Raw genomic sequence first — 41,372 nt, forward strand, 5'->3', positions numbered from 1 at the left:
GGTCGCTGTGAGGTAACACTCGTGGGGGTTCGAGTCCCCCCGACCGCACCAAATCTCTTGATTGTTGATGTGCTGTGATGCACCGCCTACCTCGCAAAGGTGCATGCCACGCGAAATTTTGCGTGACTGGTCGCGAAGGATTTGCAAAGCTCAATTCCTATTTCAGTTTCAAAATTTATTAGGAGAGGACAATGACCTTGGACGTTATTGGCCCCGGATTTGGCCGCACAGGGACCGAGTCGATGAAGCGCGCGCTTGAAATGCTGGGGTTTGGGCCCTGCTACCACATGTATGAAGTCCTCCCCCATAAAGAACGGTTCGAGACGTGGCAGGCGATCTATGACGGCACGATCACGCCTGACTGGGACGCAGTCTTTGACGGCTTTCGTGCAACCGTCGACTGGCCTGGCGCATACTATTGGCGCGAACTGGCAGTGCATTTTCCTGATGCAAAAATTCTTCTGACATATCGTGATCCTGAAAGTTGGTATGCCAGCATGGAAAACACCATCCTGTCGATTTTGCGGGATCCTGAAAAAGCGACCGGAATGGCGGCACGACTTCGACGGGACGTGTTTGATGGAGATGTGGAGTCGAAAGCGCATGTAATCGCCACCTACGAGCGCAATCTAACCGATGTTCAGCAAGCCTTTGGGCCGGACAGATTATTGTCTTACGCGCTTGGCTCGGGTTGGGAGCCGCTTTGCAACTTTCTGGGATGCGATATTCCTGACGCGCCGTATCCCAGTGGCAATGAAAGCGCGAGTTTTCATACCAAGACTGAAAAGCTCGGCGATCAACGCGAGGTCTCAGGCGACACTGCTTGACCGGCGTTGCGTATCGGGCGGATTTCGACCCGTGCGCCAAAGCTGTTTTGACCGACGGAGAACGGAAATTCCGTCAACGCCCTCGCAGGCACGACCGACGCGCCGTCTGTCAGCGCGTTCAAACCCGGCCAACCGTCTCTGATCCAGACCGTGCCCGCAGGGATGCGCGGCGTGATTTTCGCGCGGGCGACAAAAGTGCCGCGCGCGTTCGATAATTCAATTCCGCCACCATCCGCAATGCCGCGGGCCTCCGCATCCTGCGGTGCGATCCAAAGTTCAGGATTGGTCTCGCGATTGGCAAGCGTGGGCAGGGCGCGGCCGTGATCGTAGAATGCATGAAAATGCGCAAATGTCCGCCCATGCGCCAGCAATAGCCCATCCTCGGCCATGTCCGGCGGCGTATATGTCGGCAAGGCAGCGATCCCGATGTCGGGCGCGCGTTCCGATAAAAACGCAATTTTGCCGGACCGTGTTGCAAAATCCCGTGTCGGGTAGGCCACATGCGAGACATTCAGGGCAACCCGCCCACCGTTTGCGCGCAGTGTCTCAACCGTTGCGTGGCCCGTGGCCGGGTGGTCGAGTGCTGCATTGATCGCCGCTTCCTGATCCGCCCAAGGATAGACATCTTTGACGTCCAGCCGCGCGGCGAGACCTTTGTAGAGGTCATAAACGGGCCGGGCCTCGCCCGCGGGGGGCAAGACGCGGTCAGACAGATGGATGTGCGTATTGGTCGATTTTGCGCCGATCTCTTCGAGCCAGATTGTTCCGGGTAGAACGATATCGGCGGCCTCTCTTATCGTCTGGTTGGGGAAGATATCATAAGCCACGACCAAGTCGGTATTTGCTAGAGCGGCACGCAACCTGTTGGTGTCTGCAAATGACGACAGGACATTCGATCCGATGGCAAAGAAAACCTTGACCGCGCCGCTTTCAAGCGCAGCGACGATCGCCTCCATTTGGTCGGGGATATATGTGCCGGGTGGACGGCGATCCGCGGCCGAAACATCGTTGAAGCCGACCCCGTGGCTGCGCCCGCCATGACGCGGGCCAATGCCACCTCCCGGTATCCCGAAGTTACCTGTCAGCGCTGGCAGGCAGGAGATCGCGCGCGCTGCTTGCCAGCTATTGCTGCCTTTATGGAGCGACGAGCCGCCAATGACGATCATCGCCGGAGACGTGGTGGCATAGCTGCGCGCCAAAGCGATGATCTGGGTCGCGGGCACTCCGGTCTGAGCTTCCGCCCAATCAGGTGTCATCTGCGCGACGTGCGCCTTGAGTTCATCAAAACCATCGGTGTGATGGGCAACAAATGACGTGTCCCAGAGGTTCTCAGATATGATGACATGCATCATCGCAAGCGCGAGTGCAGTGTCCGTGCCGGGGCGCACCAAGACCACGTCATCGACCAAAGCGGAGGCCTCCGTCCGGCGCACGTCAATACCGACAATCCGCGCACCGCGTCGTTTCGCGATCTCGACATGCCGCATTGTATTGGCCTGGCTGACGGTATTTGCACCCCATAGGATCACCATATCGGCGTTCTTGCCCAAGTCCTCTTTGGTTGACGTTTCAAGCGCGCCCGTGATCCCCAGACCGAATGCGCCAAGCCCCCAGCAGATCATAGCCGGGTTCCAAAACTGGCATCCGTAAAGATTGGCAAAACGATCCATCTGCGCGCGCTTGAGCCCGAAGGCGTAGTCATTTCCCCAGTTGCCATGGCTTTGCCAGAAGCCCACGCGCCCGGCTCCTGCGGCGCGCATTTGGTTGGCGATTAAATCCAGCGCGGTATCCCAGCTTAGCCTTGACCAGTCATCCAAGCCGCGCGTCTGGCGCATCTTTGGGTGCAGCAGCCTCCGGTCATTTCCGACAATTTCATGCGCCGCTTTGCCCCGCATACAAAGAAACCCCTGACTGTCAGGGTTGGTTTTGTCGCCAGTGATCGTCACATTCTGACCTTCATCGACCGTGACCTTCATCCCGCAGAGCGTGGGATGGCAGTTCATCGGACACATGGTTTTGAAGGTGTTCAACGCGCAATGGCTCCCTGGCGGTGGTGCAAGTGGACTTCAGATCAGGCTACGTTGAAAATCCTGCGACACAAAGGCGGTATTTGGCGCAGGTATCAATCAACTGCCCGGACTAGCCAGTTGTTCGATCCCGCGATGTTCGGCGCACTCATCAAGCAACCATTGGCAGACCGCCCGCACCGCCTTACGCCGTCCGGCGCGTGCGTTTATGGCCAAATAGTATCCTCCGAAGGGGATTTCGACTTCTGAAAGTTCGACCAGAGCGCCGGACGTTCGCTCCAGCTCGCAGAGATTTTTGTCCATCAGTACCGCACCAAGACCAGAAACAGCCGACTGGATTGCAAGCAACGCACTCAAAGGATGGGGCTGGGTGAGATCCGGTATTTCCTTGAGACCCGCCAACGCAAACCATTCTGGCCAAAGCCGGAACGTCGCTTCTTCGATCAAGGGACCTGACGCAAGCGCCGCGATGTCAGGTGTCCCATTGGAAACCTCCGCAAAGCCGGGGGCAGCATAGGCCCGCACTGCAGATTGAAACAACAGATGATACCCCTCCACTGACCGGTTGTGCAGGTATCTTAATCCCAAATCAAAATCATGGGCTTCGATATCCATCAGCTGGGATGTGACCGAAAGCCTGAGGTCAACCTCTGGATGGCGGGCCTTGAGGTTGGCAAGACGCGGGATGAGCCACTTCTGCGCGACAGTATTTTCTGTGGTGAGCGTCACTGTTCCCGTTGGCGGCACGGTCAGCGCCTCGGTTGCATATGCGATGCGGTCCAAGGCTGGTGTAACGTCTGCTAGAAACGCGCGCCCCTGATCTGTCAAAGCAACACCGGTATTTTGGGTGCGAAAGAGATGCACGTTCAATCGATCCTCCAACCCCCGCACATGTCGAGAGATCGCTGAATGAGAAACATTCAGCTCTTCGGCTGCCCTGGTAAAGCTGCCCAGCCGTCCGGCGGCTTCAAAGGCGCGCAATGCATTGAGAGGTGGCAGATTTCTGGGCATCCCGTTTGTGACTTTTTGGAACAATCGGTGTCAAGTAACAAGGTTTGAGTGCGCAGGGCGGAATGGCACAAGGTTGTTGCAGACCTTAACCGGGGGGACGACGATGAAACATACTGATGAACGGGCGTTTGAAATCATCCGCGCGCAAAGCCGCCCAAAGCCAGCCGGCCCCGTCTTGCCGATCGTTGGGCGGCTGGCAAATTTCAGCCTTTGGTTGCAATTCCGGGGCTGTCCATTGCCCACGTCTGAGCGGTTGCTCAGAGATGCCGGAATCGTTGCGGGCGCAAAAGAGCGAAACGATGTGACCGCTGCCCCGCTGATACGCTGAAGGGCAATGCAGGCGGCGGCAATTGGTGACCTGACGGGTCGGGTGTGTCGCATCGGGCGATATAGGCCGGGCGACTTTGTCCGCGTTATCGACGTGGGCGCGCGACGGGTCTCGATGTGTGTTTATCGTCGATAGGTTGAATGCCATAGGTAGCTATGCGTCAACAAACGAGCCACGACACATTTTGCTCAGCGGTCGCTTGGGTTGTTTTCAAATGCAAGCGAACGAAAACACGAATCAAAACGCTTTGTTTCCAATCGGCGACAAGTTCTTTCAAACATAGTTAATGGCGGACGCCCGCGCCTCAATTCGCTTGGGATATTCAGGGATCATCATAAACGATTGAAATTATTACAATTTATGTCAAAAGCTGATGCTTTTCACTGCGCGTTTGCCTGCCATTTGCCAGAAAATACGAGCTGATACAGGCGATACCGACCCAGAATTGCCCTCAGTTTTGAAAAAACCTGCCGTACTTTGTCCACATTTGAAGCAGAGGGTTTGTCTCGAAGTTAGATTTAATCGGGCCTTGTGGCACCCATTGTTGCGCTGGTGATTTGTTTTTTGTGAAGACCGCAGTTGATTGGCAGGAGACAACCTTTGGTGAACGTAATGACAACACGATTGAAAACTACGGTGGCCGGACTGGCACTGGTTACGGGACTTGCTTCCCCTACATCCGTTTTCGCGCAAGAAGTGAAACTCACATCGACAGACGGCACGATGAGCCTTTCTGGACAGCTGATGGGGATCGAGAGCGACAACTACATCATCCGCACAGCACTTGGCGACTTGCGTGTGGCAACAGCCACAATGATTTGTGAAGGCGACGCATGTCCGACCTTTGAAGACGTAACCGCAGATATAACGATTGTCGGGTCAGAGGCGATTGGCCTTGGTATGATGCCGCTGCTGATGAGCGGCTTTGCTGCCTCTTTGGACGCAGAAGCGGAAGTCTCCAACCCTGCCGCAGGCGAAGCTCTTGTGAACCTGATCGGCGATAATGGGTTTGGCGATGAGATCGGCACATATCTTGTTTCGTCATCCGGAGATGATGACGCATTCAATGCTTTGCTTGAAGGTAGAACCGATATCGGCATGGCCGCGCGCCGTATCACCCAAGCGGAGGCGCGCGCGCTGCGCGCCGACGGTTCTGGCAGCATGGTCAACCCCAATCAGGAACGCATCATCGCGGTCGACAGTATGGTCGTCGCGACACATGCATCCAACCCCGTTCAGGGTCTGACCGAAGACCAGTTGCGCGGCATTTTCTCTGGCCAGATCAGAGACTGGTCACAGGTTGGCGGCAACCCCGGCCCAATCACAGTTGTGTCGCAGCCTGAGGGTAGCGCGAGCTATGAATATTTCATGGATTACGTCTATGACGGCAACCGTCCCAACTTTCTGCCGCAAGCGATTGCGGCAGACGATCAGGCGATGTCGAATGTGATGTTCCATGACAAAAACGCAATCGGCTATCTTGGCTACGCGTTCCAGCGTGGCGCGAAACCTGTCGCCTTGTATGACGACTGCGGGATCGCTGCGATACCGGATGCCTTCTCTGCCAAGACAGAGGAGTACCCGCTCAGCCGCCGGATGTATCTCTACAGCCGCGCCGACAACCAGAACCCCAAGCGGCAGGAGTTTCTGGATTACGTTACGTCGACAGCGGCAGATGGCGTGATCGGCAAGTCCGGATTTATTGATCTGGGTATTCTGCGCCGCACACAGGACGCAAGTGATCCACGTTTCAATGCGCTGACCGAAGCCCGCAACGCCTATGACGTTGGTTTTGAAGGCGAAGTGATGCAGGAGATGCTGGAAAAGATGGATGGCTTTGACCGCCTGTCCACAACATTCCGTTTCCGCACCGGTTCGTTCTCTATCGATGAGCGTGGGCACCTCGATATGATGCGCCTGATGGCCTATCTCAAGACTGTCCCTGCGGGCACTGAGATCACTTTTGTCGGTTTCACCGATGAAGTGGGTGCGTTCGATGGTAACCGCCATCTCGCCGAAAAGCGCGCGGAAGCGATTTTGGCCGATCTGTTCGATATGTCCGGCAACCGTTTCAGCGACCTGTCATTCGCGACTGCTGGTTTTGGTGAGATTGCACCATCCGCCTGCAATAGCACCGACCGGGGCCGTGGCATCAACCGCCGTGTTGAAGTATGGATTTCAAACTCTGTTGCGGGTTGATTTATCATAGGCTTAGCATTTGAAATTAAACCACTAAAACGACCGGCCAATGGCCGGTCGTTTGCGTTAAACTGGTCCCGCCGTAGCCATAACTGTCCCAGATTGAACCCGCGACACAATCAGACCGCGGCCCAAGTCCCCGGCGGGATGTCTGCGACGCTCCATGCGCCGATTTGCCAGCGGACTAACCGCAACGTCGGGAAACCGATATGTGCTGTCATGCGGCGCACCTGCCGGTTCCGGCCTTCGTGCAATGTAATCTCAACCCAGCTGTCCGGCACCGACTTGCGAAAACGCACTGGTGGATCACGCGCCCAAAGCGCAGGCGGATCAATCAAGCGCAGTAGCGCCGGGCGGGTCGGTCCGTCCTTGAGCGTCACACCGTCACGCAAGGGCTGGAGATCGCGATCAGAAGGGGCGCCTTCAATCTGCACCAGATAAGTCTTGGCCTGTTTGTGCTTGGGGTCCGCAATCCGGGCCTGCAGTTTGCCATCATCAGTCAGCACCAAAAGCCCTTCGCTATCGCGGTCCAACCGACCAGCCGGATAGACGCCCGGGACGTCGATAAATGCCGAAAGGGTAGGCCGCGCAGAGGGGCTTCTGGCGTCCGTGAACTGCGACAAGACGCCAAATGGTTTGTTAAAAAGAATAACACGCGACATGCGCCTTCACTAGCCTGAGACGGGCTGGCGCGTCTATGGTGTTATCCCAGCGCGCGATGATCTATCCCTGACGGATGGCTCTCGCTTGGGCGCTTGGCGTTCGGTATACATCCGTGTGCCGGTAAGTAACTATAAATAAATGCAAAATTCAGTTTACACTTTCGCAAACACCGCTAATTTGCGATAGATAACCGCAGGCAAAGGTGAGGCTAATGGCCCCAATCGCAGATCACCCGTTGCGCTACTCGATGGCGAATGAACTTCACGCCCGGCCCTTTCCGGCTGTCAATGCGCCCAGCCGCGCAGCCTATCTTGCCATCAAACCTGCCGAGAACGCAGCAGGGCGTGACCGCGACGCCGACCGCACGCATCTAATTGATTTGCTGGACCGTTTTGGCGCGCAACACCCCAAACCTGGGGCGACCCATTTCTTTGGCACGATCGGCAAGCATCAGTTGAAATGGGAAAGCCACACGGAATTTGTGACCTATACGATCTTTGGCGACGGGCTGGCAGAGCGGCCGTTCGACGCCGCCACCTTCGGTGTTTTTCCCGAAGACTGGCTTGACGCGGCACCGGGCACCCGCGTGACATCGGCATTGATCCGCATCGAAATTGCCGAAGGGGATGCGGGTATCTCCGACAAGGCGCGGGATTGGTTCGTGCCGGAAAGCCTCGCGATCAGTCGGGTCATTGAGGATGATCTGGTGGTCGCGGGCGATTTTCGCATTGATCACATTGGTCATATGCGTTTTGCCGTCTTCGCCCGCCCGCATGTAGACGACCGCCGTATTGGGCGCGTTGTTCAGCGCCTGTGCGAGATCGAAACATATAAGGCGATGTCGATGCTGGGGCTGACGCGGGCGCGTGGGTTGGGTGCAAGGATGGCTGAATTTGACGGGCAGCTTACAGGGCTTCTCGAAGCGATGCGAAGTACGACGGGGGACCCCGCAGAAGTCTTGCAGTCCTTGCTGGAGGTGTCGGCAGAGATCGAAAACACCATCGCCCAGTCTTCATTTCGTTTTGGCGCGACGGGCGCTTATGAAAAGATCGTGAACCAGCGGATTGATGTGCTGCGTGAAGAGCGCTTCGAAGGCCGCCAGACTTTTGGTGAATTCATGATGCGCCGATTTGATCCGGCAATGCGGACAGTGAATTCCACGAAAGATCGATTGCAGGCGATGTCGGATCGTGCCCTGCGCGCGGGGGAGCTGTTGCGCACCCGTGTTGACGTGGAACGCTCCGCTCAGAACCAGGAACTGCTGACCAGCATGGACAAACGCGCCGATTTGCAACTGCGCTTGCAACGGACCGTTGAGGGTCTGTCGGTTGTTGCAATTTCCTACTATGCGGTCAATTTGGTACTCTATCTGCTTGGCCCGTTGGAAAATAGCTTTGGCGTCAGCAAAGCTTTGATCGCAGCGGGGGCGACGCCTGTAGTGTTGCTCTTGGTTTGGCTCATGATAAACCGGATCCGAAAACAGATGGAGTAGACGGGGATGCGGGACAAAGCACTGGCGATTTTCAATGCAGGTGTTGCCGCCGCTGACCCTTATAAAGCCGTCGCTTCCCATTTGCATGGGATCGAGGCACCTGCGCTTGTCATCGCGGTGGGTAAGGCCGCGCCGGCGATGGCACGGGCAGCGCTTGAGCGTTTTATCGACACGCCCTGCATCGTTGTGACCAATTACGAAAACGCTGCCGATCTGGCGGGGGCAACAGTCTATGCTGCGGGGCATCCGGTGCCTGACGAAAATGGTGCGATTGCCGCGCGCGCTGTGATCGCCGCACTGGATCAGGCGACCGGGCCGGTGTTGGCTTTGATATCTGGTGGGGGGTCCGCGCTGTTGCCGGCGCCCGCCGGTGCGTTGACGCTTGACGACAAGGCTGCGGTCAACGCGTTGTTGTTGGGGTCCGGGCTTGACATCAAGGCGATGAACCTGATCCGTCAGCAACTTTCCACACTGAAGGGCGGTGGCTTCTTGCGCCACGCGGCCCCACAAAACGTGACAGCATTCATCTTGTCGGACGTGATCGGTAATGATCTTGCAGCCATTGCGAGTGGTCCGACAGTGGGTCCGATTGGCACCGCCAAAGACGCCATCGCGTTGCTGAAAAGGGCGGATGTCTGGGAGCGGGTTTCAGAGGTTGTCAAAGACCATCTTCTCAAGGCCGCGCCCCATACCTTACTGCCGCCAGCCCACAATATTCTGGTTGGTTCCAACGACATCAGTGTCGCGGCAATGGCTAAAGCGGCGGATGATGCGCATGTAATCCCGATACCTGTGGAGGGCGATGTTGCTCAAGCTGCCAAGCTAATCTGCGACCACGCTGTCATCGGCATCACTGTTTGGGGCGGAGAGACGACGGTTGTCTTGCACGGCAACGGGCGCGGTGGCCGCAATCAGGAACTCAGTCTGCGGATCGCGCAGGAAGCGCAAGCGCGCGGCTGGACCGATTGGGTGTGTTTGCAAGGCGGCAGTGATGGCCGTGATGGGCCAACCGATGCAGCGGGCGGCGTCGTAGACCACGATACGCTTGGGAAAATCCCCGACTTGGACGCTTTGTTAGCCAACAATGATAGCTATACGGCACTTGCGAAAGCCGGAGACCTTCTTGTAACCGATGCCACGGGCACAAATGTCGCGGATTTGGGTGTGATGATCCGGCGCGGCTAAGTCACGCCTATGCGCCGCCCCTTTTGCGGGGGCAGGAGCCTCCGGCGGAAGTTTTCTGGGGCAAGATGAAAAGCAGGTCTAGTTGTCCACAGGCAGTCCGCTCGGGACAGTATCAGGGGGGAGCAATGGGCGATCTTGTGCGGTTTCACCGGTCAGGGCGTTCAGGAATGCCACGAGGTCCGCGATCTCGTATTCTGTCAGGCTGGTGGGTGCGATATCACGCGCCGCGGCTTGGCGGGCCATCTCTGCGCGGTCTTCGCGAATGGCGAAATCCGATGCGGCAAGCCAAGGCACATCGGGCAAGTTGGCCATCTCAGGCGTCCAGGCCGCGCGACTGGCATCGGGGTCGGCGTGGTGGCGGATGATCGCGGCTAATGTGGGGAAGGCGCCGTTGTGACCGTAGGGGGCCGTCAGGGCCACGTTGCGCAAAGAGGGGGTGCGGAATTTATACGCATCTTCCAGCCTGTTGGTTTCGGCCATCCGCCCGACATCGCGTGAGATTTGGTCCCATTGCCGCGTGCGACCGGGCCCGAAAGCGGGCAATCCCAATGCGTAAAATTGCTGATCCGTGAAAAGTGGCCCGGCATGGCACACCGCGCAGCCTGCGCCGGTGAAAAGTTGCCGGCCCCGCTCTGCGTCAGCGGGCAACGGCGTGCCAGTGAGCCAGTTGTCGTAGGGGCTGTCGTAAGACTGCCATTCGATGATGATGAACGCCGCCAGCGCATTGCCTATTTCAACGATACTCACTTCGGCAGGTTCATCAATATTATCAAAGGCCTGTACGAACATCTCTCCGTAAGACGGGATGGTGCGCACCCGCTTGGCGATGATCGGCCAGGCCTTGTCAATGCGGTCATGGGTGGCCCCGGCTATTTCATTCTCGCGCGGGTTCCCCGCCATCTCGAATTGGGCAACCATTGGAAAGAGCGCCTGCGCCGCTATCAGATTGTCAAGCCCCTGCGGTAGCCATTCCTCAGCCGGGCTGTCAAAGCCGTTGCTGTAGATATCCGATTGCGTCAAGCGGCCATCGTGAAACAGGACGCGGATGTCGCGGTAACCCAAATTCCACAACGCAGGCGCATTGCGCGGAATGCGTTTGCGGATTGCGTCAGCGCCCGTGCCAGGCGTTCTTTCGGGGCCAACGCCGACGCCGCCTTCGCCAATCCCCAGCGATATCCCGTCAGCACCCGCAAACGTGGGGCTGTGGCATGTCGCGCATGAGATATTTTTGTTTCCCGATAGAATCTTATCAAAGAATAAAAGCTGCCCGATGCGCGCTTGATCCGCGTCGACGGGGATGTAATCCTCTGCCGTAATTACCTGTGCCACGGCCAGATTTGCGGCACCGAAAACAAGGAAGACAGCCGTATGCAGTATTTTGGGAAAGGATTGGCTTTTGGTTTGGTGCTGGCGTTGTGGGCGCCTGCCGCCCTTGCGGATATGGAAACCGCCCGCGATTTGATGGAGGCGGGTGAGTACACCCAAGCCCGCGAATTGTTTGAGGTCTACGCCCGTTCCGGCAATGCCGAAGCGGAGGAGCTGATCGGGGTCATGTACGCCCTCGGCCTTGGTGTCGACCGCGACGACGAGCGGGCGTTCGATTGGTATCTGAGGGCGTCTTTGAAAGGGCATCCTGGCGCGCAATCCGGTCTGGGCTGGTACTATGAGGTCGGGCGCGGCATTCCGGCCCCTGATTTGGTGCGAGCGTATCTTTGGTACGCTTTGTCGGCAATAGGCGGGGATCCGGATGCGTTGGATTCCTTGGAACTCATCACACCGCGGCTGACCGCGGATGAGCGGGCGCGGGCGGAGGTGTTGATTGATGACTATAAGGGGTGGATGTATCCGTTTCGGTGATGGGTGACGGCCCGGAGCGGCCACTTGGGGCATCAGATGTTACAGTGCAGCCCGTCGCACCAGCCGTTCGCTGCCAGCACGAAACCGAGCCGACGGCGAACGCACTCTCTGTGGGCAAAGTTGTCATTTCCTACATCGCAACGGAAGGTGGCTTCGCACATGTCGTCATAGGTTGGGAAGCCCCGAGGGGTCTTCTCGGTTACCACTTCACGTTCAACAGGAATGAGGGCGGTTATTACCAGGTTTCTGGCAATCCGCGCTGAATGTGGCGGTCCAGTCATCTCAGCCTGCCGGTCTTTCTGGCCCAGTCCGTCTGATGTATTTGAGAAACTGCTGCACCTTTTCCGTCCTGTGAAGGTCCACGTGGGTCACGACCCAGGTCGGGACTGACCAGTCTTGCGATGGAGGAGCTAGTTCGAAGAGGTCAGGATCGCCAGTCGCTTCATGCTCGGCAAGAAAACCCAGGCCGATGCCATCTTTGATTGCGTTACGAACGACGTGTTGGTCGGTCGTGTTGAGAGAGATATTTTCGGCCCCGACATGCTCCAGTATCCACCCGGCGAAAGGCCACCGGGATGGCTGTTCGTAGGAACCGACAAAACCGTGCTGCGTCAGATCATCTAAGGAGGGGTGCCCACGCCGACTGATGTAGCCGCGGCTGGCATAAAGGCCAAAACGGATGTGCCTGAAAAGTGTGACGACATAGTCAGGCGTGTCTGGCTTTGGCCCGGCGCGAAAAGCAACATGCGCCTCGCCATGTTCCAGTCGGGCGAGGTCGGCGCTCGCCGCGTATTCCAGCTTGATCTGTGGATGCGCCAATTGAAAATCCCGGAGCGCCGGCGTGACGAGCGGTGCGATGCCGGACAATGAGGTCACGATGAGGTTGCCCGACAAGGTCGCAGAACGCCCGCGGTTGCGGCCAGCCAAGTCCGTAAACATTTCATCGGCGCGACCGACGACATCCAGCATGTCCCGACCATTCTCGGTCAAGGTGTATCCCCGCGCGTGCCGCTGAAAAAGCTTCGTCTGAAACTCTGCTTCCAGCGTCTCTACGTGGCGGTTGACGGTCGCGCGATGCACGCCAAGGGCATCTGCGGCCGCGCTGACAATGCCGAGGCGCGCAAGCAGGAGTGCGGTACGAAGTTCTGTCCAATGCTGCGTGGCTTATTCGTATCAATCCGACGGCGTCGCATCAATGCGCATCGAGCGCGTATTCAGAACTGTAGTGCGACCCCGCATCACTTCGCGGTCGATGCACAGTTCGAAGATCTGGCCGGAAAGCGCCGGGGCGATTTGCTCGATCAACGACTTGATACGGCTCCGGCTGACTGCGCCAGAGAGCTTCCGTTTCATCTGGCCGAGGCGCAGCCTTGACGCCCTTCTGCGTATCCCGACATGTCGCACAAATGCGCATTACATGCGCTTTTCGTGCGGTTGTGACGATTCAATGCCGCATCCATATTCTGTCTAACGAAAACAAAGTTTGGAGCTGAAAATGAAATATCTGTCCTTGGGCCTGCGCGCCCTGCTTTCTCTCGTTTTTGTTGGCGCTGGCGGTGCCAAGTTCGCCGGTGTTCCGTTGATGGTGGAAACCTTCGATGCGGTCGGTTTCGGCCAGTGGCTTCGCTACTTCACCGGGTTCGTCGAGGTTGCGGGCGCCGCGCTTCTTTGGTGGCCGAACCGACAGGTCGTCTGCGCATCGCTCCTTGGTGGCACAATGACCGGTGCTGTCCTGACCCACTGGTTCATTATCGGCCCGTCGGCTGTGCCGGCGATCGCGCTGGGAGTGCTTTGTGCCGCGGTCCTCTATTTTCACCGCGATCAGATATCGGAAATCCTCGGGGGCGCAGGAAATGCGTGACCCTCATGGTCCGGCAATCGACCCACGCTAAACATAACATGGAACAGACATGAAAATACTCGCTTTCGCCGCCACCAACAGCCGCACCTCCATCAACCGCGCGCTGGTCGAATACGCCGCCGATCAACTGCAATCCGACATTCTGCCGGGTGCCGAGATCCAATTCCTAGACCTTAGCGATTTTGCGATGCCGATCTATTCCATTGACCGTGAGACCGAGGGCGGCATTCCACCAGAGGCACGGGCTTTTTTTGATGCGATCGGCGCGGCGGATGCGGTGCTTGTTTCCTTTGCCGAGCACAATGGCTCGTCCACCGCGGCCTGGAAGAACATCTTTGATTGGATGAGCCGGATCGAGATGAAGCTCTGGCAGGGCAAGCCGGTGGTGATGCTGGCTGCGACGCCGGGCCCGCGCGCGGGCGCTGGCGTGCTTGGCGGTCAAGAGATGATAGCGCAGTTCTTTGGCGCGGACGTTCGGGGCAAACTTGGTATTGGAAAATGGGCTGAGGCCTGGGATGGCGAGACCCGCACATTCATCAACCCGGAAGACAAAGAAGCCCTGCGCAATGCGCTTGGTGGGCTTGTTCTGGAAGTCGCGTAAGAGGGAGCACTAACATGACAATGAACCGCAAACGGGTCGCAATTGTGGGTGGTGGTTATCTTGGGTCGGACTTGGCCAAGTCGCTGGACGGCGAGATGGACGTCACGCTGATCGAACGGTCCACCCATTTCACCCATGCGCCCGCCATGATCCGCGCGATGGTTGACCCTTCGCTACTGGATCAGGCGCTGATCCCTTATGATGGACTGCTGACACGCGGCCGCGTGGTGCACGGCGAAGCGGCCTCGCTCGACGCCGATGGCGTGAAACTGGCGGATGGTCGGCAGATAGAGGCGGACTATGTTGTTCTGGCCACCGGATCGGCCAATCTTGCGCCATTCCGGACGGCCTCGGGCGACATTGCGGAACTGCGCGCCAATAACGACCGCTGGCACAATGCGCTGACGGCTGCGGACACCGTGCTGATCGTCGGGGCCGGCGCGGTCGGCACCGAATTGGCGGGCGAAATCGCCCATGCACATCCGGACAAGACGGTCACGCTGGTGTCGAGTGACGCGACACTCTTTCCCGAAACACCCGGAAAGCTGGGCAAATCACTTCATCGCAAGCTAGGCCAGATGGGCGTTGAGGTGATCCTTGGCGCACGGGCCGATAGCTTGCCCGGGCGTGATGCGCCGGAGGGCGGCCGCGTGGCGCTTTCGAACGGGCAGACCATCGATGCCGATCTGGTGATCCCCACCGTTGGATCCCGCGCGCTGGCCGGGCTTGCTGAAACGCTGCCGGGGGCCGTATTGGATGCGGCCAATCGGGTGAAGGTGGATCAGTGGCTGCGCCCGTCGGACCTGGCCAACGTCTTTGCCGCCGGCGACATGGCCGCCACCGGCGATGGCATGACCATCATCGGGATTTCCCGTCAGAAACCGTGGCTGGAGAAGACGCTGAAGGTGTTGGCTTCGGGCAAACAGATCGACTCGCTCAAACCCTACGCGCCCTGGGGTGAAAAAGCCCCGATCCTGGTCCCACTGGGCCCGCAGCGCGGCAGCGCCTTCCTGATGGCCTTCACCGGCGGCGATTGGATCACCCGCATGATGAAAGGCCGCGACCTGTTCCTTACAAAATACCGCAAACTGCTTGGTCAGACCTGACTTTGCACCTCTCTGAAATGCATTGGAGTTTTCGAAAATGACAAAGACGCAATCTCTCGCCCTGAAAATCGCCACCGTCCTTTGGGTGATCTGGGGCCTGGTTCACGCTTTCGCTGGCATCATGGTACTGACCTCCGACGCCTCGTCCGGTTTTGCCGCAATCGCCGACGCCATCGACGCAGAATCGCTGACTGCCGATTATAACGCCGCAGTAGGGGGCATCCTGAACCAGCATGGATGGAACCTCTTGTGGTTCGGCGTCGCGACGATCATTGGCGGGTTTTTGATCTGGCGCGGCAACATGACGGCAATCTGGGTGACCGGTATGGTCGGCGGTTTGGCTGACCTTGGCTATCTGTTGTTTGTGGACTTCCCCGGATACGTGAATTTCTTCCCCGGCACCTTGATGACTTTCATCTCCGGTTCGGCCATCGTGCTCAGCTTCTGGGTCTGGCTGTCAAACCGCAACGCCTGAATTGTCCTCAGCCCCAATGAAAGGCCGCAGCCATGACTGACCCTCCCAAGATCATCCCGGCCCAAGACGGCCCGTTGATCGTCGAGAACCCGCCCGACCTGAAAGGCGCTGTTAACGCGGATCTGACGGGCAAGCCGAAGGCCGCGCTGTGTCGTTGCGGCGCGTCCGCCAACAAGCCGTTCTGCGACGGAGCCCATAAGAAGATCGGGTTCACCAGCGCGCCCGATCGCAGCCGGCTGCGCAACGCGCCGGTGGAGTACACGGGTCGGGTGATCGGCGTAGAGGTTACGGTCAGCTACACGCCCGTTCTTTGCACCCACGCCGCGCAATGCCAGGCACGTGCCGCAGCAGTCTTCGACCCGAAGAAAAAGCCGTGGATCCAGCCTGAGAATGGCACGCTGGATGCGATCATGGACGTGATCGCCGCCTGTCCATCGGGTGCGCTGCGTGTCTCCGTCGGCGAGCAGCCTGCCCAGCACATGACAACGGGAGAGGTCGGTATCACCATTGAAAGGGACGGCCCGTATCACGTCAACAACCTAGCGCTTGAGGCCGAGTTCAACGGCGCGGGTGCGTCCCGCACGAAGTATTCACTCTGCCGCTGCGGGTTGTCGAAGAATAAACCGTTCTGCGACGGCTCCCACTTTGATGCGAAATGGTCCGATGACGGCAGCACCAAGGCGGATTGACGAGGCGGCTTTTAGAGTCGTCTGCGGATCGATAACGGTCATGACTTTGCTGATAGCCATGCACCATCCGATCGAGGCACCTGGAAAACAGGCGTTGGTCCTGTTTGGAACGGTAGGGGCTGTGGCGGTCGCCAAGGCTTATGCCGAGATTTGTGATTGGATGCTGAAATCTGGTAAACTGGCGGCTTGGGCCGATATCCGAGCAACATCGCCCCATAGTCAGACCGTTCTACTGGTCGCGAAACGAAACAAGAGAGAGCTGCTGTCCAGTAAAGCGAAAATCGACCTCCCGCCCAGCAAAAAAGGCCGCCCCAACCGGAGCGGCCTTCTTGTGGCTCTCGCCTGAACCTTTAGTTTAGGTCAGCTGCGTAAGCCTCTGCCATTTCTGCTTCAACCTCAGCTACCGCTGCGACCAATGCGTCCAGCATGTCACTGCCGCCGTCGACGTTCTCGCGGAACCAGTCGTTGACCGGCGCTGCTGCTGCTGCGAATGCGGCTTTCTCTTCCGGAGAAGGCACATAGATGTCGCCGCCACCTGCGACGAAAGCCTCATATGCTTCGATGGACTTGCGCTTTGGCGAGGCGAACGTCGCCTGTTGCAGTGCAGAGAATCCGTCAACAACAACGCGGCGCAGGTCATCTGGCATCGCAAGGAAGTTGTCGTTGTTCATCCACCACATCGCACCCATGTACGAATGCCCGTCCAGTGTCAGGTACTGCAGGCCCGCATCGGGGAATTTCATGCCCATGATGTCGGTGATGCCGTTTGCGGTGCCTTCAACAACGCCGGTTTGCAGCGATGTAAACAGCTCCGGCCAGGGGATCGGTGTCGCAGACGCCCCCATTGCTTCAACCAACTGCACAGGCAGGTCCGCCACGACAGTCCTCAGCTTCAGGCCAGCCATATCGTCCGGGCCAGTCACGCGGCGTTCTGTGTTGGCGAAGTTGCGCCAGCCGCCGGTGTTGCCGATGGTCATCAGGCGGATTGTGTTGCCGCTGTCCTCAAGCGCTTTGGCGCGCATGGTGCGGACGAAATCGCCGGACAGCACGGCCTCGGCCACGCGGTCCGAAGACATCAGATATGGCAGATCAAGCACCTGCACATATGGGAAGATGCCAGCCGCACCGCCGGATGTGGAGATATAGACGTCGATGGAGCCTTCGGAGACACCTTCAAGGCATTCCGCACCTGTTGCGCAAAGCTGTGTGCCGATGAAAAGCTCTACCGCGACGCGGCCGTTTGAGGCCGCTTCGACGTAGTTTTTGAACACAACCAGACCGTCATAGTCTTCGTCGTTCTCATTTGAGTTGGCAGTCGCACGGATTGTGAACTCCGTGTGGCCACCCGCCCAAGCTGCCAGCGGTGCTGCCAGCAGTGCCGCTGTTGCGGCGACTTTTGTGAGATGTTTCAACATTATTTTCTCTCTCCCTAGTTGTTGGTTTAGTTGATGCCCGGTGGTGGGCTAATGCAAGCACTGAATCCGATTTCCGGGGCGCACCCCAGGAAACCCGTGAGATACGGCACTGTCATGGAAATGGCGGGGACATAGGTAATCAGGAAGATCACGGCAATTTCCACCGCGAGGAAAGGCAGGATGGCCTTGGCGATGGTCTCAACCTTTTCGCCGGAGACCGTACTGGCCACGAATAACACAAGCCCCATCGGGGGCGTTGCCAGCCCCACGGTCAGGTTCACGCTCATGATGATCGCGAAGTGGACGGGGTGGACACCAAGATCGACGAATATCGGCCCCAGGATTGGCCCCAGAATGATAATTGCCGGTCCCGCATCAAGGAACATGCCCACAATGAATAAAAGGATGTTGATCAGGAACAACAGCATCAGTGGGTTCTCTGACAGAGAAAGGATATAGTCGCTGAGGATCTGCGGCGCATAGCTGAGGCTGACTACCGTCTTAAAGGCAACGGCAGCACCCACCAGCAAAAGCACAGCAGATGTGGCAAGCGCAGAGCGTGTCAGGACCTCGCCAAGATCACGCATATTCATCGACCTGAGCACAAAGAAGCTGACGATCAACGCATAGGCCACGGCAACGGCAGAGGCTTCCGTCGGGGTGAACACACCCACAAGGATACCGCCCAGAATGATGATCGGTGTTTGCAGCGGAGCGATGGCCTTTTTGCAGACCATGCGGAAGTCATGGCTGACCCGCTTGCGGTAGCCCATCAGCATGAAATGCGACGCCGCAAAGAGGGCTGCAAAAACGATCCAAAGGTTCAGGCTATGGACCTTATCACCGGTTTCATTGATGACCGCCAGACCGACCGTTGTGGACAACCCGCTATAGATGGCCATCAAAAGACCAGCCACGTTGATGCGCAGCAGCACAAAGCTGACCCAGTATTCGACCTTTGTGATTTCTTGGTTCTTGGTGACGATGCGCTCTGCCTTTGGCAGGTCGTATCGGTCGGCCATCAGGCGCACCATGACCATCAGGCCCACACCGACAAGGATGCCCGGCACGATGCCCGCAAGGAACAATGAGGCCACGCTTTCGCCCATCACATAGGCGTAGATAATCATAATACCTGATGGCGGAATGATCGGGCCAATGACTGATGATGCCGCTGTGATCGCAGCGGCGAATTTTCGGGTATAGCCGTTTTTCTCCATCGCGGGGATCAGGGTGGATCCGAGCGCGGATGTATCTGCCACGGCCGAGCCGGACAGACCCGCAAAAAGCATTGAGGACAGAATGTTTACATGCGCCAGACCGCCGCGCAGGTGGCCCATGAAGGCTTGTGAAAATTCAACCAAGCGCAGGGTGATGCCGCCACGGTTCATGATTTCGCCTGCGAGCATAAAGAAGGGCAGGGCCATCAGCGGGAAGCTGTCCATGCCGTTGTAAAGGTTGCGATAAAGCCCGGCAACCACATTACGGTTGTCGCCTTCGAGCATGATGAGCGCGAAGGGGGACGCCAGCAGTGCAAAGACCACCGGCAGGCCGACCATGATGAGGACGAGGAAAAGCGGGAGAAACCATAAAAGCATCAGTCTGCTCCCTGAAAGTCATCAGCACTCAGCGGGTTCAGGCGGTCGCCGTGCCCCAGCAGTCTGATGAGTTGGCGGATGATCAATTCCAGGTTCACGAGGATCAGTAAGTTCACCCCTACCCAAAGCGAGGCATACTGAAAGTTGTTTTGGAATTTTGCACCGCATTTGCCGTACTCAAAGCCAAACGGCCATTTCAGAGAGGACGAACACCCGCGGCCGGAGAGCGTATCAACGTGGTTATTGAGCCCGCGTTCCCATGCGATGACAAGCACCCAGAGCGCGATGCCCAGCAGCAGAAGCGTCAAGATCCCCGACACAACTTTGGGCAGCGCGCGTTCCAGCATATCGATGGAGACGAAACCACCCATGCGGAAAGCCAACGGTGCCATCAGGCCCGTCATCCAGAGCATACCGAAGCGCGCCCCTTCTTCTGTCCAGTTGGGCGCATCACTGAGCACATAGCGGAAGAAGACCTGCCCCAAGATCAAACTGACCATGATCGCAAGTGCGATAACCGCGATGACTTTGCCAATGGCAAGCACCACGGTGTTAAACCGTTCTAGCGGCCATAAAAGGCCAAACAGGACCGACATCGGCTCCTCCCCTGTTTATGTGCGGGCTTGTTGCCCTTTATTGTTAGGGGCTTTGCCCCCGTCGCCTACGGCGCCTCCCCCAGAGTTTCCCGGGCAAGATGATAATCAGATTGTGCTGAATTCTCCGTATTTGCCGCCATGAAAGACCAAGGGGGCCCCGCCGCGGTGATGTGCTTTGGTGACGCGCCCCACGATGATGACGTGATCGCCTGCGTCATGGGTGGCTTCCAGATTACATTCAAATGTGGCCAAAGCGCCTTCGATAATCGGCATCCCGCAATGCGACAGATGTGTCGGGACATCATTGATGGCAGTCTTTGATCTAATGATTTCAGCGCAAATATCGCGTTGATCGGCGCCCAGAACGTGGATCGCAAAGCGCCGCGATCCGGCAAAATATTCAAACCGTTTGGACGATTTCGCCGGCGACCAGAGCACCAAGGGCGGGTCCAATGACACGCTGGCAAAACTGTTGGCGACAATCGCGACCGGTCCTGCGGGGCTATCGGTTGTAACCACCGTTACACCGGTGACAAAGCTGCCCAACGCGCCGCGAAAGCTTTTGCTGTCTGCGCTCGGATCGAATGTCGCGAGAGTAGTTCCTGCGTCCATCATGGCACCTCTTCCCCGCGCGCGGCGGTATAGAGTTCATACCAGGTTTCACGATCCATTTTTACTTTCAAAGCGTCCGATAGTGTATTGATTCGGTTAATATTATTGGTGCCCATTACCGGCATGATATTTGCTGGATGCGCCAGCAGCCAGGCCACGGCGACAGCCCCGTTGTCGACACCGTTTTCTGCCGCGACCTTGCTCAGCGCGTCTTGTACGGCGCCAGACCCCGTCATCAAGCTGCCGCCACTCAAGGGCGACCAGGCCATAATCGGGACATTGCGTTCTTGCAGGTAAGCGACATCGCCATTGGTAAACCCTTCGGGGGCGGCCAGTGACAGCTCAATCTGGTTGGTGGCCAAAGGCGTTTTCATCGCCGATTGCAGCAAGGTCCAATCGTGCAATTTGAAGTTTGACACGCCAATCGAGTGGACTTTGCCCGATGCCACGATTTCATCCAGCACAGCGCCAGTTTCATGGTGGTCCATCATCGGATCAGGCCGATGCACCAAAAGCGTGTCGACCTTGTCGATATTCATCAGCCGCAACGAATGATCCACCGAGGCCCGAATATGCGCGGCAGACGTATCGTAGTATTTCACGCGCGCATCCGCATACCGCCCGGCGGGGGCCACGATATCGCATTTCGTGACAATCTCGATTTGGTCTTTGAGGGCGGGGGCCGCTTTGAGCGCATGACCCAGCACCTCTTCGGCTTCATAGCCGCCGTAGATGTCGGCCTGATCCATTGTCGTGATGCCCTGCGCGAGGCAGGCTTCGATTTTGGCCTGTACATGCGCGACAGATGTATCGCTGTCGTCGCTCAGCCGCCACATGCCATAGACAATGCGGCTGAAAGAAAGGTCTTCGGTGATTTTTATACGATTCAACGACGTGGTCCTACGCCGAGAGGCGTTGCTGGTGTTTCGCTTGGCACCCGCCCGTATGCATGTGGCAAAGAGCAGGTCTTGAGGTGGGGCATCACACGCGCGCCGAAGTGTTCAGCCTCGTCGATATGCGGATAGCCCGAGAAGATGAAAGCACGGATGCCCATCTTTTGATAGGCTTCAATTTTTGACATGACTTGATCGGTGGAGCCTACCAATGCCGCCCCGCAGCCGGAACGCGCGCGGCCAACCCCCGTCCATAGACCGGGTTCGGCGTAACCGAACTTATCCGCCAATTCGCGGGCCTTGGCTTGGTGCGCGACGCCCAGTGAAATGCTGTCATGGGCGCGGTCACGAATAAGCTTGCCGTATTCGTCATCCAGTTTGGAGGCAATGTAATCAGCGTATTCCTTTGCCTCGGCCTCCGTATCGCGCACGATCATATGCACCCGCAGGCCGTAATCCAGTGTCCGGTTGTGGGCTGCTGCACTGGCATTGACGTCTTTCATGCGTTGCGCGAGCCGTTGGACTGGTTCCGGCCACATCAGATAGACATCACATTGCGCCCCGCAAAGCTCCAGCGCTGCGGGCGAATACCCACCGAAATACAAAAGCGGTCCGCCGTTTTGCTGATACGGGCGGGCTGGGTCGGTGGGGACGTTTTTGAACTGATAGATCTCGCCGTCGTGGTTGATCTCATCGCGGGTCCAGGCCTGGCGCAGGATTTCGACTACTTCGTGGCTGCGCTGGTAGCGATAGCTGCTTTCGGCGACCTCACCGGGGAAATCGGAGCTGATGACGTTCAACGTCAAACGCCCTTTGAGCATGTGATCGAGCGTTGCGACGGTGCGCGCGAGCATGATTGGCTGTACCTCTCCGCAGCGGATCGCGGCGAGGAAATTGATTTTTTCGGTCAGAGGCGCCATGCCTGCAACAAAGGACAGTGTATCTTGACCTACCTGATAGGAAGAAGGTGCAAGGATATTGCGAAAGCCTTGCTTTTCAGCAGTCAAAGCAATGTCTCGGCAGTGTTCCCACGACGACCGCAGATCACCGTCAGGCACCCCCAAGAACTGATAATCATCAGAGCAAAGCGCAGAAAACCATGAGACCTCGGCCGCATCAAGGTCTGCGCTTGTGACCGGAACGATGGTCATTGATTCTCCTCCCCAGAAGTCTGTCTTTGCACTTGCCTAGCACGCAAAATTCTGTGCAACAATAGTGTATCAATTTCGAACGCTGGCTTTGGGAGGAGCAGTCGTGGCGAGAACCTCTGCCTTGCCGAAGTTTGTGCAGTTGAGTGAAACGCTGATCCGAGAGATCGCAGCAGGCCATCTGGCTGATGGTGCGCGTTTACCGCCGGAGCGGGATATGGCGGATGACTTCGGGGTTGCTGTCGGGACGCTGCGCAAGGCGCTTGCGGACGTGGAAGCCAAAGGGTTGCTCGACCGTGTGCAAGGATCTGGCAACTACGTCCGGCACCGGCCTGCGGTCAATTCCGTCTATGCTTTTTTCCGGTTGGAGATGTTGAAGGGCGGCGGTCTGCCGATGGCAGATGTGTTGACAATTGACCGCTTGGCCAAACCGAAGAGTTTTGCAAAGCTTGGTGGGGACAATCACGGACACAGGATCACAAGATTGCGCTATCTTGATGGTGTGATGATTGCACTGGAAGAAATCTGGCTGGATGGTGCAATCCGCGATCGTATTGCCGTCAGCGATCTTTCAGACTCGCTTTACCATTATTATCGGCATGAGTTGGGGATTGTGATTGCCTCTGTCGAAGACAGGATTGGTGTTGAAACTGTCCCCGATTGGGCGCCTGCGGCATTTCATCTCTCGCCAGGCACGAAAGTTGGCTATATCGAGCGGATCAGCTGGACCGCCACCAAAGAACCAGCCGAATTTTCGCGCACATGGTATGATGCCAAACGCGCCAACTATATCTCTCGAATGGGTAAGGGTTAACGACGTGGATACCATAAACTATGGCTTGATCGGCTGCGGCATGATGGGGCGCGAGCATATTCAAAACATCAACTTGCTGCCGCAGGGGCGGGTATCGGTGGTGTATGATCCGGTGGTAGAACTGGCCGAAGGCGCTGCGACCTTGGCACAAGATGCGCATGTGGCCGAAAGTCTTGAGGCGCTATTGGCGTACCCGGAATTGGACGCGGTCGTGATTGTCAGCCCGAACTATTTACATGCGCAGCAGTTGCAGCAAATTGTGGCAACCCGGCCGTTGCCAATTCTCTGCGAAAAGCCTCTCTATACGGATCCGTCCGATGCGGCGGTTATAAACGCAGTTTTTGCCGACTACCCGCACCCGGTTTGGGTCGCGATGGAATACCGCTACATGCCGCCAGTTGCGGCTTTGGTTGCGCAGGCCGAGCAAGCGACAGGCGGGATCAAGATGCTGACGATCCGCGAACACCGGTTTCCGTTTTTACCAAAAATCGGCGATTGGAACCGTTTCAATGCCAAAACAGGGGGAACTCTGGTTGAGAAATGCTGTCACTTCTTTGATCTGATGCGTTTGATTTTGGACGATGAACCCGTGCGTGTGATGGCCAGTGCCGGTCAATCGCTCAACCATATTGATGAGCGATATGATGGTGTGGCACCCGATATCTGGGACAATGGCTATGTGATCTTGGATTTTGCCAAGGGAAGCCGCGCGATGCTGGAACTATGCATGTTTGCGGAGGGCTCCAAATATCAGGAAGAAATCAGCGCCTTGGGGCCTAAAGGCAAGATCGAAGCGCTGGTGCCGGGGCCGGGCCGGTTCTGGCCGAAACTTTTGGGCGATCCGCCAGTGCCACAGATGATAATCAGCCCGCGCGCACCGAAAGGGCCCTATATATCCGAAATTCCCGTTGATCCGACCCTGCTTGCGGCAGGGGATCACAATGGGTCGACCTTCTATCAACACCAGCGCTTCAATGCGGTTGTCAGAGGTGAAGGCGAAGTTGAAGTCACACTGTCGGATGGGGCGAAGGCGATTGCAATCGGCTTGGCCGCACAAGAAAGCGCACGCACGGGACAGGCGGTCATGCTTTAAGTGCAAACCCGTTCGATGGGTTAGGCTGAAAGGCTTTCGGTCGACGGTTTTTTCGTCATTTGTGTCATTAGTGTTGCGGCCAAACTGAAAATTGGCAGGACTGAGCTACGCCCCAATTGCGGGACTAGACGACCGCATTTCGTGTGCATTAAGTGTGCAACATGGACGCGAAAACCGGATTGCGGACCATAGGAGAATTAGGAATGCCTAACATCGCAGCAAGTACGGCGGCGAGATTATCCATTGCGCCTATGATGGATTGGACGGATCGGCACTGCCGCTTCTTTCACCGCCTGATGTCGCGCCATACGTTGCTTTATACTGAAATGGTCACCGCGCCCGCAATCATCCACGGTGATCGGGGTCGTCTGTTGGGCTTTGATGCGGCAGAGCATCCGGTTGCTTTGCAGTTGGGCGGTTCCGATCCCGATCAACTGGCACAGGCCGCGCGGATTGCTGCCGACTATGGCTATGATGAGGTTAATCTGAATTGCGGTTGCCCTTCCGATCGGGTGCAGTCTGGCAGCTTTGGTGCGGTATTGATGGAAACACCACAGAAAGTCGCAGATTGTGTTGCCGAGATCATCGCGACCGTTGATATCCCCGTAACGGTGAAATGCCGGATTGGAGTCGATGACCAGGAGCCAAGCGAGGTTCTGCCGGAGTTCCTGGCGCAGGTTTCTGCTGCAGGGGTGAATCGATTTTCTATTCACGCGCGTAAGGCGTGGTTGCAGGGGCTAAGTCCCAAGGAAAATCGCGACATTCCTCCGCTGGAATATGAATTAGTGATAGAAATGAAAGACTTGTTTCCCCATCTTCATCTAAGTGTGAACGGCGGCGTGGAGACACTGGATGCCGCAGAAACCTTCCTCAATCGCGGCCTTGACGGTGTGATGATCGGGCGGGCCGCCTATCATGCGCCAGCGCAGATACTGCTGGACGCTGACGCGCGCCTTTTTGCGGATCCAATGGGTCGCAGTGCCGAAGATATTGTCCATTTGATGCTGCCCTATATGGTCAACCACCTTGCACATGGCGGTCGGTTGGGGCAGATCACACGCCATATGCTGGGGCTCTTTCAGGGGCGTCCGGGCGCGCGTGGCTGGCGCAGGCATCTGTCTGAAAACGCCCATCGCAATGGTGCCGGGGCGGACGTCGTTTTGGCGGCGTTGGGTCAGGTAACGCGGCACGCCGCTTAAGGATGATATCATGGAAGATCTTTTGCTCTTGGCAACGACAGCCGGTATTTTATTGGTGCTGGGCGCGTTTGCGGGCGTCATGGCCGGACTGTTGGGGGTTGGCGGCGGTATTATTCTCGTACCCGCTTTCTACTATGTCTTCAGCCTCCTGGGGTATGGCAGCCCACAGTTGATGCAAATCAGTCTTGCGACCTCGCTCGCAACCATCATCGTGACCTCGTTGCGCTCTGTGATGTCACACCACAAAAGGGGTGCTGTTGAATGGGACATCCTGAAAACTTGGGCACCGGGCATCGTCATTGGCGCTGCGTTTGGCGTTTTGGTGGCGTCTTCACTGCGTTCTGAGGTTCTGCAAGCGATTTTTGGCGGACTTGGGGTTGGTGTTGGCCTCTATATGACCATTGGGAATGCAGACTGGCGCTTAGGCGAAAAGATGCCAGGCGGCGGGCCGCGCGCGATGCTCTCGCCCACTGTCGGGTTCTTGTCCGTTCTGATGGGCATTGGCGGCGGTTCCTTCGGGGTGCCAGTGATGACGCTGTTTGGAATACCGATCCATCGTGCTGTCGCAACAGCGGCCGGGTTCGGCGTAATTATTGCAGTCCCTTCGGTGATTGGCTTTCTCTTTGTCGACATCGCTGTCGCACCGCCCTTTACGATCGGCGCAGTCAACCTGCTGGCCTTTTCGCTGATTGTTTCGATGACGCTGATGACGGCGCCATGGGGGGCGGCTTTGGCACACCGCCTTGATCCCAAACCGCTCAAGCGGGTTTTTGGCATCTTTTTGATCCTTGTTGCGCTGAATATGCTGCGCCAAGCGCTCGGATGGTAGGCGGATACCGTGTTTTCGACTGCGATGTGGCTGTTGCTGCTTGGGCGCAGTCAGCACGCGCAGTCGCGTTGGACATTTTGAAAAGCGACGAAGAGAGGCGGCACGGGCGCACTTGGTTTGTCGGGGTTGATGCCCTCCCAAACAAGGCGGATGGCAGCATATCGGGTGTTCCGCTCGCCGGGGCTTGGTTAGATCATGTCGCACGACCGCGCAATTGGCACGCGGCCCAACTCTCGGTTGTTTTCCCGGGTTATCCGCGACAAGACCCCGGTGAAAGTGACGCCGCGCATCGGTTTCGTCGTAACCGGGACGCGGCGCATGTTGATGGGCTCTTGCCCGTCGGGGCTGCCAGAAGGCGCTTTTTGCTTGAGCCACATGGCTTTATCGCTGGCTTGCCGCTCAACGATGTGGCGGCAAGCCCTCTGGTTGTTTGGAAAGACAGTCATTTGATGATGCGCAATGCATTCACGCGCGCGTTTGCAGGGATTGCCCGAAGTAAATGGGCCAGCCAAGACGTCACCGAAATCTATCAGGAGACAAGGCGGCAGTGCTTTGACACCTGCGCGCGGGTCGAAATTCAAGCCAAACCGGGGCAGGTAATCCTGCTGGACCGGCATCTTTTGCATGGCGTCGCACCCTGGGATCCCGCCATTGATGCCGATATGCGGATGATCGCCTATTTCAGACCGCAGATCGCCGCAGAAGGATGGCTCTAATCGCGGGTCGCCTGCCGACGCTTCTGAAAATCAGTCAGCGATTTGCCGGCTTCATCGACAAAGAGGCTTGGCAGAATACGCAGGCTGGAGATCTGATCCACGCGCACCTCTTCAAAACCATCCGTGGTCTCGCACCAAACGACGCAAGTCCAAAGGCGCCCCCAATAATCGAGTTGCAGCGGGCGAACAATCCGTTTGGTGTCATGCAAGATCATTTCCAGTTTCTGGCGCGTCCGCACGGCTTGACGCAAGCTTGGCAGGTGCTGAAACCCACGCGCCGCATCAGCAAAGGGATAGATCGCAAATCCGGTCCCCTCCGGCGCGCGGCTGCGATCCTCCGGCATCACCGCGTCGATCTTGGCCGACAGGGCGGCCGCAGCATTTGAAAGCTCGTTATCATCACTCTGGGCGACGGCACTGAGCCCGATATGCAATGCCTCCATTTCGGTCATTGTCAGGTTAAGCGGGGGCAGGGTGATGGCGGCAGTAACGCGGTAGCCAATGCCGCGCTCCCCCTCAATGGGAACGCCAGACGCCGCGAGTGTTTCCATGTCACGATAAATGCTACGCGATGATACGCCAGTCGCAGCCGCGAGGTCTGATGCGCGATGCAGTGTGCCATCGCGCAGCATCTGGATAAGCTGCATGAGGCGGTCGGCACGGCGCATCGGGTCTCCTTTCGATTCGCAGCAGTTTTGCCAATTTTCTGACAACTGACAAGTTTTTGTCACTAACTTCATAATTCCCTTATGAAAAAGGGGCTTAAGGTTGGGAAAAAGCGGCATTCGCGCTTCCCTTACCGGCCAGCCGGCCCTATTTGTGCGATAGAACAAAAACTCAACGCAGATCGGCGTATCTGCCATAGGAGAGATAGAATGCTGAATAACATTGGTTTGCCCGGTCTGCTTTTGATCGCTGTTGTCGTGTTGGTCTTGTTTGGTCGCGGCAAGATTTCCAGTCTGATGGGCGAAGTTGGCAAGGGTATCACGGCCTTCAAGAAAGGCGTGGACGACGGCAAGAAGGAAATCGAGGACGGGATGGCGGAAGCCAAGGACGTCACGCCTGAAGAAGAAAAAGACAAAGTCTGATCTTGGCGAATTTGAGAACTCATAAGGACGGCACCTGATGTTTGGTCTTGGCGCAGGCGAAATGGTGGTGGTCGGCATCGTGGCACTGATCGTGATAGGTCCCAAGGATTTGCCAGGGCTGTTTCGGACGATCGGACAATTCACCGGCAAGGCACGGATGATGGCGCGCGAGTTTTCGCGTGCAATGGAACAGGCGGCGGATGAATCCGGGGTGAAGGATATGTCCAACACCCTGAAGGCAGCGACCAATCCGACGAAATTTGGCACCGACCGTCTGAAAGAGGCAACGGGCATGACCAAAGGGCCCGCCACGGCAGAACTTTCTGCCGAAAGGCAGGCGGCCAAGGAAAAAATGAGCAAGGCGATGGGGGATGCAGCTCTCGCGCGTCAAGCTCGCGAAGCTGAAGAAGCGGCAGCGGCAGAGTCTGCCGAACCCGCCAAGCCAGAGAATGACGCATGAGCACCCAAGAAGAGATGGAAAATAGCTCTGCCCCCCTGTTGGAGCATCTGACAGAGCTGCGCACCCGCCTTATTTATTCGGTGTTGGCGTTCCTTGTGGCGATGATTATCTGCTTTGCTTTCGGCAGTGTGTTGCTCGATTTCCTGCTGCGCCCGATTGAACGCACTATGCGGGATTTGGGAAATCCCAATCCGGTTATGCAATATACAGCCCCGCAAGAGTATTTCTTTACGCTGATCCGCATTTCAGTGGTGGGCGGTCTCACATTGTCTTTCCCCGTGATTGCGTATCAGCTCTGGCGTTTTGTCGCGCCGGGCCTCTACCGCAATGAGAAGAACGCATTTCTGCCGTTCATTATTGCTTCCCCTGCACTGTTTTTGATTGGCGCAGCCTTCGCGCAGTACATCGTCGTCCCGCTTGCCATGGCGTTTTTTCTTGGCTTTGCGGACTTGCCGTCCTTTGTTTCGGCGATCATGGCGGGGGCTGTCACACCACCGCCGGGGGCTGACCTATTGCCCGGCGCAGCGGGGGGGCTGGGCTTGCCCGCCACCGCGCTGGCTGCCACGGATACCGGCGTCGATATTGTCTTTAACGGCAAGGTCAACGAAACTCTGGATATCACGTTGAAGATGATTGTCGCCTTTGGCATCTGCTTCCAGTTGCCGGTGCTGTTGACGCTGATGGGGTCGGCGGGCCTTGCCAGCTCTCGTGGACTGAGGGGGACGCGCAAATATGCGGTCGTCGGTATTCTGGTCGTCGCAGCATTGGTCACGCCACCGGATGTCGTTACACAGATTATCCTGTTTGTTGTTGTTTTCGGGCTCTACGAAATCTCGATCCACCTTGTCGCCGCGGTAGAGCGCAAGAAAGATCGCGTCGCACGCGCTGACGGTGTGATTGGCGAAGGTGAGAGCCTCTTTGACATTGACGAAGATGACCTGGGCGAAGAAGAAGCACCCGCAGATACGGAGCCCAAGGCTTGAGCAGCAAGTCACTGAAACGGATCGCGGATGCGTTGGAGCGGCTGGCACCCGCCCCCGGGATTGCGCCTGATTTCACTGCGGCGGCGGCATTTGTCTGGCATCCCGATCCTGACCGTCTGGAGCCAGTGAAAAAGGTGAACCGCATTGAGGTTGATCTGCTCGTTGGTATCGACCGTTCGCGTGATACCTTGCTTGCAAATACGGTGCAGTTTGCGGCAGGATTGCCTGCGAACAACGCACTGCTCTGGGGCGCGCGTGGCATGGGAAAATCGAGCCTAGTCAAAGCAATACACGGTGCAGTTCATATCGATGCTCCTGCTCTCAAGATGGTGGAAGTCCAACGCGAGGATTTGCCGAGCATCGGACGTTGCCTGAACATGCTGCGTGCGGCGCAGGAGCGGTTTATCCTGTTCTGCGATGATCTGTCTTTTGGCCATGATGATGCGCATTACAAGTCGCTCAAGGCGGTGCTTGACGGCGGGATCGAAGGGCGGCCAGAGAACGTCGTGCTCTATGCCACTTCAAACCGTCGTCATCTGATGCCGCGCGACATGATCGAAAACGAACGCTCGACAGCGATCGCACCGGCCGAGGCTGTCGAAGAGAAAGTGTCCCTGTCGGATCGTTTCGGGCTTTGGCTCGGTTTTCACCCTTGCGATCAGGAGGATTATCTCAAGATGATCCGAGGGTATTGCGATGCATATGGTGTCACAGTCAATGATGAGACTTTGCGCGCAGAGGCAATAGAATGGCAAGCCACCCGTGGCAGTAGATCGGGCCGCGTGGCGTGGCAGTATTTTACGGATTTGGCCGGACGGCGAGGGGTGCACCTGAGGTAAGGCGGATCGCGACCCGCCTTACATATCAGCAACTTACGGCAGATATCCCATGGGGTCGAGACTTTGTAGCCCACGACGTACTTCAAAATGCAAGAAGCTGGGATCACCGGATCGGACCTGACCAATTGTCTGTCCGCGAGCGACGCTTTCGTCTTTCTCCACAGTCAGGTTTTCCATCTGCGTGTAGACCGTCAACAAACCATCGCTGTGTTTGAGCACGACGATCGCGCCGCCGCTGGTGTCAGTCGTGACAGCGGCCACTGTCCCACTATCGGCAGCGCCTACATTGGCACCGGCACTCGCGGCAATATCAATGCCTTCGTTCGACCCAGCTGCATAACCGCGAATGATGGCGCCCTGCAGGGGCATCGCGAAGCGCGCGTTGCCGGCAGCAGGCGCTGCGCCGGTGCCAATATCAGGGGTTTCAGGGGCGACCGAGGCAGGAAGTGGCGCAGATGGGGTCTCATCAGGCAGTGGCGTTGCGGCACTGGGCGGCACAGGTGTGATCGTGCCTGCACCCGGCTCTGTGACATCAACTGCCGGTCTGGGGGCAGGGGCACCGCCTTGCGGGATCAACAAGAATTGACCTTCGCGGATCGTAAATTCACTGTCCAACCCGTTCCATTCGGAAATATTCGTCACCGGCACATCATAGAGCCGCGAGATCGAGAATACCGTTTCACCGCGCACGACCTGATGTCGGATCGGCTCAGTGCCGCGCACCACCGGCGCGGCGGGGGCCGGCGCAGGGGCGACGGCAGGCGCTGGTGCCACGGCCACTTCGTCAGCGCCAGCGTCTGCGCGATCAAGGGCGCTTGTGGCAATCGCGGTCACATCAAGGGGTTGGATCGGCCCGGTGGCCATAGCACCCGTTGCCGGTGATGGCTCCGTGACGCGCGAGGGCAAAGCCACGATCTCATCACGGCGCAAAATGGTGTCGGGCTGGATGCCGTTAAAGCGCGCAAGCTCATTCGGGTCTAGGCCAAGGCGGATTGCGATGCCGCGGATCGTGTCATCCTGACGGGCGACAACGACTTGGTAATTGGGGTAGGAAATCACGCCCCGATCATCGGGGAGCGGCCGTCCGGGGAGTTGTTGCACGGCGGATGAAGTGTCAAATCCGTTTCCGAGATCCCGCAGATCTACGTCAAAACCTTCGCAGGCCGATAACGCCAACAGCGCTACGCCCGCTACCATGACCCGCCGCTTTGGGATCTGCCTGTCCGCCATCCTACCGCTCCTTTTTATGTCCAGCCGTCCCTTATTTCTGGGATTGTGCCATATTTTGCACCAGTTTACTCTTGTCCGAGCCCTTCTAGCAAGGGCACAAAGCGAACAGCGCGCAATTCATCGTAGTCAAATCCATCCTCGGTGCGCGTTACACGGATCAGGCTTTGCACTGCATCGGACTGTCCCACCGGCAAAACCATGATCCCGCCAACCCTTAATTGTGCTAAAAGTGGCCCCGGTGGGTCTTCGGCTGCCGCAGTCAGCAGGATGCGATCAAATGGCGCTTGCTCGGCGAAACCGTGACTGCCGTCTGCGGTAAAGGCGGTGATATTGGTGATGTCGTTGGCCTCAAAGACTGTGCGCGCAGCTTGCACCAACCGACGATAGCGATCGACCGTATAGACCCGTCGCGCGAGTTTCGACAGGATTGCGGCCTGATATCCGGAGCCAGTCCCGACTTCCAGCACCTTATCGCGTGGATTGACTTGCAAAGCCTGCGTCATCAACCCCACGACCGATGGCTGACTGATCGTCTGTCCGCAGGTAATCGGTAGCGGCATGTCTTCATAGGCGCGCTCTGCGAAGGTGCCCTTGATGTAATCGGCACGATCGACCTGCTCCATCGCGGTCAGAACGCGGGCATCGGTGACGCCTTTGCTGCGCAGTGCATAAAGGAATTGCATCTTGGTGGGCGCGTCGAAGGTCACGGCAGCGCATCCTTGAGCGTGCTGAGCATGGCGTGGTCAGTTAGATCTGCCCGCATCGGCGTGATTGAGATATAGCCGTCAAGGTTCGCCGCAGCGTCCGTGCCGGGGGCCGTCGGTTCATGCTGCGGGCCGCCGCGCACCCAAAGAAACTTGCGGCCGGTCGGCGATGTTTGTGCCTCTGCCCGAAACCGTGTGTTCAGGCGAAACCCTTGCGACGTCGCAGCCATGCCCTTGACAGCTTCCGCAGGCACCGGTGGAAAGTTCACGTTGTAGAATGGTTTGTAATCGGCTGCATCATCCCAGAGTACTTCATTGAGAAGTGTGCGAACGGTCGCTGCACCATGCGCAAGAGCGGCCTCAAATGGGTCGTCCAGGTCTTTGTTGTCAGGGCCATAAAACTGCGACAACGCAATTGACCGCACACCTTGCAGCGCGCCTTCGATGCAAGCCCCGATTGTCCCGGAGTAAAGCGTGTTTTCAGCGGCATTGTTGCCGCGATTTACGCCGGACAAAATCAGGTCCGGCGCGTGGTCCTTCATCACATCATAAAGGCCCGCTATCACGCAATCCGCAGGTGATCCTTCGGCGGCAAAGCGTCGCGCGTCAAGTTGCGCGATCATTGTGGGGTGGGTGTAGCTGATGCAATGGCCGACGCCGGATTGCTCAAAGGCAGGCGCCACTGTCCAGATTTCGCCATCGGGGCCAGCGACGTCCTGTGCGATCCGGCTCAAAACCGCGAGACCCGGCGCGTTGATGCCGTCATCGTTGGTAATCAGAATTCGCATGGCACCGCCCTGTTGCTGTTCAGACCACTCCTACGGCGCGCGCGCAGACTGGGCAAGCATCCACAAGCGCATTGGTATAACTTGTGAAACAGCGTAGAGCGCCTGCAACGCTCTGGAGTGCTAGCTCAGGATTTCTGGCAGCAAACGGGCTGCCTCCACGCTTGGTTCTGTCAAGGCGTCGCGATCTTCACCGGGGTAGAACCGCGCGCGTGTCGCTGTCGGCATCGGAGCAGGGGTCAGTATCTCGACATGCGGCCCGGTTCTTACACTTTCGGCCTGCCAACTGCGCGCAAGCGCGATTTGTGCCGCTTTCGTCGCACCATAGGCGCCAAAAAACTTCTCGCCGGCCCGATCGTCGTTAAAAAAAACTGCTCTGCCAGTCTGTCCCAAGAGCGGGCTGACGTAGGCAATCAAGCGCGCAGTCGCTGCAACATTGATCTCAACCGATTTGGCGAAATCCTTTGACCCAATGTGACCGGCAGGCGCCAGAGGCGCTGCATGAATGGCAGTGTGAAGCCATAAATCAAGGCGGCCCCAGCGGTCAAAAATGCCACGGCACAGCTGCTGCATCGCTGCATCGACGCTGATATCCATTGGCGCGAGCGTGGCTTGCCCGCCCGCAGCCTGGATCGCGTCATCGAGGTCTTCCAGAGCGCCAACGGTTTTTGCCACCGCAATCACGTGATGCGTCGCGGCAAGTTCTTTTGCAAGCGACGCGCCAAGGCCGCGTGATGCACCGGTTATCAAAACTGTTTTTGTCATGGAAAACCTGATGTGCCGATCTGATCCAGAGGTCAAGGGCTAGACGTGTAGCAAAAACAAAGATTTTGTGCGCCCAGAGCGATCAGTCATTTGCACACGGTCATCGCCGATTGCGGCGATTGTAACGCCAAAGACGCTTTCACCCGCCGCCACGCGCGCAATCTGCCCACGTTCGGACCGCAGCAGCGCCGCCGCACCGAGATGTCCGTCAATCAAACCGATCAGGGAAAGTGACTTGAGGTCCAGGACATCTTGCACAGTTGCTTTGGCCTCTGCGAGGGCCGTCTCTTGTTCTGACATAATTGGGACTGCATCGTTGGAATATTTTGCGCCCTTCTGTCAGAAACGGCAGTCGAGCGAAAGTCCTGTCAACATGAATTTGCAGGCACGTCAGATCAAATCGGCGTTAACACGAAAAGAGGCTATTCAGCCGCGGTTTTTGCCTGAAAGCCTTGCTCAATCATATCTGAAGGCGCAACCGGATACTCACCTGAAAAACAGGCGTCGCAATAGGCGGGGCTATTGGGGTCGCGCCCGTTTGCTTCGCCAACAGCGCGGTAAAGCCCGTCCAAGCTTATGAACTTGAGGCTATTCACCCCAAGATGGTCACGCATCTCTTCTTCGGACATGGTCGCGGCCAATAGTTTTTCGCGTTGGGGTGTATCGACACCGTAGAAGCAGGGCCAGGCCGTGGGCGGGGATGCGATACGGAAATGCACCTCTGCGGCACCGGCATCAAGGATCATTTCCTTGATCTTGCGGCTGGTGGTGCCGCGCACAACGCTATCATCAACCAAGATCACGCGCTTGCCCTTGATAAGCGCACGGTTCACGTTGAGCTTCAGACGCACACCCATGTTGCGGATGCTTTCGGTCGGCTCAATAAACGTTCGGCCCATGTACTGATTGCGGATAATGCCCATCGCGTAGGGAATGCCGGATTCAAGCGAATACCCAATCGCTGCGGGTGTACCGCTATCAGGGACAGGGCAGACCAGATCCGCATCAACTGGGTTTTCCTTGGCCAATTCGCGGCCAATGTTCTCACGCGTCTCATAAACAGATGCACCGCCAAGAATGCTGTCAGGGCGGCTGAAGTAGACATGCTCAAAGATGCAGAAGCGAGACTTGTTGGGTCGGAAGGGGAAGTGGCTTGCGACGCCTTTTTCCGTCACGACCACCATTTCGCCCGGCTTAATCTCGCGCACGAACTCTGCACCGATGATATCCAACGCACAGGTTTCAGACGCGAGGGCCCAGCCGTCGCCTATTTTGCCCAGAACCAGCGGGCGCACGCCCAACGGATCACGGCAACCGATCAGTTTGGTCCGTGTCATGGCAACAATTGAAAACGCACCTTCGACCTTGCGCAACGCCTCTTCCATCCGGTCGGGGATGTTGCGGCCCATGGAGCGGGCCATGAGGTGAATAATGCATTCACTGTCCGATGAGCTTTGGAAGATCGAGCCGCGCTCAATCAATTCGCGTCGCAGTGACAATGCGTTAGTGATATTGCCATTATGGGCAATCGCAGCACCGCCCATGGCGAATTCACCAAAGAAAGGCTGCACGTCGCGCATCGCCGTCTGACCCTTGGAACCAGCGGTGGAATACCGCACATGGCCGATCCCGATAGTGCCGGGAAGCCGTTCCATCATCGCCGCAGAGGTGAAGTTGTCGCGCACTAGCCCCATACGCCGCTGTTGGCTAAAGCCGGCCTCTGGCGCGTGGGTCACAATGCCACCGGCCTCTTGTCCGCGATGCTGCAAGGCATGAAGGCCCAGTGCGACGAAATTCGCCGCATCCGTCACGCCAACAACGCCGAATACGCCGCACTCCTCTCGCAGTTTGTCGTCGTCGAAAGGATGGGCGGGGGGCATCTGGTTGGACAAGGGGGCAGCTCCGAATCCGTTTACGTCGGTCATTCCAGTGTTTAGAGGGTCGCATCGCCTATGTCACGGAACGATCTGCACTCAAGCACCAAACAGGTAGATTGCGGCAGGCACAGGGGACACAGCTATCATAATTGCCAAAAAAGTAGGCCCCGGCGCAAAAAGCCCGCTCAGACCGGCCATAATCACAATGTCGCCGCCACCGCCAATCACGGCAAGTATCAAGGCGAGTGCTTTGGCCGCCGCCACCATAAAGTGACCTCTGTTCCAGACCGACAAAGGTATTCATTCAACGATGCAGACGATTGGTCAATAAAATCCAATCAGCCTTGCTTGTGGCGACGTTGTATCAGTTCACTCGCTGGCTTCGGTCGCCGCCTCGGCAGGTATGTCAGCTGCTGCATCGACTGGCGCGCCACAATTGCCGACCAATTGCTGGTATTGCTCAGTGATCCAGCCCAAAGCCTGCTCAGGGTCCTGGGCTTCAATGCGTGTGGTCAATTGGGCAAAGGCTTCCGCAGAGCGGCTCGTGTCGATCGCGGCGATCTCTTGCGCGGCAAAGACGGTCTCGTAGACAAAGAAGGCAACGGCGACCAACAGGATGCCGCGCAATACGCCAAAGAAGAAACCGAGCCCCTGGTCAACGCCGCCCAAAGCGGAGCGTTGGACAACAGAAGAAAACAACGGCGTAAAGATCGACACAACGATCAAGGCAACGGCAAAGACCGCCGCGAAGGCCGCGATAATCGCCAATTCACAGCTATCACCGATGAAATCGCCCAGGATCGGTATCTGCCTGACCAACGGCTCAATTTGATCGGCGAAGATGAACGCCACGATTGTTGCACCAATCCATCCCAGGATTGCCATTGTCTCGCGGACGAAGCCACGGCTGTAGGCCAAGACACCGGACACAATGATGATCGCGGCGACACCTAAATCCACAAATGTGAAACCGTCCATGGGTCTTCTCCTACTTGGTGACGCTACTTTGCGCCAAATACATCTTCTACAAATCCGGCCAGATCGGTCGCAGTGCGTAAAGCCAGACCATCCACTTGGGCCATCTTGGCCTGTCGCGGTATGATTGCAGATGTAAAACCAAGTTTCTGCGCCACTTTCAATCTATTTTCGGTTTGAACCACCGGTCTTAATGCGCCGGAGAGACTGATTTCGCCGAAAATAACGGCTTCTGAGGGTAAAGCGGCGTCTTCGCGCGCAGAAACGAGAGCGGCCGCCACAGCGAGGTCTGCACCCGGCTCTGAAATGCGCAAACCCCCTGCTACATTGAGATAAACGTCCAGTCCGGTGAAGGGCACGCCACAGCGCGATTCGAGCACCGCAAGGATCATCGCGAGCCGCCCGCCGTCCCATCCGACGACGGATCGGCGCGGTTGGCTGTGTGGCGAAGGTGCCACAAGTGCCTGAATTTCACAAAGCATCGGGCGGCTGCCTTCAATGCCAGCGAAAACAACCGATCCGGGCGCAGGGGTGCCGCGTTCGGACAAAAACAGCGCCGATGGGTTCTTTACTTCCGCCAGCCCTTTGCCGGTCATCTCGAATACGCCGATCTCATCTGCTGGTCCGAACCGATTTTTGACGGCGCGCAAGATGCGAAACTGATGCCCGCGTTCCCCCTCAAAATAGAGGACGGTATCGACCATGTGTTCAACAACGCGCGGTCCGGCTATCGTGCCATCTTTGGTGACATGCCCGACCATGACGACCGACATGCCGTTGCGTTTTGCAAAAGTGGTCAGCTCATGGGCGGAAGACCGGACCTGGCTAACGCTGCCGGGCGCGCTTTCGACATTGTCGGCCCACATCGTCTGAATGGAATCGATGATCGCAAGGTCGGGCCTTTCCGCCTCAAGCGTGGTGAGGATATCGCGCAGATTTGTCTCGGCCGCCAAAAGGACGGGGCTTTTCTCCAATCCCAACCGGCGGCCGCGCATTTGCACCTGCGCGTTAGATTCCTCGCCCGAGATATAAATGACCTTGAGGCCATTGCGCGCAAATCGTGCCGCGGCTTGCAACAACAGCGTCGATTTCCCGATCCCTGGATCACCCCCCACCAGCAACGCAGAGGCTTTCACCAAACCACCGCCCAAGACGCGGTCCAACTCACCAACGCCGGCTTGGGTGCGCGGCGGCTCTTTTTCTTGCGTATCAAGATCGGTCAGCGGGACCGCTTTGCCCCGTATAGCACCCAGCGACTTGCCTTTTGGACCACTGCTGAGCGCCTTGCTTTCGGAGATCGTATTCCACGCCTGACAAGCGTCACACTGCCCCGACCATTTGCGAAATGCAGCACCACATTCAGAACAGGAGAAGGAAAGATCTTTGGCCATGTTCACCTTTTGGACCAATTTCATCCAATGGGCAAGCGGCAGTGGCTATTGCTGGGATTTTGCCTGCGGTGTCAGTGCCGAAATCACGAGAGAGGCAAGGATACATGCAGTGAACATGTAAAGCCCCCAACCGGTCTCAACCCGGCCAAAGCCCACGCCTTTGATGACCACAATATAAAGCGCAATCAGAAAAACATCCGCCATCGCGAGTTTTCCAATCCACGACAGGATCGGTAATGTCTTATCTTTCAACAGGTTGAAGTGCACAAGTGCGAGGCCGATCGTCTTAAGGTAAGGGGCAAACAAGGCAAACGCCGTGACCAGCAACGCCAGTGCAACATCACTTTCCCAAAGCGCTTGCATACCAGATATTACGCTAATCTCGCTCAACCCGAATACGGGCAACAGTCCTGCACGCATCAACGGCGCAAACCAGGCAACCGGAAACAGGAACAACAAGGACAGGTTCGCGACGCGCAAAATATTGAGCATGGGCTATTTCCCGAACGTCTTGCGATTGTAACGCGCACCAAGCTGGGTCAGGATCTCATAGCCGATGGTATGGGCGTCGCGCGCAAGATCATCAACATTTTGCTGTGGACCAATGAGCGTCAGTTTGCGCGGCGCATCAGGCAGGTCGGTGACATCAATCGTCAGCAAGTCCATTGAGACACGGCCAACTAGCGGGCAGGGGATGTCGCCATGATAGAGGGTCGCACGGTCTGAAAGAATTCTGGCGACCCCATCGGCATAGCCGCCTGAAACAGTGGCAATACGCGACGGGCGCGTCGCTTGCCACGCATTTGCATAGCCCACAACTTCGCCTTCCGCGATGTCGCGGATTTGGACCACAGGCAAATCAAGCGCGACAACGGGGGTCGCATTGGCAAAGGGCAAGCCACCATAGAGCCCGATCCCGGGCCGGGTCAGATCGAAATGGTATTCCGGTCCCAGCAAAACCCCACCCGTCGCCGCAAGCGAACGCGGCACGGAAATGCCATCTGTCATCTTTTTGAATTGGGACAGTTGATAGGGGTTCATCGGATGGTCGGGCTCATCCGCGCAGGCCAGATGCGACATGACCAGTTTCGGGCGGCGCGATAAAGCGAGCTCTGCGACAGCGGCCCATTCCTGCATTTCCATGCCGAGACGGTTCATTCCTGTATCAAGCTGGACGCCAAAGGGGTGATCCGGCAGTTGTTCGAAATGCAAGGTCATCTGCTCAACAGAATTGAGCATCGGCGTCAGACCCAATTCGCGGATCAAGTCTGTGTCACCGTTCATATGACCGGAAAACACGCTGATTTCCGGCTTTGGGCCAAGTGCGTCGCGCAGCGTGACGGCTTCTTCGGCCACGGCGACAAAGAACTGGCGAACACCAGCCTTGAACAACGCCTTGGCCACATTTACAGAGCCAAGCCCATAACCGTCGGCTTTGACCACCGCTGCGGTCTTGCAATCCGTCATCGCATCAAGCGCACGCCAATTGGCGACGACGGCATCAAGGTCAATAATCAGGCGTCCGGTGCTCATGGCGACCTTTTGGCAGGCGATGCATTGGCGGGCAAGTAAATTGCGCGCATGGGTGTCCGCACCGGCCGCGATTTTCAGATCAAGACAAACCGAATGCCTGGACATCGGGTGTCCGATTAGGCATCAAAGACAGTCACTTTCACCAATTAGCGCGGCCACAACAGCCGCGGCACGCCCAGGCGACATGGGATCAGACACTGCACATCCGCTGTCAATCGGTGCTGAAACAGAAACGCTTTCGATTTGCTCACCACATGCAAAGAATGTCACGGCTTGGTTCACACGGGTCGTCGAAAAGAGCGTGAAATCCGCCGTCGCATCGGCTTCCATCGCGATGCCGACGCGGGGGTATCGCTTTCTGCATCCACCAAGCACGCGCGCACGTCCTCAACTGTGAGGCGCAGATCACCCAAGAAACCGGCAATTTGGACCAGAGTCTCGCTTTGGGATTACGCGGCGGCGGGTCCGGCCAGCACACACAATGAAGCCACTACCTTTTTGATGGCATCGTCTTGTCTAGAACTCCCGGTCGTCGCCTTGCTGCCAAGGTTTCACGAGATTGCCAAAACGGGTGAATTCCGCCGTAAACGACAATTCAACTGTGCCGATCGGACCGTGGCGTTGCTTGCCGACGATCACTTCTGCTTTGCCATGCAAGTTTGACATCTTTTCTTGCCAGGCGGCAATGGCTTCCATGTTGTGGTCTTCGGGCTTCTCACGCTCCACGTAATATTCGCCCCGATAGACAAACATGACCACATCCGCGTCCTGCTCAATCGAGCCGGATTCGCGCAAGTCTGACAGCTGCGGACGCTTGTCTTCGCGGTTTTCAACCTGACGCGACAGCTGTGACAGGGCGATCACGGGGATGTTCAGCTCTTTTGCGATGGCTTTCAGCCCCATCGAGATTTCACCGATTTCCTGCACGCGGTTCTCAGATGTGCCGCGCACAAGCTGCAGGTAGTCCACGATCAAGACATCCAAACCGTGGGTCCGCTTGAGACGGCGGGCGCGAGCGGCCAATTGCGAAATCGGGATCGCGGCGGTGTCGTCGATATAAAGCGGGCAGCTTTCAAGTTGCTTGGCAGCATCCACAAAACGGCGGAATTCGGTTTCCGTCATATCGCCCTGACGGATCTTATGGGATGAAATCTCTGACACTTCCGCAAGAATCCGGCCCGCCAACTGCTCCGCACTCATCTCAAGCGAGAAAAAGCCGACGACGCCACCATCAACCGCCCCGTCAGAGCCATCCTGCAATTTGCCGCGCTTATAGGTCTTTGCGATATTATAGGCGATGTTGGTGGCAAGCGATGTCTTGCCCATCGACGGGCGGCCAGCGAGGATTAGCAGGTCGGATTTATGCAAACCGCCGAGCTTTTTATCCATATCAACCAACCCGGTTGAAATGCCGGCCAATCCACCGTCGCGCTGATAGGCGGTATTGGCGACATTGACAGCCTCGGTGACAGCAGCGAGGAACGACTGAAAGCCCTTCTCGGACACAC

At 57.3% G+C, this 41,372-nt stretch carries 47 protein-coding genes; 22 read left to right on the forward strand and 25 right to left on the reverse strand.

The window, feature by feature from the left end; all coding sequences use genetic code 11:
* Positions 1-191 precede the first annotated feature (191 nt).
* Complete coding sequence (locus ACFDSS_RS03300) at positions 192-827, forward strand: sulfotransferase family protein (RefSeq protein ID WP_375254337.1); 636 nt, start codon at positions 192-194, stop codon at positions 825-827.
* Here ACFDSS_RS03300 and ACFDSS_RS03305 read toward each other — a convergent pair.
* A complete protein-coding gene (locus tag ACFDSS_RS03305) occupies positions 797-2,839 on the reverse strand; it encodes a molybdopterin-dependent oxidoreductase (RefSeq protein WP_375254378.1) in 2,043 nt (680 codons plus the stop codon). The genes ACFDSS_RS03300 and ACFDSS_RS03305 overlap by 31 nt on opposite strands.
* Positions 2,840-2,953: 114 nt before the next feature.
* Positions 2,954-3,865, reverse strand: coding sequence for a LysR substrate-binding domain-containing protein (locus ACFDSS_RS03310; RefSeq protein WP_375254338.1), 912 nt, complete (start codon positions 3,863-3,865; stop codon positions 2,954-2,956).
* Positions 3,866-3,968: 103 nt separating this feature from the next.
* On the opposite strand from ACFDSS_RS03310, the gene ACFDSS_RS03315 reads away from it, so the two are divergent.
* A complete protein-coding gene (locus ACFDSS_RS03315) occupies positions 3,969-4,193 on the forward strand; it encodes a hypothetical protein (RefSeq protein WP_375254339.1) in 225 nt (74 codons plus the stop codon).
* Between the two features lie 612 nt (positions 4,194-4,805).
* Positions 4,806-6,392: a phosphate ABC transporter substrate-binding/OmpA family protein gene (locus ACFDSS_RS03320; RefSeq protein WP_375254340.1), complete on the forward strand. Its 1,587-nt coding sequence runs from the start codon at positions 4,806-4,808 to the stop codon at positions 6,390-6,392.
* A 119-nt stretch (positions 6,393-6,511) separates the two neighbouring features.
* Here the strand turns inward: ACFDSS_RS03320 and ACFDSS_RS03325 are convergent, their stop codons facing one another.
* Entirely contained in the window at positions 6,512-7,054 is a 543-nt protein-coding gene (locus ACFDSS_RS03325; protein ID WP_375254341.1) for a pseudouridine synthase, read from the reverse strand.
* 212 nt (positions 7,055-7,266) lie between these two features.
* Here ACFDSS_RS03325 and ACFDSS_RS03330 point away from each other — a divergent pair, with 212 nt between their 5' ends.
* Positions 7,267-8,547 (forward strand): DUF3422 family protein, encoded by a 1,281-nt coding sequence (locus ACFDSS_RS03330; protein ID WP_375254342.1) that lies wholly within the window; start codon positions 7,267-7,269, stop codon positions 8,545-8,547.
* Positions 8,548-8,553: 6 nt separating this feature from the next.
* On the forward strand, positions 8,554-9,732 hold the full coding sequence (locus ACFDSS_RS03335) for a glycerate kinase (protein ID WP_375254343.1): 1,179 nt from the start codon (positions 8,554-8,556) through the stop codon (positions 9,730-9,732).
* Positions 9,733-9,810: 78 nt separating this feature from the next.
* Here the strand turns inward: ACFDSS_RS03335 and ACFDSS_RS03340 are convergent, their stop codons facing one another.
* A complete protein-coding gene (locus ACFDSS_RS03340) occupies positions 9,811-11,067 on the reverse strand; it encodes a cytochrome-c peroxidase (protein ID WP_375254379.1) in 1,257 nt (418 codons plus the stop codon).
* A gap of 33 nt (positions 11,068-11,100) precedes the next feature.
* Here ACFDSS_RS03340 and ACFDSS_RS03345 point away from each other — a divergent pair, with 33 nt between their 5' ends.
* Entirely contained in the window at positions 11,101-11,589 is a 489-nt protein-coding gene (locus tag ACFDSS_RS03345; RefSeq protein WP_375254344.1) for a tetratricopeptide repeat protein, read from the forward strand.
* Positions 11,590-11,871: 282 nt separating this feature from the next.
* Here ACFDSS_RS03345 and ACFDSS_RS03350 read toward each other — a convergent pair whose 3' ends face one another.
* Entirely contained in the window at positions 11,872-12,699 is an 828-nt protein-coding gene (locus ACFDSS_RS03350) for a LysR family transcriptional regulator (protein ID WP_375254380.1), read from the reverse strand.
* On the opposite strand from ACFDSS_RS03350, the gene ACFDSS_RS03355 reads away from it, so the two are divergent.
* The 7 genes from ACFDSS_RS03355 (at position 12,595) to ACFDSS_RS03385 (ending at position 16,667) form a co-directional block, all read left to right on the forward strand.
* Positions 12,595-12,963 carry a hypothetical protein gene (locus ACFDSS_RS03355; protein WP_375254345.1) on the forward strand — a complete coding sequence of 123 codons (369 nt, stop codon included), beginning with the start codon at positions 12,595-12,597 and terminating at the stop codon, positions 12,961-12,963. The two genes, ACFDSS_RS03350 and ACFDSS_RS03355, sit on opposite strands and share 105 nt — an antisense overlap.
* A gap of 121 nt (positions 12,964-13,084) precedes the next feature.
* Positions 13,085-13,450 carry a DoxX family protein gene (locus ACFDSS_RS03360; protein ID WP_375254346.1) on the forward strand — a complete coding sequence of 122 codons (366 nt, stop codon included), beginning with the start codon at positions 13,085-13,087 and terminating at the stop codon, positions 13,448-13,450.
* Between the two features lie 49 nt (positions 13,451-13,499).
* Entirely contained in the window at positions 13,500-14,051 is a 552-nt protein-coding gene (locus ACFDSS_RS03365) for an NADPH-dependent FMN reductase (RefSeq protein WP_375254347.1), read from the forward strand.
* A gap of 14 nt (positions 14,052-14,065) precedes the next feature.
* The gene (locus ACFDSS_RS03370) at positions 14,066-15,157 is read left to right on the forward strand and encodes an NAD(P)/FAD-dependent oxidoreductase (protein ID WP_375254348.1); all 1,092 of its coding nucleotides are present in this window, start codon (positions 14,066-14,068) and stop codon (positions 15,155-15,157) included.
* A 37-nt stretch (positions 15,158-15,194) separates the two neighbouring features.
* Positions 15,195-15,632 carry a hypothetical protein gene (locus tag ACFDSS_RS03375; protein WP_375254349.1) on the forward strand — a complete coding sequence of 146 codons (438 nt, stop codon included), beginning with the start codon at positions 15,195-15,197 and terminating at the stop codon, positions 15,630-15,632.
* A 32-nt stretch (positions 15,633-15,664) separates the two neighbouring features.
* Positions 15,665-16,321: a CDGSH iron-sulfur domain-containing protein gene (locus ACFDSS_RS03380; RefSeq protein ID WP_375254350.1), complete on the forward strand. Its 657-nt coding sequence runs from the start codon at positions 15,665-15,667 to the stop codon at positions 16,319-16,321.
* A gap of 40 nt (positions 16,322-16,361) precedes the next feature.
* Positions 16,362-16,667 (forward strand): hypothetical protein, encoded by a 306-nt coding sequence (locus ACFDSS_RS03385; protein WP_375254351.1) that lies wholly within the window; start codon positions 16,362-16,364, stop codon positions 16,665-16,667.
* 4 nt (positions 16,668-16,671) lie between these two features.
* Here ACFDSS_RS03385 and dctP read toward each other — a convergent pair whose 3' ends face one another.
* The 6 genes from dctP to ACFDSS_RS03415 all read right to left on the reverse strand — a co-directional run bounded on the left by dctP (position 16,672) and on the right by ACFDSS_RS03415 (position 22,586).
* Positions 16,672-17,736: a TRAP transporter substrate-binding protein DctP gene (dctP, locus tag ACFDSS_RS03390; protein ID WP_375254352.1), complete on the reverse strand. Its 1,065-nt coding sequence runs from the start codon at positions 17,734-17,736 to the stop codon at positions 16,672-16,674.
* Positions 17,737-17,762: 26 nt separating this feature from the next.
* On the reverse strand, positions 17,763-19,334 hold the full coding sequence (locus tag ACFDSS_RS03395) for a TRAP transporter large permease (protein ID WP_375254353.1): 1,572 nt from the start codon (positions 19,332-19,334) through the stop codon (positions 17,763-17,765).
* Positions 19,334-19,930, reverse strand: coding sequence for a TRAP transporter small permease (locus tag ACFDSS_RS03400; protein ID WP_375254354.1), 597 nt, complete (start codon positions 19,928-19,930; stop codon positions 19,334-19,336). The genes ACFDSS_RS03395 and ACFDSS_RS03400 overlap by 1 nt, the downstream gene beginning before the upstream one ends.
* Positions 19,931-20,035: 105 nt before the next feature.
* Complete coding sequence (locus tag ACFDSS_RS03405; RefSeq protein WP_375254381.1) at positions 20,036-20,542, reverse strand: flavin reductase family protein; 507 nt, start codon at positions 20,540-20,542, stop codon at positions 20,036-20,038.
* Positions 20,542-21,432 carry an aldo/keto reductase family oxidoreductase gene (locus tag ACFDSS_RS03410; protein WP_375254355.1) on the reverse strand — a complete coding sequence of 297 codons (891 nt, stop codon included), beginning with the start codon at positions 21,430-21,432 and terminating at the stop codon, positions 20,542-20,544. Before ACFDSS_RS03410 ends, ACFDSS_RS03405 begins: the two co-directional genes overlap by 1 nt.
* Positions 21,429-22,586, reverse strand: coding sequence for an LLM class flavin-dependent oxidoreductase (locus ACFDSS_RS03415; protein ID WP_375254356.1), 1,158 nt, complete (start codon positions 22,584-22,586; stop codon positions 21,429-21,431). Before ACFDSS_RS03415 ends, ACFDSS_RS03410 begins: the two co-directional genes overlap by 4 nt.
* A gap of 103 nt (positions 22,587-22,689) precedes the next feature.
* Here ACFDSS_RS03415 and ACFDSS_RS03420 point away from each other — a divergent pair, with 103 nt between their 5' ends.
* The 5 genes from ACFDSS_RS03420 (at position 22,690) to ACFDSS_RS03440 (ending at position 27,234) form a co-directional block, all read left to right on the forward strand.
* Positions 22,690-23,397, forward strand: a complete 708-nt coding sequence (locus ACFDSS_RS03420; protein WP_375254357.1) for a GntR family transcriptional regulator — start codon at positions 22,690-22,692, stop codon at positions 23,395-23,397.
* Between the two features lie 4 nt (positions 23,398-23,401).
* Positions 23,402-24,490 carry a Gfo/Idh/MocA family protein gene (locus ACFDSS_RS03425; RefSeq protein WP_375254358.1) on the forward strand — a complete coding sequence of 363 codons (1,089 nt, stop codon included), beginning with the start codon at positions 23,402-23,404 and terminating at the stop codon, positions 24,488-24,490.
* A 203-nt stretch (positions 24,491-24,693) separates the two neighbouring features.
* Entirely contained in the window at positions 24,694-25,689 is a 996-nt protein-coding gene (gene dusA / locus ACFDSS_RS03430) for a tRNA dihydrouridine(20/20a) synthase DusA (RefSeq protein ID WP_375254359.1), read from the forward strand.
* Positions 25,690-25,699: 10 nt separating this feature from the next.
* Positions 25,700-26,518 carry a sulfite exporter TauE/SafE family protein gene (locus tag ACFDSS_RS03435; RefSeq protein WP_375254360.1) on the forward strand — a complete coding sequence of 273 codons (819 nt, stop codon included), beginning with the start codon at positions 25,700-25,702 and terminating at the stop codon, positions 26,516-26,518.
* The gene (locus ACFDSS_RS03440; RefSeq protein WP_375254361.1) at positions 26,512-27,234 is read left to right on the forward strand and encodes a hypothetical protein; all 723 of its coding nucleotides are present in this window, start codon (positions 26,512-26,514) and stop codon (positions 27,232-27,234) included. Before ACFDSS_RS03435 ends, ACFDSS_RS03440 begins: the two co-directional genes overlap by 7 nt.
* Here ACFDSS_RS03440 and ACFDSS_RS03445 read toward each other — a convergent pair.
* The gene (locus ACFDSS_RS03445) at positions 27,231-27,902 is read right to left on the reverse strand and encodes a helix-turn-helix transcriptional regulator (RefSeq protein WP_375254362.1); all 672 of its coding nucleotides are present in this window, start codon (positions 27,900-27,902) and stop codon (positions 27,231-27,233) included. The genes ACFDSS_RS03440 and ACFDSS_RS03445 overlap by 4 nt on opposite strands.
* Positions 27,903-28,109: 207 nt before the next feature.
* Between ACFDSS_RS03445 and ACFDSS_RS03450 the strand changes: the two genes are divergently transcribed.
* The 4 genes from ACFDSS_RS03450 to ACFDSS_RS03465 are packed head-to-tail and all read left to right on the forward strand — an operon-like array spanning position 28,110 to position 30,604.
* On the forward strand, positions 28,110-28,322 hold the full coding sequence (locus ACFDSS_RS03450) for a twin-arginine translocase TatA/TatE family subunit (protein WP_342070642.1): 213 nt from the start codon (positions 28,110-28,112) through the stop codon (positions 28,320-28,322).
* A 37-nt stretch (positions 28,323-28,359) separates the two neighbouring features.
* Positions 28,360-28,782 (forward strand): Sec-independent protein translocase protein TatB, encoded by a 423-nt coding sequence (tatB, locus tag ACFDSS_RS03455; RefSeq protein ID WP_375254363.1) that lies wholly within the window; start codon positions 28,360-28,362, stop codon positions 28,780-28,782.
* On the forward strand, positions 28,779-29,765 hold the full coding sequence (locus tag ACFDSS_RS03460) for a twin-arginine translocase subunit TatC (protein WP_375254364.1): 987 nt from the start codon (positions 28,779-28,781) through the stop codon (positions 29,763-29,765). The genes tatB and ACFDSS_RS03460 overlap by 4 nt, the downstream gene beginning before the upstream one ends.
* Entirely contained in the window at positions 29,762-30,604 is an 843-nt protein-coding gene (locus ACFDSS_RS03465; protein ID WP_375254365.1) for an ATP-binding protein, read from the forward strand. The genes ACFDSS_RS03460 and ACFDSS_RS03465 overlap by 4 nt, the downstream gene beginning before the upstream one ends.
* A 33-nt stretch (positions 30,605-30,637) precedes the next feature.
* Here the strand turns inward: ACFDSS_RS03465 and ACFDSS_RS03470 are convergent, their stop codons facing one another.
* The 13 genes from ACFDSS_RS03470 to ACFDSS_RS03530 form a co-directional block, all read right to left on the reverse strand.
* On the reverse strand, positions 30,638-31,834 hold the full coding sequence (locus tag ACFDSS_RS03470) for a peptidoglycan DD-metalloendopeptidase family protein (RefSeq protein WP_375254366.1): 1,197 nt from the start codon (positions 31,832-31,834) through the stop codon (positions 30,638-30,640).
* Positions 31,835-31,899: 65 nt separating this feature from the next.
* A complete protein-coding gene (locus ACFDSS_RS03475) occupies positions 31,900-32,541 on the reverse strand; it encodes a protein-L-isoaspartate(D-aspartate) O-methyltransferase (protein WP_375254367.1) in 642 nt (213 codons plus the stop codon).
* Positions 32,538-33,326: a 5'/3'-nucleotidase SurE gene (surE, locus tag ACFDSS_RS03480; RefSeq protein WP_375254368.1), complete on the reverse strand. Its 789-nt coding sequence runs from the start codon at positions 33,324-33,326 to the stop codon at positions 32,538-32,540. Before surE ends, ACFDSS_RS03475 begins: the two co-directional genes overlap by 4 nt.
* A 120-nt stretch (positions 33,327-33,446) precedes the next feature.
* Entirely contained in the window at positions 33,447-34,088 is a 642-nt protein-coding gene (locus ACFDSS_RS03485; RefSeq protein ID WP_375254369.1) for an SDR family NAD(P)-dependent oxidoreductase, read from the reverse strand.
* 39 nt (positions 34,089-34,127) lie between these two features.
* Positions 34,128-34,388, reverse strand: coding sequence for a hypothetical protein (locus tag ACFDSS_RS03490; RefSeq protein ID WP_375254370.1), 261 nt, complete (start codon positions 34,386-34,388; stop codon positions 34,128-34,130).
* A gap of 122 nt (positions 34,389-34,510) precedes the next feature.
* Positions 34,511-35,968 carry an amidophosphoribosyltransferase gene (gene purF, locus ACFDSS_RS03495; RefSeq protein WP_375254382.1) on the reverse strand — a complete coding sequence of 486 codons (1,458 nt, stop codon included), beginning with the start codon at positions 35,966-35,968 and terminating at the stop codon, positions 34,511-34,513.
* A gap of 93 nt (positions 35,969-36,061) precedes the next feature.
* On the reverse strand, positions 36,062-36,259 hold the full coding sequence (locus ACFDSS_RS03500; RefSeq protein ID WP_375254371.1) for a hypothetical protein: 198 nt from the start codon (positions 36,257-36,259) through the stop codon (positions 36,062-36,064).
* A 75-nt stretch (positions 36,260-36,334) separates the two neighbouring features.
* Entirely contained in the window at positions 36,335-36,943 is a 609-nt protein-coding gene (locus ACFDSS_RS03505; protein ID WP_375254372.1) for a CvpA family protein, read from the reverse strand.
* A gap of 23 nt (positions 36,944-36,966) precedes the next feature.
* Positions 36,967-38,331, reverse strand: coding sequence for a DNA repair protein RadA (gene radA, locus ACFDSS_RS03510; protein ID WP_375254373.1), 1,365 nt, complete (start codon positions 38,329-38,331; stop codon positions 36,967-36,969).
* Positions 38,332-38,376: 45 nt separating this feature from the next.
* The gene (locus tag ACFDSS_RS03515; protein WP_375254374.1) at positions 38,377-38,823 is read right to left on the reverse strand and encodes a paraquat-inducible protein A; all 447 of its coding nucleotides are present in this window, start codon (positions 38,821-38,823) and stop codon (positions 38,377-38,379) included.
* A gap of 3 nt (positions 38,824-38,826) precedes the next feature.
* On the reverse strand, positions 38,827-39,864 hold the full coding sequence (alr, locus tag ACFDSS_RS03520) for an alanine racemase (protein WP_375254375.1): 1,038 nt from the start codon (positions 39,862-39,864) through the stop codon (positions 38,827-38,829).
* 123 nt (positions 39,865-39,987) lie between these two features.
* Positions 39,988-40,239 carry a hypothetical protein gene (locus tag ACFDSS_RS03525; RefSeq protein ID WP_375254376.1) on the reverse strand — a complete coding sequence of 84 codons (252 nt, stop codon included), beginning with the start codon at positions 40,237-40,239 and terminating at the stop codon, positions 39,988-39,990.
* Between the two features lie 141 nt (positions 40,240-40,380).
* Positions 40,381-41,372 (reverse strand): replicative DNA helicase (locus ACFDSS_RS03530; RefSeq protein WP_375254377.1); only part of this gene is annotated, 992 nt, incomplete at its 5' end.

This window comes from Yoonia sp. (assembly GCF_042093035.1).
Taxonomy (GTDB): Bacteria; Pseudomonadota; Alphaproteobacteria; order Rhodobacterales; family Rhodobacteraceae; genus Yoonia.

Coding starts and splice junctions, on each gene's coding strand:
- ACFDSS_RS03300 (WP_375254337.1), top strand. CDS start 192: ATGACCTTGGACGTTATTGGCCCCGGATTTGGCCGCACAGGGACCGAG.
- ACFDSS_RS03305 (WP_375254378.1), bottom strand. CDS start 2,839: ATGTGTCCGATGAACTGCCATCCCACGCTCTGCGGGATGAAGGTCACG.
- ACFDSS_RS03310 (WP_375254338.1), bottom strand. CDS start 3,865: ATGCCCAGAAATCTGCCACCTCTCAATGCATTGCGCGCCTTTGAAGCC.
- ACFDSS_RS03315 (WP_375254339.1), top strand. CDS start 3,969: ATGAAACATACTGATGAACGGGCGTTTGAAATCATCCGCGCGCAAAGC.
- ACFDSS_RS03320 (WP_375254340.1), top strand. CDS start 4,806: ATGACAACACGATTGAAAACTACGGTGGCCGGACTGGCACTGGTTACG.
- ACFDSS_RS03325 (WP_375254341.1), bottom strand. CDS start 7,054: ATGTCGCGTGTTATTCTTTTTAACAAACCATTTGGCGTCTTGTCGCAG.
- ACFDSS_RS03330 (WP_375254342.1), top strand. CDS start 7,267: ATGGCCCCAATCGCAGATCACCCGTTGCGCTACTCGATGGCGAATGAA.
- ACFDSS_RS03335 (WP_375254343.1), top strand. CDS start 8,554: ATGCGGGACAAAGCACTGGCGATTTTCAATGCAGGTGTTGCCGCCGCT.
- ACFDSS_RS03345 (WP_375254344.1), top strand. CDS start 11,101: ATGCAGTATTTTGGGAAAGGATTGGCTTTTGGTTTGGTGCTGGCGTTG.
- ACFDSS_RS03360 (WP_375254346.1), top strand. CDS start 13,085: ATGAAATATCTGTCCTTGGGCCTGCGCGCCCTGCTTTCTCTCGTTTTT.
- ACFDSS_RS03365 (WP_375254347.1), top strand. CDS start 13,500: ATGAAAATACTCGCTTTCGCCGCCACCAACAGCCGCACCTCCATCAAC.
- ACFDSS_RS03370 (WP_375254348.1), top strand. CDS start 14,066: ATGACAATGAACCGCAAACGGGTCGCAATTGTGGGTGGTGGTTATCTT.
- ACFDSS_RS03375 (WP_375254349.1), top strand. CDS start 15,195: ATGACAAAGACGCAATCTCTCGCCCTGAAAATCGCCACCGTCCTTTGG.
- ACFDSS_RS03380 (WP_375254350.1), top strand. CDS start 15,665: ATGACTGACCCTCCCAAGATCATCCCGGCCCAAGACGGCCCGTTGATC.
- ACFDSS_RS03385 (WP_375254351.1), top strand. CDS start 16,362: ATGACTTTGCTGATAGCCATGCACCATCCGATCGAGGCACCTGGAAAA.
- dctP (WP_375254352.1), bottom strand. CDS start 17,736: ATGTTGAAACATCTCACAAAAGTCGCCGCAACAGCGGCACTGCTGGCA.
- ACFDSS_RS03395 (WP_375254353.1), bottom strand. CDS start 19,334: ATGCTTTTATGGTTTCTCCCGCTTTTCCTCGTCCTCATCATGGTCGGC.
- ACFDSS_RS03400 (WP_375254354.1), bottom strand. CDS start 19,930: ATGTCGGTCCTGTTTGGCCTTTTATGGCCGCTAGAACGGTTTAACACC.
- ACFDSS_RS03405 (WP_375254381.1), bottom strand. CDS start 20,542: ATGGACGCAGGAACTACTCTCGCGACATTCGATCCGAGCGCAGACAGC.
- ACFDSS_RS03415 (WP_375254356.1), bottom strand. CDS start 22,586: ATGACCATCGTTCCGGTCACAAGCGCAGACCTTGATGCGGCCGAGGTC.
- dusA (WP_375254359.1), top strand. CDS start 24,694: ATGCCTAACATCGCAGCAAGTACGGCGGCGAGATTATCCATTGCGCCT.
- ACFDSS_RS03435 (WP_375254360.1), top strand. CDS start 25,700: ATGGAAGATCTTTTGCTCTTGGCAACGACAGCCGGTATTTTATTGGTG.
- ACFDSS_RS03440 (WP_375254361.1), top strand. CDS start 26,512: ATGGTAGGCGGATACCGTGTTTTCGACTGCGATGTGGCTGTTGCTGCT.
- ACFDSS_RS03445 (WP_375254362.1), bottom strand. CDS start 27,902: ATGCGCCGTGCCGACCGCCTCATGCAGCTTATCCAGATGCTGCGCGAT.
- ACFDSS_RS03450 (WP_342070642.1), top strand. CDS start 28,110: ATGCTGAATAACATTGGTTTGCCCGGTCTGCTTTTGATCGCTGTTGTC.
- tatB (WP_375254363.1), top strand. CDS start 28,360: ATGTTTGGTCTTGGCGCAGGCGAAATGGTGGTGGTCGGCATCGTGGCA.
- ACFDSS_RS03460 (WP_375254364.1), top strand. CDS start 28,779: ATGAGCACCCAAGAAGAGATGGAAAATAGCTCTGCCCCCCTGTTGGAG.
- ACFDSS_RS03470 (WP_375254366.1), bottom strand. CDS start 31,834: ATGGCGGACAGGCAGATCCCAAAGCGGCGGGTCATGGTAGCGGGCGTA.
- surE (WP_375254368.1), bottom strand. CDS start 33,326: ATGCGAATTCTGATTACCAACGATGACGGCATCAACGCGCCGGGTCTC.
- ACFDSS_RS03485 (WP_375254369.1), bottom strand. CDS start 34,088: ATGACAAAAACAGTTTTGATAACCGGTGCATCACGCGGCCTTGGCGCG.
- ACFDSS_RS03490 (WP_375254370.1), bottom strand. CDS start 34,388: ATGTCAGAACAAGAGACGGCCCTCGCAGAGGCCAAAGCAACTGTGCAA.
- purF (WP_375254382.1), bottom strand. CDS start 35,968: ATGCCCCCCGCCCATCCTTTCGACGACGACAAACTGCGAGAGGAGTGC.
- ACFDSS_RS03505 (WP_375254372.1), bottom strand. CDS start 36,943: ATGGACGGTTTCACATTTGTGGATTTAGGTGTCGCCGCGATCATCATT.
- radA (WP_375254373.1), bottom strand. CDS start 38,331: ATGGCCAAAGATCTTTCCTTCTCCTGTTCTGAATGTGGTGCTGCATTT.
- ACFDSS_RS03515 (WP_375254374.1), bottom strand. CDS start 38,823: ATGCTCAATATTTTGCGCGTCGCGAACCTGTCCTTGTTGTTCCTGTTT.
- alr (WP_375254375.1), bottom strand. CDS start 39,864: ATGAGCACCGGACGCCTGATTATTGACCTTGATGCCGTCGTCGCCAAT.